Annotated in this window: 51 protein-coding genes, 1 tRNA gene and 1 riboswitch (2 of these 53 cut by a window edge); of the genes, 14 read left to right on the top strand and 38 right to left on the bottom strand. The window is 71.6% G+C overall.

Annotation, left to right across the window (positions count from 1 at the left end; genetic code table 11):
* From atpA to prmC, 9 genes are all read right to left on the bottom strand, one after another.
* Nucleotides 1-701 carry the 5' portion of a F0F1 ATP synthase subunit alpha gene (atpA, locus tag D1J51_RS07660; protein WP_119074592.1) on the bottom strand. 925 nt of this gene lie to the left of the window's left edge, so 701 of the gene's 1626 nt are visible here — the first part of the coding sequence; the start codon lies at nt 699-701; its stop codon lies beyond the left edge, outside the window.
* A 55-nt stretch (nt 702-756) separates the two neighbouring features.
* Nucleotides 757-1533 carry a F0F1 ATP synthase subunit delta gene (locus D1J51_RS07655; protein ID WP_119074591.1) on the bottom strand — a complete coding sequence of 259 codons (777 nt, stop codon included), beginning with the start codon at nt 1531-1533 and terminating at the stop codon, nt 757-759.
* Nucleotides 1533-2081 (bottom strand): F0F1 ATP synthase subunit B, encoded by a 549-nt coding sequence (locus D1J51_RS07650; RefSeq protein WP_119074590.1) that lies wholly within the window; start codon nt 2079-2081, stop codon nt 1533-1535. Before D1J51_RS07650 ends, D1J51_RS07655 begins: the two co-directional genes overlap by 1 nt.
* Before the next feature lie 35 nt (nt 2082-2116).
* Nucleotides 2117-2344: an ATP synthase F0 subunit C gene (atpE, locus tag D1J51_RS07645; RefSeq protein WP_119074589.1), complete on the bottom strand. Its 228-nt coding sequence runs from the start codon at nt 2342-2344 to the stop codon at nt 2117-2119.
* 54 nt (nt 2345-2398) lie between these two features.
* Nucleotides 2399-3226 (bottom strand): F0F1 ATP synthase subunit A, encoded by an 828-nt coding sequence (atpB, locus tag D1J51_RS07640; protein ID WP_119074588.1) that lies wholly within the window; start codon nt 3224-3226, stop codon nt 2399-2401.
* A 183-nt stretch (nt 3227-3409) separates the two neighbouring features.
* Nucleotides 3410-3883, bottom strand: coding sequence for a 3-oxoacyl-ACP reductase (locus D1J51_RS07635; protein ID WP_240423036.1), 474 nt, complete (start codon nt 3881-3883; stop codon nt 3410-3412).
* Nucleotides 3880-5085 (bottom strand): MraY family glycosyltransferase, encoded by a 1206-nt coding sequence (locus D1J51_RS07630; RefSeq protein WP_119074587.1) that lies wholly within the window; start codon nt 5083-5085, stop codon nt 3880-3882. The genes D1J51_RS07635 and D1J51_RS07630 overlap by 4 nt, the downstream gene beginning before the upstream one ends.
* A 1-nt stretch (nt 5086) precedes the next feature.
* On the bottom strand, nt 5087-5752 hold the full coding sequence (locus D1J51_RS07625) for an L-threonylcarbamoyladenylate synthase (RefSeq protein WP_119074586.1): 666 nt from the start codon (nt 5750-5752) through the stop codon (nt 5087-5089).
* A gap of 240 nt (nt 5753-5992) precedes the next feature.
* On the bottom strand, nt 5993-6862 hold the full coding sequence (prmC, locus tag D1J51_RS07620) for a peptide chain release factor N(5)-glutamine methyltransferase (protein WP_240423034.1): 870 nt from the start codon (nt 6860-6862) through the stop codon (nt 5993-5995).
* Nucleotides 6863-7043: 181 nt separating this feature from the next.
* Here prmC and cysK point away from each other — a divergent pair, with 181 nt between their 5' ends.
* On the top strand, nt 7044-7979 hold the full coding sequence (gene cysK / locus D1J51_RS07615) for a cysteine synthase A (RefSeq protein WP_119074584.1): 936 nt from the start codon (nt 7044-7046) through the stop codon (nt 7977-7979).
* Between the two features lie 20 nt (nt 7980-7999).
* Nucleotides 8000-8569, top strand: a complete 570-nt coding sequence (gene epsC / locus D1J51_RS07610) for a serine O-acetyltransferase EpsC (protein ID WP_119074583.1) — start codon at nt 8000-8002, stop codon at nt 8567-8569.
* A gap of 8 nt (nt 8570-8577) precedes the next feature.
* Here the strand turns inward: epsC and D1J51_RS07605 are convergent, their stop codons facing one another.
* The 9 genes from D1J51_RS07605 to D1J51_RS07565 form a co-directional block, all read right to left on the bottom strand.
* Nucleotides 8578-9969, bottom strand: a complete 1392-nt coding sequence (locus D1J51_RS07605; protein WP_119074582.1) for an MFS transporter — start codon at nt 9967-9969, stop codon at nt 8578-8580.
* A 63-nt stretch (nt 9970-10032) separates the two neighbouring features.
* Nucleotides 10033-10581, bottom strand: coding sequence for a GNAT family N-acetyltransferase (locus tag D1J51_RS07600; protein WP_119074581.1), 549 nt, complete (start codon nt 10579-10581; stop codon nt 10033-10035).
* A gap of 78 nt (nt 10582-10659) precedes the next feature.
* Entirely contained in the window at nt 10660-11733 is a 1074-nt protein-coding gene (gene prfA, locus D1J51_RS07595) for a peptide chain release factor 1 (RefSeq protein ID WP_119074580.1), read from the bottom strand.
* Nucleotides 11733-13988: a transcription termination factor Rho gene (gene rho, locus D1J51_RS07590; protein WP_240423032.1), complete on the bottom strand. Its 2256-nt coding sequence runs from the start codon at nt 13986-13988 to the stop codon at nt 11733-11735. The genes prfA and rho overlap by 1 nt, the downstream gene beginning before the upstream one ends.
* A 259-nt stretch (nt 13989-14247) precedes the next feature.
* Nucleotides 14248-15195, bottom strand: a complete 948-nt coding sequence (gene thrB, locus D1J51_RS07585) for a homoserine kinase (protein WP_119074578.1) — start codon at nt 15193-15195, stop codon at nt 14248-14250.
* A complete protein-coding gene (locus D1J51_RS07580) occupies nt 15192-16502 on the bottom strand; it encodes a homoserine dehydrogenase (protein ID WP_119074577.1) in 1311 nt (436 codons plus the stop codon). The genes thrB and D1J51_RS07580 overlap by 4 nt, the downstream gene beginning before the upstream one ends.
* A gap of 91 nt (nt 16503-16593) precedes the next feature.
* On the bottom strand, nt 16594-18015 hold the full coding sequence (gene lysA / locus D1J51_RS07575; RefSeq protein ID WP_119074576.1) for a diaminopimelate decarboxylase: 1422 nt from the start codon (nt 18013-18015) through the stop codon (nt 16594-16596).
* Nucleotides 18016-18268: 253 nt separating this feature from the next.
* Nucleotides 18269-19693 (bottom strand): APC family permease, encoded by a 1425-nt coding sequence (locus D1J51_RS07570; RefSeq protein WP_119074575.1) that lies wholly within the window; start codon nt 19691-19693, stop codon nt 18269-18271.
* Nucleotides 19694-19734: 41 nt separating this feature from the next.
* Nucleotides 19735-20847 carry an alcohol dehydrogenase catalytic domain-containing protein gene (locus D1J51_RS07565; protein WP_119074574.1) on the bottom strand — a complete coding sequence of 371 codons (1113 nt, stop codon included), beginning with the start codon at nt 20845-20847 and terminating at the stop codon, nt 19735-19737.
* A gap of 160 nt (nt 20848-21007) precedes the next feature.
* Here D1J51_RS07565 and D1J51_RS07560 point away from each other — a divergent pair, with 160 nt between their 5' ends.
* Nucleotides 21008-22444 carry a helix-turn-helix domain-containing protein gene (locus tag D1J51_RS07560; protein WP_119074658.1) on the top strand — a complete coding sequence of 479 codons (1437 nt, stop codon included), beginning with the start codon at nt 21008-21010 and terminating at the stop codon, nt 22442-22444.
* Between the two features lie 10 nt (nt 22445-22454).
* Here the strand turns inward: D1J51_RS07560 and D1J51_RS07555 are convergent, their stop codons facing one another.
* Complete coding sequence (locus tag D1J51_RS07555; protein WP_119074573.1) at nt 22455-23216, bottom strand: LmeA family phospholipid-binding protein; 762 nt, start codon at nt 23214-23216, stop codon at nt 22455-22457.
* Between the two features lie 7 nt (nt 23217-23223).
* The gene (gene argS / locus D1J51_RS07550; RefSeq protein ID WP_119074572.1) at nt 23224-24897 is read right to left on the bottom strand and encodes an arginine--tRNA ligase; all 1674 of its coding nucleotides are present in this window, start codon (nt 24895-24897) and stop codon (nt 23224-23226) included.
* A gap of 133 nt (nt 24898-25030) precedes the next feature.
* On the opposite strand from argS, the gene D1J51_RS07545 reads away from it, so the two are divergent.
* Nucleotides 25031-25543, top strand: coding sequence for a DUF3817 domain-containing protein (locus D1J51_RS07545; protein WP_119074571.1), 513 nt, complete (start codon nt 25031-25033; stop codon nt 25541-25543).
* Nucleotides 25544-25662: 119 nt separating this feature from the next.
* Here the strand turns inward: D1J51_RS07545 and D1J51_RS07540 are convergent.
* Nucleotides 25663-25735, bottom strand: a tRNA-Arg gene (locus D1J51_RS07540).
* A gap of 114 nt (nt 25736-25849) precedes the next feature.
* Here D1J51_RS07540 and D1J51_RS07535 point away from each other — a divergent pair.
* Nucleotides 25850-26386, top strand: a complete 537-nt coding sequence (locus D1J51_RS07535; RefSeq protein ID WP_119074657.1) for a YbaK/EbsC family protein — start codon at nt 25850-25852, stop codon at nt 26384-26386.
* A 32-nt stretch (nt 26387-26418) separates the two neighbouring features.
* Here D1J51_RS07535 and D1J51_RS07530 read toward each other — a convergent pair whose 3' ends face one another.
* The 7 genes from D1J51_RS07530 to D1J51_RS07500 all read right to left on the bottom strand — a co-directional run bounded on the left by D1J51_RS07530 (nt 26419) and on the right by D1J51_RS07500 (nt 36344).
* Complete coding sequence (locus tag D1J51_RS07530) at nt 26419-26850, bottom strand: OsmC family peroxiredoxin (protein WP_119074570.1); 432 nt, start codon at nt 26848-26850, stop codon at nt 26419-26421.
* A gap of 198 nt (nt 26851-27048) precedes the next feature.
* Nucleotides 27049-28467 carry an MFS transporter gene (locus tag D1J51_RS07525; protein WP_119074569.1) on the bottom strand — a complete coding sequence of 473 codons (1419 nt, stop codon included), beginning with the start codon at nt 28465-28467 and terminating at the stop codon, nt 27049-27051.
* Between the two features lie 131 nt (nt 28468-28598).
* A complete protein-coding gene (locus D1J51_RS07520; protein WP_119074568.1) occupies nt 28599-30011 on the bottom strand; it encodes an L-serine ammonia-lyase in 1413 nt (470 codons plus the stop codon).
* 27 nt (nt 30012-30038) lie between these two features.
* Entirely contained in the window at nt 30039-30416 is a 378-nt protein-coding gene (gene gcvH / locus D1J51_RS07515) for a glycine cleavage system protein GcvH (RefSeq protein ID WP_119074567.1), read from the bottom strand.
* A gap of 61 nt (nt 30417-30477) precedes the next feature.
* Nucleotides 30478-31590 carry a glycine cleavage system aminomethyltransferase GcvT gene (gene gcvT / locus D1J51_RS07510; RefSeq protein ID WP_119074566.1) on the bottom strand — a complete coding sequence of 371 codons (1113 nt, stop codon included), beginning with the start codon at nt 31588-31590 and terminating at the stop codon, nt 30478-30480.
* 8 nt (nt 31591-31598) lie between these two features.
* Nucleotides 31599-34448, bottom strand: a complete 2850-nt coding sequence (gcvP, locus tag D1J51_RS07505) for an aminomethyl-transferring glycine dehydrogenase (RefSeq protein ID WP_119074565.1) — start codon at nt 34446-34448, stop codon at nt 31599-31601.
* Nucleotides 34449-34614: 166 nt separating this feature from the next.
* Nucleotides 34615-34717, bottom strand: a riboswitch (glycine riboswitch).
* An 82-nt stretch (nt 34718-34799) separates the two neighbouring features.
* On the bottom strand, nt 34800-36344 hold the full coding sequence (locus tag D1J51_RS07500; protein ID WP_119074656.1) for an amino acid permease: 1545 nt from the start codon (nt 36342-36344) through the stop codon (nt 34800-34802).
* A gap of 260 nt (nt 36345-36604) precedes the next feature.
* Here D1J51_RS07500 and D1J51_RS07495 point away from each other — a divergent pair, with 260 nt between their 5' ends.
* The 5 genes from D1J51_RS07495 to D1J51_RS07475 are packed head-to-tail and all read left to right on the top strand — an operon-like array spanning nt 36605 to nt 41727.
* Nucleotides 36605-37975 carry a glutamine synthetase family protein gene (locus tag D1J51_RS07495; protein WP_119074564.1) on the top strand — a complete coding sequence of 457 codons (1371 nt, stop codon included), beginning with the start codon at nt 36605-36607 and terminating at the stop codon, nt 37973-37975.
* The gene (locus D1J51_RS07490) at nt 37962-38765 is read left to right on the top strand and encodes a gamma-glutamyl-gamma-aminobutyrate hydrolase family protein (RefSeq protein ID WP_119074563.1); all 804 of its coding nucleotides are present in this window, start codon (nt 37962-37964) and stop codon (nt 38763-38765) included. The genes D1J51_RS07495 and D1J51_RS07490 overlap by 14 nt, the downstream gene beginning before the upstream one ends.
* Complete coding sequence (locus D1J51_RS07485; protein ID WP_119074562.1) at nt 38762-40117, top strand: aldehyde dehydrogenase family protein; 1356 nt, start codon at nt 38762-38764, stop codon at nt 40115-40117. The genes D1J51_RS07490 and D1J51_RS07485 overlap by 4 nt, the downstream gene beginning before the upstream one ends.
* A 33-nt stretch (nt 40118-40150) precedes the next feature.
* On the top strand, nt 40151-40942 hold the full coding sequence (locus tag D1J51_RS07480) for a 3-oxoacyl-ACP reductase (RefSeq protein ID WP_162903711.1): 792 nt from the start codon (nt 40151-40153) through the stop codon (nt 40940-40942).
* 47 nt (nt 40943-40989) lie between these two features.
* Nucleotides 40990-41727, top strand: coding sequence for a FadR/GntR family transcriptional regulator (locus D1J51_RS07475; RefSeq protein WP_119074561.1), 738 nt, complete (start codon nt 40990-40992; stop codon nt 41725-41727).
* A gap of 17 nt (nt 41728-41744) precedes the next feature.
* Here D1J51_RS07475 and D1J51_RS07470 read toward each other — a convergent pair whose 3' ends face one another.
* Complete coding sequence (locus D1J51_RS07470) at nt 41745-42749, bottom strand: NAD(P)H-dependent flavin oxidoreductase (protein WP_240423030.1); 1005 nt, start codon at nt 42747-42749, stop codon at nt 41745-41747.
* Nucleotides 42746-43534 carry a tRNA (guanosine(46)-N7)-methyltransferase TrmB gene (trmB, locus tag D1J51_RS07465; protein ID WP_119074560.1) on the bottom strand — a complete coding sequence of 263 codons (789 nt, stop codon included), beginning with the start codon at nt 43532-43534 and terminating at the stop codon, nt 42746-42748. Before trmB ends, D1J51_RS07470 begins: the two co-directional genes overlap by 4 nt.
* 143 nt (nt 43535-43677) lie before the next feature.
* On the opposite strand from trmB, the gene aroQ reads away from it, so the two are divergent.
* Complete coding sequence (gene aroQ / locus D1J51_RS07460) at nt 43678-44118, top strand: type II 3-dehydroquinate dehydratase (protein WP_119074559.1); 441 nt, start codon at nt 43678-43680, stop codon at nt 44116-44118.
* A 38-nt stretch (nt 44119-44156) separates the two neighbouring features.
* Here the strand turns inward: aroQ and D1J51_RS07455 are convergent, their stop codons facing one another.
* The 4 genes from D1J51_RS07455 to D1J51_RS07440 form a co-directional block, all read right to left on the bottom strand.
* On the bottom strand, nt 44157-45002 hold the full coding sequence (locus D1J51_RS07455; protein ID WP_119074558.1) for a CPBP family intramembrane glutamic endopeptidase: 846 nt from the start codon (nt 45000-45002) through the stop codon (nt 44157-44159).
* Nucleotides 45003-45113: 111 nt separating this feature from the next.
* Nucleotides 45114-46637 carry a tripartite tricarboxylate transporter permease gene (locus D1J51_RS07450; protein ID WP_119074557.1) on the bottom strand — a complete coding sequence of 508 codons (1524 nt, stop codon included), beginning with the start codon at nt 46635-46637 and terminating at the stop codon, nt 45114-45116.
* A 1-nt stretch (nt 46638) separates the two neighbouring features.
* Nucleotides 46639-47244 (bottom strand): tripartite tricarboxylate transporter TctB family protein, encoded by a 606-nt coding sequence (locus D1J51_RS07445; protein WP_119074556.1) that lies wholly within the window; start codon nt 47242-47244, stop codon nt 46639-46641.
* Nucleotides 47241-48269, bottom strand: a complete 1029-nt coding sequence (locus D1J51_RS07440) for a tripartite tricarboxylate transporter substrate binding protein (protein ID WP_119074555.1) — start codon at nt 48267-48269, stop codon at nt 47241-47243. The genes D1J51_RS07445 and D1J51_RS07440 overlap by 4 nt, the downstream gene beginning before the upstream one ends.
* A gap of 143 nt (nt 48270-48412) precedes the next feature.
* Here D1J51_RS07440 and D1J51_RS07435 point away from each other — a divergent pair, with 143 nt between their 5' ends.
* Genes D1J51_RS07435 through D1J51_RS07425 form a run of 3 tightly spaced genes read left to right on the top strand, consistent with a single transcriptional unit; the run spans nt 48413 to nt 52883 of the window.
* Nucleotides 48413-49666 (top strand): ATP-binding protein, encoded by a 1254-nt coding sequence (locus D1J51_RS07435; protein WP_240423028.1) that lies wholly within the window; start codon nt 48413-48415, stop codon nt 49664-49666.
* Nucleotides 49663-50460: a response regulator transcription factor gene (locus tag D1J51_RS07430; RefSeq protein ID WP_119074554.1), complete on the top strand. Its 798-nt coding sequence runs from the start codon at nt 49663-49665 to the stop codon at nt 50458-50460. The genes D1J51_RS07435 and D1J51_RS07430 overlap by 4 nt, the downstream gene beginning before the upstream one ends.
* Before the next feature lie 38 nt (nt 50461-50498).
* Entirely contained in the window at nt 50499-52883 is a 2385-nt protein-coding gene (locus tag D1J51_RS07425) for an ATP-binding cassette domain-containing protein (protein WP_119074652.1), read from the top strand.
* An 11-nt stretch (nt 52884-52894) separates the two neighbouring features.
* Here the strand turns inward: D1J51_RS07425 and D1J51_RS07420 are convergent, their stop codons facing one another.
* From D1J51_RS07420 to D1J51_RS18360, 4 genes are all read right to left on the bottom strand, one after another.
* Complete coding sequence (locus tag D1J51_RS07420; protein ID WP_119074553.1) at nt 52895-53611, bottom strand: AAA family ATPase; 717 nt, start codon at nt 53609-53611, stop codon at nt 52895-52897.
* A gap of 159 nt (nt 53612-53770) precedes the next feature.
* On the bottom strand, nt 53771-54757 hold the full coding sequence (locus tag D1J51_RS07415) for an LOG family protein (protein ID WP_119074552.1): 987 nt from the start codon (nt 54755-54757) through the stop codon (nt 53771-53773).
* Nucleotides 54758-54855: 98 nt separating this feature from the next.
* Nucleotides 54856-55986: a flavodoxin-dependent (E)-4-hydroxy-3-methylbut-2-enyl-diphosphate synthase gene (gene ispG, locus D1J51_RS07410; RefSeq protein WP_119074551.1), complete on the bottom strand. Its 1131-nt coding sequence runs from the start codon at nt 55984-55986 to the stop codon at nt 54856-54858.
* 95 nt (nt 55987-56081) lie between these two features.
* A protein-coding gene (locus D1J51_RS18360) for a M15 family metallopeptidase (protein WP_240423026.1) crosses the window boundary here: on the bottom strand, nt 56082-56472 show its 3' portion. 1019 nt of this gene lie beyond the right edge of the window; only the last 391 of its 1410 coding nucleotides appear in the window; its start codon lies off the right edge, out of view; it ends in the stop codon at nt 56082-56084.

Genomic DNA, 56472 nt, shown 5'->3' with positions numbered 1-56472 from the left:
GTGTACTCCATCGCGCCCGCGTCCTCGAGCGCGCCCTTCACGGAGGCGATGGTCGAGCCCTTCTGCCCGATCGCCACGTAGATGCAGCGCACCTGCTTGGTGACGTCGCCCGACTCCCAGTTGGCCCTCTGGTTGATGATCGTGTCGATCGCGATGGCGGTCTTGCCGGTCTGGCGGTCACCGATGATGAGCTGACGCTGGCCGCGGCCGACCGGGATCATCGCGTCGATCGCCTTGATGCCGGTCTGGAGCGGCTCGTGCACCGACTTGCGCTGCATCACGCCGGGGGCCTGCAGCTCGAGGGCGCGACGGCCCTCGACGCCGGCGATCTCGCCGAGGCCGTCGATCGGGTTGCCGAGCGGATCGACCACGCGGCCGAGGTAGCCCTCGCCCACGGGAACCGAGAGCACCTCGCCGGTGCGGGTGACCGGCTGGCCCTCCTCGATGCCGGTGAACTCGCCGAGCACGACGACGCCGATCTCGTTCTCCTCGAGGTTCTGCGCCAGGCCGAGCGTGCCGTCCTCGAAGCGCACCAGCTCGTTCGCCATCACGCCGGGGAGTCCCTCGACGTGGGCGATGCCGTCAGCGGCGTCGACCACGGAGCCGACCTCGGTCTTCTCCGCCTGGGTCGGCTCGTACGACGCTGCGAAGTCCTTCAGCGCGTCGCGGATCTCGTCCGGGCTGATTGAGAGTTCTGCCATTTCGTTTCCTCTGTCTGGTCCGGAAGCGCCGCCCCCGGGGGTGAAAAGTTGTGCCTTAAGCTGCGAGCCGCTGCCGGAGATCGTCCAGGCGGGCGCGGACGCTGCCGTCGATCACGTCGTCGGCGAGTTGGATGCGCACCCCGCCGACCAGCCCGGGATCGACGACGGTCGTGATCTTGACCGGTCGGCCGGCCGACTGCTCGAGCGCGCGGGCCAGACGATCCTGCTGCTCCGCGGAGAGCGGCGCCGCGACGGTGACGGTCGCGAGCTCGCTGCCGACCTGGTCCGCGGCGGTGCGGGCCGCCTGGCGCAGCGTGGCGTCGAGGCGCCGACCGCGCGGATTGGCCACGAAGTGGCTGACGACCGCCACGGCCGATGCGGAGGTCTTGCCCGAGAGCAGCCGCTGCACGAGGGCGACCTTGCCTGCGGGTTCCGCGAGCTTGCTGCCCAGGCTGAGCTGCAGCTCGTGGTTGCGATCCACCAGGTCGGCGACCGCGAGCAGCTCGTCGAAGAGCGCGGGATTGGCGACGCCCTCGGCGCGCAGGCCGAGCTCCTCGACCCCCGCGACGAACTCGTCGACGTTCGACCACCGGGCCTGCACCGCGGCGGCGAGCACGGAGCGCGCGTCAGCGGAGAGCCCGCCGAACAGCCGCTCGACCAGCCGGGCCTTCGCCTCGACGGGGGCCGAGGCGTCGCCGAGGGAGGCGGCGAGCGCCGGGCTCTCGGCGATGCGGCCCGCCGCCTGCAGCAGTTCGCCGCCGGCGGCCTGATCGAGCCCCGCACGCAGCGCGGTGCGGGCCTGGGTCAGTGCTTCGCGTGACGCGCTTCCCATTACTTCGCCGCCTTCTCGGATGCCTCGAGATCGGCGAGGAAGCGATCGACGAGCGCCGAGGCCTTCTGGTCGTCGGTCAGGCTCTCGCCGACCACGCTCGAGGCGAGGTCGATGGCGAGCGACCCGACGTCCTTGCGCAGGGAGACCACCGCGGTCTGGCGCTCCGCCTCGATCTGCGCCTGCGCGGCCTGGGCGATGCGGGCCTGCTCGGTGGTGGCGTCCTCCTTGGCCTTCGACACGATCTTCGCAGCATCGGCACGAGCCGCCTCGCGGATCTCGCCGGCCTCCTGGCGGGCGCTGGCGAGCTGCGCGGTGTACTCCTGCAGCGCGGCCTCGGCCTTCGCCTGGGCCTCGTCGGCCTTGGCGATGTTGCCCTCGATGGCCTCGGCGCGCTCATCGAGCATCGTCCGCATCTTGGGGAGGAAGACCTTCCAGAACGCGACGAGGATGATGGCGAAGACGACCGCAGACCAGACGATGTCGTAGGTCGCCGGGACGAGCGGATTCTGATTCGCTCCCTCTGCAGCGACGTAGACTGCGTTAATCATCGAGCCTCCCTTTCGAGACTAGGGAAGTGGATCGATCAGTTGGTGAAGATGAACGGCGTCGCGATCGCGATGAACGCGAGTGCCTCGGTGAACGCGATGCCGATCCACATCAGCACCTGGAGGCGGCCGGCGAGCTCGGGCTGACGGGCGACGCCCTCGATGGTCTTGCCGACGACGATGCCCACGCCGATGGCGGGGCCGATGGCGGCGAGGCCGTAGCCGACGGTTGCGATGTTGCCCGAGATAGCAGCGAGAACAGACACGTTGTGTGTTTCCTTCCGTATGGTGAGCGCGGCGGACGCCGAGCCCCGTGTGGTTTAGTGCTCTTCAGCCAGCGCGAGCTGGATGTAGACAGCCGTGAGAAGCGTGAAGACGTAGGCCTGCAGGACCGAGACGAGAATCTCGAAGAGGGTGAAGGCGAAGCCGAAGGCCAGGGTGCCGACGCCGAACAGTTTGAAGAAGCCCTCGCCCGAGAAGAGGAAGAACTGGGTCGCGGCGAACAGCAGCACGAGCAGCAGGTGGCCGACCATCATGTTCATGAGGAGTCGCAGCGTGAGGGTGACGGGCCGGATGACGAAGGTCGAGATGAACTCGATCGGGGTCACGATGATGTAGATCGGCTTCGGAACCCCGGAGGGGAACAGCGAGTTCTTGAAGAAGTTGCCCGGGCTCTTCTTGATACCCGCGTAGATGAAGGTGACGTACGACACGACGGCGAGCACGAGCGGGAAGCCGATCACCGATGTTGCGGCGATGTTCAGGGCGGGCACGACGCCCGTGACGTTGAACGCGAGGACCGAGAAGAAGATCGCGGTGAGAATCGGCAGGAAACGACGGCCGTCGACCTTGCCGAGCAGGTCCTCGGCGATGTTGACGCGCACGAAGTCGAGCGCCATCTCGGTGAGCGACTGCCCACGGGTGGGGATCACGCGCATTCTGCGCGTGCCGAGCCAGAAGAGCAGCAGCAGCAGGGCGGTCATGAGGATCCGGATCAGCATGATCCGGTTCATCGCGAATGGCGTCCCCTCGAACAGCACGATCTCGGGGAAGAATTCGGCCATCGTCGGCGGCTTGAACCCGCCACCGCTCTCTTGCGCGGTGAATACGGGGGCCACGAGTTGCATAGCGTTAGCGAACAGCGCCATTCTCCTGACTTAGGTGCAGACACGCTGCACGATGTCGAACGGTGGTCGTGCCCCGGCAGAATATAGGCATAGATCAAGCCCGCACAGCAGGGAACACGTCAATCCTAACAACAATTTCGCCGGAGGAGAAACCGGAACCGACCGACCGGCCCCACGGCGTCACGCCGCCTCGCGGGGCCGGCGCTACGGGCTCTGCACAACCGGAATACGCGACCTGACGATGATGATCACGTCGAGCGCGAGCGACGCGAAGACGCTGGCGATCACGCCGAAGAACATGACCCGCGTATCGAGCCACTCCCGGTCCCTCAACAGGACGACCGCGAGGATGAACAGGATGAATTTGAACACCCAGCTGCCGAGCACGATCCCGAAGAACGCGGTGATGTAGAAATCGCGCTCGACGAAGCGGTTGGCGAAGGCGATGCTGCCCACCGTCATCAGCAGGAACAGGCCTCCGAGACCCGCTCCGATGATCCCGCCCCACAGGCCGGGAGACTCCGACACCAGCCATCCGATGACGGCGAAGGCCGCGACGAGCACGCCGGTGACCGCGAACCCCCACCGCAGCGCCCTCAGCAGCACGGGCTGAGACGTCGGCATGGAACGGGTCGTGTCGGGCGCGGAACTCTCCGGCTGCACTGCGGGGCTGCTCACTCCTGGGTCCTCTCCTTCGGCTCGCCCGCGGCTGCGAGCGCGTCGGGGCCGGCATCCTCGTTCCCGGTCGGCCGCTTCAACCGTACCAAGCGTCGCTGCGCGCGTGCTGCGCGCAGCCGCGAGGCGGGCAGGAGCAGCAGCGCCGCGCACGCCACGCCCCCGAGCACCAGCACGGCGATCGGCAGCACCAGGCTCTGCAGGATGAAGACGAGCAGCAGCGCGACCGAGAGCACCGCCGTGCCCAGGTAGAAGATGAGCACGGCCTGCAGGGGCGAGTGCCCCATGTCGAGGAGGCGATGGTGCAGGTGCAGGCGGTCGGCGGAGAACGGGCTCTTGCCGGCTCGCAGGCGACGGATCACCGCCAGCGAGAAGTCGGCGAGCGGCAGCGCGAGCACCGCGACGGGCAGGATGATGGGAATGTACGCGGCCAGCACGAGCTTCTGGTCGAGCGCAGCCGGGTTGAGCTCGCCCGTCACCGAGACCGTCGAGGTGGCCATGAGCAGGCCGACGAGCAGGGCGCCGGCGTCCCCCATGAACATGCGCGCGCGATGCCAGTTGAACGGCAGGAACCCGACGCAGATGCCCACCACCACCACCGCGATGAGGCCGGCGAACGCCACCGAGTCGAACTGACCCATCTGCGCGTGCAGCAGGAGCGTGTAGATGAAGAAGAGCGAGTTCGCGATGATCGCGACGCCCGCCACGAGCCCGTCGAGACCGTCCACGAAGTTGACTGCGTTCATCACGAGCGTCATGAGGAACACGGTGAGCACGAAGTTCACGGCCGGCGAGCCCACGATGAGGGTGTCGCCGAAGGGCAGCGACACGATCTGCACGCCGTTCCACGCGAGCAGCCCGGCCGCCGCGAGCTGGGCGGCGAGCTTGATCATCCAGTCGAGATCGAGCAGGTCGTCGAGGATCCCCACGACCGCGATGACCGCGCACGCCCCGAGCAGCGCCCACATCCTCGACCCCTGGGCGTAGAGCGGCGCGAACTCCTCCTGCGTGCCCGCGATCCCGAACGCCGCGAGGATGCCGAGGAACATGGCGACGCCGCCGAGCCGGGGCGTCGGGGTGCGGTGCACGTCGCGCGCGCGCACCTCGGGTGCGAGGCGGTACCTGCGGCTCAGCCGCAGCACGGCGTACGACGCCGCGGCGGTGACGATGGCCGCCACCGCGATGACCACCAGGTAGGGCAGCACGTCAGTCCCCGAAGGACACCCCGGGCAGCAGCTCGGCGATCGCCTCGCGGCTCACCCCGCCCTCGCGCAGCACGCGCAGCTCGCCGCCCTCCTCGGCGAGTCCCGTCGCATCGACGATCGTGGAGGCGAGCCCGTCGCCCTCGGCCTCCCCCGCCTCGAGGTAGACGGCGACCGCGTCGCCGAGCATCTCCCGCGCCGCCTCCGCCGTCCGCCCGGCGGGCTCCCCGGTCCGGTTCGCCGACGAGACGGCGAGCGGCCCGGTCTCCTCGAGCAGTTCGAGCGCCAGCGGATGGTTCGGGATGCGCAGGGCCACCGTGCCGCCCGTCTCGCCGAGGTCCCAGCTGAGGGAGGGGTTGGCCCGGACGATGATGGTGAGGGCACCGGGCCAGAAGGTTTCGGCGAGCAGCGTCAGCGGAGCGGGGACCTCGGCGGCCAGGGCGGCGAGCGTGCCGGTGTTCGGGATCAGCACCGGCGGCGGCGACTGACGGCCGCGGCCCTTGGCGTCGAGCAGGCGCTGAACGGCCTCGGGCGCGAAGGCGTCGGCAGCGACCCCGTAGACCGTGTCCGTCGGAATCACCGCGAGTTCCCCCCGGCCGATCGCCCGGCGCGCCGTGCGCACCCCGGAGAGCAGCTGGAAACCATCGGAGCAATCGAAGACCTCGGCCATAAGTTCCAAGCCTACTCCTGCTCCGCCCCGGCATTCCCGTGAACCGGGGCCTCTCCGCCCCGCCGGCCCGCCGCCCGCCGGACCCCGCATCGCACGAACCCGAATCGGTGTGCGCCTTTTCGCCGCTCGAGAGCGGATGAAGCGTCCACAAGGCGCACACGGATCGCGGGAACGGGGCGCGGATCGCGGGAACGGGGCGCGGATCGCGGAGCGGGGCGCGGATCGCGGAGCGGGGCGCGGCTAGCGGACCGCCGTGGTGGCGCGATCCCGGCCCGTCAGGTCGGGGTGCGTCGCCGCGGCGCGCCAGCCGTCGGCCTCGAGCAGTCCGCGGATCGCGGCGCCCTGGGTCTCGGCGTGCTCGAGCACGAGGCTGCCGCCGGGGCGCACGAGGCCGAGTCCGATCCGGCTGATGCTCCGGATCAGCTCGAGCCCGTCGGGCCCGCCGTAGAGCGCGAGCTCGGGATCGTGCTCCCGCACCTCCGGATGGCGGGGCACCATGCCCTCCGGAACGTACGGCGGGTTGGACACGAGCACGTCCACGCGGCCCGCGAGCCGCGCGAGCGGCTCGGGATCCCGAACGTCGCCCAGCAGCAGCGTCACGCGGCCCGAGCCCCACTCCCGCACGTTGCGCTCGGCCCACGCGTGCGCCTCGGGGCTCTTCTCCACGGCCCAGACCTGCGCCGCGGGCACCTCGTTCGCGACGGCGAGGGCGATGGCGCCGCTGCCCGTGCAGAGATCGACCGCGATCGGCTCGGGATCCGGAACCGCCTGGAGGGCGTCGATGGCGAACTGCGCCACGGTCTCGGTCTCGGGACGCGGCACGAAGACGCCGGGACCGACCGACAGCTCGATCGAGCGGAACGGCGCGCGGCCCGTGAGGTGCTGCAGCGGCACCCGGCGTGCGCGCTCGCCCGCGAGCTCGCTGGCCCGCTCGAACTGCGCGCGCGGGATCGGCGAGCCGAGCACCGCGAGCGCCTGCGCCCTGCCGCGCGAGACGCCGAGCACGTGGCCGAGGATCAGCTGCGCATCGGTCGCGGGATCCTCGACGCCGCCCGCCGCGAGCACCGCCCGCAACTCGTCCAGCACCGCCGTCGCGCTCCGCTCTTCCACCCTGCAACTCTCCCACAGGTCGCGACGCGCTCCCGCCGCGCTCCGAGTCGGGTACCCGGCGGAGCGGCGTAACACCGCGTCGCATCGCATAACGGTCCGATACCCCTCGAATAACTTCACGCTATAGTTCATGGTGGCTCCAGACCGACTCCCATCATGCCCAGAACGGAGATCGAAGCGCATGTCACGCACCTACGACAACATCACCCAGGCCTTCGGCAACACGCCCCTCGTGCGCCTCAACCGCGTCACCGACGGCGCCGGAGCGGAGGTGCTCGCCAAGCTCGAGTTCTACAACCCCGCGGGCTCGGTGAAGGATCGCATCGGCATCGCGATCATCGACGCCGCCGAGCAGTCGGGCGCGCTGCAGCCCGGCGGCACGATCGTCGAGGGCACGAGCGGCAACACGGGCATCGCCCTCGCCTTCGTGGGCGCGGCGCGCGGCTACCGCGTGATCCTCACCATGCCCGAGACCATGAGCATCGAGCGCCGCAAGCTGCTCGTCGCCTACGGCGCCGAGATCGTGCTCACCGAGGGCCCCCTCGGCATGAGGGGCGCCGTCGCGAGGGCCGAGGAGATCGCCGAGAGCACTCCCGGCGCGGTGCTCGCCCGGCAGTTCGCCAACCCCGCCAACCCGGCCATCCACCGCACCACCACCGGCCCCGAGATCTGGAACGACACCGACGGCCAGGTCGACATCCTCGTCTCGGGCATCGGCACCGGGGGCACCATCACCGGCGCCGGCGGCTACCTCAAGGAGCAGAATCCGCAGATCGAGATCGTCGCCGTCGAGCCCGCCGACTCGCCCATCCTCACCGGCGGACAGCCCGGCCCCCACAAGATCCAGGGCCTCGGGGCCAACTTCGTGCCCGAGATCCTCGACCGCAGCATCTACGACGAGGTCATCGACGTCGCCCTCCCCGACGCGATCGCCGAGGCGCGCGCGCTCGGCACCGACGAGGGCATCCTCGCGGGCATCTCGGGCGGCGCGGCCGTGTGGGCCGCGGTCCAGGTCGCGAAGCGCCCCGAGAACGCCGGTAAGAAGATCGTGGTCGTGGTGCCCGACTTCGGCGAGCGCTACTTCTCGACCGTGCTGTTCGAGGACCTCGAGGTCTAGGCGCCGCGAATCGAGCCGATGTGAGCGTTCTCTCCCGCATCCGCGAAGACGTCGCGGCGGCCCGCGCGCACGATCCGGCGGCGCGCGGCGCCGTCGAGGTGTTCTTCGTGTATTCGGGCCTGCACGCCGTCTGGTGGCATCGCGTCTCCCACACCCTGTGGAGGCGCGGCCTGCGCTTCCTGCCCCGGGCCCTCTCCCAGCTCGCGCGGTTCTTCACGGGCATCGAGATCCACCCCGGCGCCACCATCGGGCGCCGCCTCTTCATCGACCACGGCATGGGCGTGGTGATCGGCGAGACCGCCGTCGTCGGCGACGACGTGCTCATCTACCACGGGGTCACCCTCGGGGGCACGGGCCACAGCAGGGGCAAGCGCCACCCCACGATCGGGGACCGCGTGATCATCGGCGCGGGGGCGCAGCTGCTCGGCGACATCGAGCTGGGCCACGACAGCGCCGTCGGCTCCAACGCCGTCGTCGTGCACTCCGCCGAGCCGTGGACGACGCTCACCGGCATTCCCGCCCGGGGACGCCCGCGACGCGGCGCCCCCCGCGCGGAGCAGCCCGACATGGCCGACTTCTACGTCATCTGAGGGCCGCCTCAGCGCAGCCGTCGGCCGTGCTCCTCCATCCACCGCTTCGTGCGCACGTACTCGACGGCGATCATCGTGATCCCGAGCAGCCAGAACGGGATCTGCACCGCGAACGCCACCCGGAACGCCCCGAGCGAGTACTGCTCGGGCGAACCCGCGCCCTGCAGGTCGAGCAGCAGGCCGACGAGCAGGATCACGAGCAGCGCCGCCGTGAAGCCGCCCGTGTTCACGAGGCCCGTGCCGAACCCCGCGAAGCTGCGCGGGGTGTGCGAGCGCGCGACCTCGAACGAGATCATCGAGGCCGGGCCGCCGAGCGGCATCACCACGAGCAGCACGACGAGCAGCCACGTCGGCGGGGTACCCGGCCACACCAGCACCGCGATCCAGACCGTCGCGATCGCCGCCGTGATGGACACGTTGATCCACACCCGGCGCTCGGCGTAGCGCGAGCTGATGGGCCCCAGCACGAGGCCCGCCACCATCGACGACACCACCGTCAGGCTCAGCAGCGCGCCCGCCGCCGACTGCGGCAGACCCGCCCCGCCCACCAGGAACGGCGTGCCCCACAGCAGGATGAACGCGGTGCCGGCGAAGGGCGAGGTGAAGTGCACCCAGTACGCGAGGCGCACCCCCGGCAGGCGCAGCAGGCGCCGTGCGCGAAACCAGAACCCCAGCCCCCGCGCACGGGGCTCCTTCACCACCGGGATCATCGCGGTGGCCGGAGGGGCCATCTCGACGACGCCCGTCGGCGGCGGCGTGGCGAGTGAGCGCGCGTTCCTGCTGAGACGACCCGGCCTGCCCGTGATCCGCTCGAACAGCGTGCCGTCGCCCGGGCGGTCCCGCAGCACGACCGAGCCGAGCAGCACCACGAGCAGCCCGACCGCCGCCACGCCCAGGAAGCCGTTCGTCCATCCGGCGACGCCCACCAGCAGCGCGAGCGGCGTCACCGAGACCAGCTGGCCGGCCTGACCGATGAGGCCGGTGAGCTGGCTCACGGTCGGCAGCTGCCGCAACGCGAACCACTCCGGGAGCATGCGCATCACGCTGATGAACGTGCACGCGTCGCCGGCCCCCACCAGCACTCGGGCGAGGATCGCGAGCGTCACGTCGGAGACGGTCGCCATGCCCACCTGCCCGACCACCATGAGCAGGCCGCCGCCGACGAGCATGTTCGTCGGCCCGAAACGATCGAGCAGCACCCCCACCGGGATCTGCAGGCCCGCGTACACGGCGAGCTGGATCATCGCGAACATCGACAGCGCGGTCGCGTCGATGCCGAAGTGGTCCTGTGCGGCGGGGCCCAGTGCCGCGAGCGAGGAGCGGTTGATGATCGCGATGGCGTAGGCGAACGCCGCGACCCCCCAGACGACCCAGGGCAGCAGGGGTCGACCGGTTCGCATGTGCTCCATGCTATCGCCCGGGTGATGCCGCGACGGCCGCTCAGGCGCGCGGCGGCTCGACGCTCAGGCGCGCGGCGGCAACGGCGGGCCGTCGGGGAAGTCGCGGCGCGTGAGGTCCAGGAACAGCGCGTCCTCGAGCCGCCCGCCCGGGCGCACCTGGTAGTCGCGCAGCACGCCGATGCGGCGGAAGCCGAGGCGCTCGTAACTGCGGATGGCGCCCTCGTTGCCGACATTGGGGTCGAGCGTGACGCGCGAGATGCCCTCGGCGAACTCCTCGCGGATCGCGAGCGCGAGCGCCTCCTCGCCGATGCGGCGTCCGCGGAACCCCGTGCCGATGAAGATGTGCATGACGGTCGTGGGGTATTCCGGATCGTCGCCGCGCAGCACGTACATGGCGCCGGCGCACTCTCCGCCGACCTCGATGATGCGCGTCGTCTCCGGCGCCTCGATGAACTCCTGCTGCACGCGCTCCGGCGTGTAGCCGACCCACCACTGCGCGACCTCGGGCTCGGCGAGAATCGCGAGGAGCGGGTCGCGATCGGCTTCCGCGGGCGCGCGGAGCGTCACGCACGGACCGACGATGGGCGCTGCGACTCTGCTGGGGGCGTTCACACCCTCAGCGTAGCGCCCATGAGCCCTCTCGCGGGATCGACCGCCCGCGCGCGGAGCCGCCCCCGCACGAATGCGGAACTACTGCCCCAGCGCCTTAAGCCGATCCGTCTCGTCCATGCGGATGCAGGACTCGATGACGGGGTCCAGCGCGCCGTTCATCACGGCGTCGAGGTTGTACGCCTTGTACCCGGTGCGGTGGTCGGCGACGCGGTTCTCGGGGAAGTTGTAGGTGCGGATGCGCTCGGATCGATCCATGGTGCGGATCTGGCTCGAGCGGTGCGCCGAGGCCTCGGCCGCGGCCTCCTCCTGCTGCTTCGCGAGCAGCCGGGCGCGGAGCACGCGCATGGCGGCCTCGCGGTTCTGCAGCTGCGACTTCTCGTTCTGCATCGCTACCACGATGCCCGTGGGCAGGTGCGTGATGCGCACCGCCGAGTCGGTCGTGTTGACCGACTGGCCGCCGGGCCCCGACGAGCGGTACACGTCGATCTTGAGGTCGTTCTGGTTGACCTCGACCTCCTCCGGCTCGTCGACCTCCGGATAGACGAGCACGCCCGTGGTCGAGGTGTGGATGCGCCCCTGCGACTCGGTGACGGGTACCCGCTGCACGCGGTGCACGCCCCCCTCGTACTTGAGGTGCGCCCACACGCCCTGCGACGGGTCGCCCGCGTTCGACTTGATGGCGACCTGCACGTTCTTGTAGCCGCCGAGGTCGCTCTCGTCGGCCTCGAGCATCTCGGTCTTCCAGCCCTTGGACTCCGCGTAGTGCAGGTACATGCGCAGCAGGTCGGCGCCGAAGAGCGCCGACTCCGCGCCGCCCTCGCCGCCCTTGATCTCGAGGATCACGTCACGGGCGTCGTCCGGGTCGCGCGGGATCAGGAGCCGGCGCACCTTCTCCTGAGCCTCGGCGAGGGACTCCTCGAGCGCCGGGATCTCCTCGGCGAACGCCTCATCCTCCCTCGCCAGCTCGCGCGCGGCCTCGAGATCGTCGCCGAGCTGCTGCCACTGCTCGTACGCGGCCTTGATCCTGCTGAGCTCGGCGTAGCGCCGGTTCACCTTCTTGGCCCGGCCGGCATCGGCGTGCAGGGAGGGATCTGCGAGCTCGTCCTGCAGCCGCGCGTGCTCGACGAGCAGCGCCTCGACCTGCTCGAACATCAGAACTTGCCGGAGCGCTGGATCTCGGCGAGCAGAGCGGAGTTCGACCCGGTGGCGCGCAGCCGCTCGAGCGCCTTCTCGGAGGCGTCGTCGTGGTCCAGCGCGGCGCGGAGCCGCGCGAGCACGACCGCTTCGTCGGCGCCGAGCAGCGCGTCGACGTTGCGGGTGAGCGAGTCCGAGAGATCGACGACGGGCGCGAGGCCCGGCTGCGCCTTCTTGAACCGGATCTCGCTGTTGACGACGGCGCGGACCTCGCGCAGCAGCATCTTGTCGGCGTCGATACCGGTCTTGGCGTGCACGGTGGCGAGCACGGTGAGCGATCCGCCGTTCTCCACGTTGCGCGCCGCCGCGAGCAGGCGCTTGATCTGCCCCAGCGCGAACTCGTCTATCTCGTCGAGACCGGGCCGCGCGGCGGTGTGCTGCGCCTGCGCGTAGGCCCTGGCCAGGCGGTTCAGCGAGTCGATCAGCACGACCACGTCGTGACCGAGCTCGACGAGGCGCTTGGCTCGGTCGACGGCCAGCTCGGCGATGGTCGCCTGGTCCTCGGCCGGGCGGTCGAAGCTCGCGGCGACGACCTCGCCGGCGACGGTGCGCTGCAGCTGGGTGATCTCCTCGGGCTGCGCGTCGGCGAGCACGAGCATCAGGTGCGCGTCGGGCTTGTTCGCGCTGACGGCATGCGCGATCTCGCCGAGCACCGCGACGCCGGACCGCTGCTCGGGGATCACCAGGAGGCCGCGCTGGCCGAGGCCGATGGGCGCGGCGATGTCGATCGCGCGGCCCACCAGCCGATCCTGCGAGGTCTCCAGGCGCAGGCGCTCCTGCGGGAAGACCGGGATCAGCTCCGCGAGATCGGCGCGCTTCTCGTTCTCGTCGGCCGGTCGGCCGTTGACGCTGTCGACCTTGACGATCGCGTTGTACTTCTGGCGGCCGCCGCCGTCACCCTCGCGGGGCTGGCGGATGGCGCCGGCCACGGCGTCTCCGCGGCGCAGACCGTACTTCTTGACCTGGCCGAGCGAGACGTACACGTCGCTCGTGCCGGGGAGGTAGCCGCTCGTGCGCACGAAGGCGTAGTTGTCGAGCACGTCGAGGATGCCCGCGATGGGCAGCAGCACGTCGTCCTCCGTGATCTCGGGCTCGAGATCGTCGTTCTGACCGCGGCGCTTGCGGTCGCGCTGGCGAGTGCGGCTGGAGCGCGCCGAGTTGTCGCCGTTCTTGTCGCCGTTCTGGGAGTGTCCGCGGCCCTTGCCGCCCTCGTCGTTCGCGGAGCTCTGCTCGGCGGCCTCGCCCGAGTCGGCGTTGTCGACCTTCTGCGAGCGGCCCCGGCCCCGGCGGCTGCGGCCCTGCCTCTCGCTCTCGGCGGCGCCCGCCTCGCCCTTCTCCCCCTCGGGCTTCTCGGCCTCGGGCTTGGCGGCGGCGTCCTGCTCGCTCTTCTCGCCCCCGGCATCGGGCGCGGCCTCCGCTGCCTGCGCGCGGCGACTGCGTCCGCGCTTGGCGGGGGCGGTGTCGGGGGCCGTCTCAGCCTCGGCGCTGCGGTCGCCCTCGGCGGCGGGACCCGCTTCCTCCGCACCGGCCCGGTCGGCCGCCGGGGCCTCGGCCTCGACGGGCTTCTTGCGGCTGCGCGTCGCGCGCTTCTTCGGAGCCTCCGCGGGCGCCTCCTCGGCGGCGGCGGCCTGCACTGGGGCGTTCCGCTCGCCCGCTCCATCGGCGGACGTCTCGGCCGCCGGGGCCTCGGCCTCGACGGGCTTCTTGCGGCTGCGCGTCGCGCGCTTCTTCGGAGCCTCCGCGGGCGCCTCCTCGGCGGCGGCGGCCTGCACTGGGGCGTTCCGCTCGCCCGCTCCATCGGCGGACGTCTCGGCCGCCGGGGCCTCGGCCTCGACGGGCTTCTTGCGGCTGCGCGTCGCGCGCTTCTTCGGAGCCTCCGCGGGCGCCTCCTCGGCGGCGGCGGCCTGCACTGGGGCGTTCCGCTCGCCCGCTCCATCGGCGGACGTCTCGGCCGCCGGGGCCTCGGCCTCGACGGGCTTCTTGCGGCTGCGCGTCGCGCGCTTCTTCGGAGCCTCCGCGAGCGCCTCCTCGGCGGCGGGGGCCGCGGCGGCCGCGGGAGCCGAGACTGGGGCGCCGGCTACGGCGCCGGCCTCGGCGGCAACGGCCTCGCTCGTGGCGCCGGCGGCCGCGGTCGCGCGGCGGGAGGCGCGGCGGCGAACCGGCGCGGCCTCCTCGACAGGCGTGTTATTGGTGTCTTCTACGTTCGTTTCCACGTTCTTCCTCTCGGAACGCCGCCGGAACAGCGCGCGCATTCGGCCTCGCCTTCCCGCGGTAGTGCACAGACGTGCGTCGGGATCACCGGACAAGTGGTCGCGGTGAGGAAATCGATCCGAACTCCGCGAGTCTGAAGCGAGCGGCGATCGCTCGCCGCTCATGGCTCGCACTGCACGCGCCCGGAGAGGAGACCGATCGCTCGCCCTCCCGGACCCGCTCCCGGACCGTCTGGGTCTCGGCTGCGTGAAGCCCGGGCGACTACGCGGGGATCGACTCCACTGTAGCACCCTTCGTGTCGACGGCCAGGGTCAGCGACTGCCATTCCGCGTGCCGCTCGGCCACGAGGTCGGCGGCGCGCAGGCGCTCCCCCGGTCCGTTCGAGAGCACGAGGATCGACGGGCCGGCTCCGGAGACCACCGCCGGGTGGCCGTCCGCGCGCAGCTCTCCGATCAGGTCGCGGGTGGCCGGCATGGCGTCTCCGCGGTAGTGCTGGTGCAGGCGGTCCTCCGTCGCCTCGAGCAGCAGCTCCGGGCTCTGCGTGAGCGCGGCGATGAGCAGCGCGGATCGCGAGACGTTGAACACCGCGTCCTCGTGCGGCACCTGCTTCGGCTGCAGGCTGCGAGCCAGCTCGGTCGACATGGTGAAGCTCGGAACGAGCACGAGCGGCGCCACGCCGCGATGCACCATCAGCCTCTTGAAGCGAGGGCCCCGCTCGGTCGTCCACGCGATCGTGAGCCCGCCGAAGAGCGCCGGTGCGACGTTGTCGGGGTGCCCCTCGAGCTCGGTCGCGAACGCGAGGAGCTCGTCCTCGCTCAGCTCCAGGGGCGAATCCGGGTCGCTCTGCAGCATCCCCGCCGCGATCATGATGCCCGCCACGATCGCCGCTCCGGACGAACCCATGCCCCGCCCGTGGGGGATGCGGTTGCGCGCGGCGATCTCGAGCCCCGGAACGGGGCGCCCGAGACGCTCGAAGACGTGCGCGGCCGAACGCACCACGAGGTTCGACGCGTCGGTGGGCACCTCCCCCTCGCCGACCCCTGTCACGCGCACCGTCGCGCCCGGCTCGTCCCGGGTCTCGGCGACGAGCTCGTCGCCGTAAGCGAGCGCGATGCCCAGCGTGTCGAAGCCCGGCCCGAGGTTGGCGCTCGTCGCCGGAACCTTCACGCGCACGGCGCGGTGCGCGGACGGCGCGGATCCCCCGCTCACTCGCCCCCCTCCAGACGCAGCACGCTGATGACGTCGAGCACCACGTCGGCGGCGCGCAGCGCGTCCACGGTCGCGGCGAGATCGGCCTCGCGCGCGACGTGCGTGCCGATGACCAGCGAGGCCCTGCCCTCGGCATCCTGGGCCACCGACTGCTCCACGCTGGCCGCCGAGACGCCGTGCTCGGCGAGGATGCCGGCGATGCCCGCCAGCACCCCGGGCTGATCCCGCACCTCGAGCATGATCTGATAGGCGGTGTTGACCTCCCCCACCGGCAGGATGGGAAGGTCGGCGTGCAGCGATCCGGCGATGCCCGGCCCGCCCGCGACGTGGCGCCTGGCCGCCGAGACGAGATCCCCCAGCACCGCCGAAGCGGTCTCGGCGCCGCCGGCGCCGGCGCCGTAGAACATCAGCTCCCCGGCCGACTCGGCCTCGACGAACACCGCGTTCTTGCCCTCGTGCACCGCGGCGAGCGGGTGGTCGCGGCTGATCAGCGCGGGGTACACGCGCGCCGAGATGCCCTCGACGCCGTCGGAGGAGGTGATGCGCTCGGCGATCGCGAGCAGCTTGATCACGTATCCCGCGCTCTTCGCGGCCTCGATCTGCTCGGCGGTGATGCCCGTGATGCCCTCGCGGTGCACGGCGTCGACCGGTACTTCGGTGTGGAACGCGATGCTCGCGAGGATGGTCGCCTTCTGCGCGGCGTCGTAGCCCTCGACGTCGAGCGTGGGGTCGGCCTCGAGGAAGCCGAGCTCGCTCGCCACCCGCGCCGCATCCTCGGCGCTGTCGCCGAAGCGATCCATGCGGTCGAGGATGTAGTTGGTGGAGCCGTTGACGATGCCGAGCACCCGGGTGATGTGATCGCCGGCGAGGCTCTCGCGCAGGGGGCGCAGGATCGGGATCGCAGCGGCCACCGCCGCCTCGTAGGAGAGCTGGGCGCCCACCTGCTCGGCCGCCTCGAACAGCTCGGGCCCGTGCTCGGCGAGGAGCGCCTTGTTGGCCGTGACCACGTCGGCGCCGCCCTGCAGCGCCTGCAGGATGAGCGTGCGGGCCGGCTCGATGCCGCCCATGAGCTCGATGACGACGTCGGCGCCCTGCACCAGCCGCTCGGCGTCGGTGGTGAAGAGATCGCGCGGCAGTTCGACGTCGCGCGGGGAGTCGACGTCGCGCACCGCGATGCCGGCGAGCGTGAGGCGCGCGCCGATGCGCGCGGCGAGCTCGTCCCCGTGCTCGAGGATCAGCCTGGCCACCTGTGCGCCGACCGAGCCGCAGCCCAGAAGAGCGACGCGCAGATCACGGTACCCGTTCACTTCGTATCTCCGTTTCGTCAAGAATCCGCCTGTTCAGGTGTCGAGGTGCGGAGGCCGGCTGCAGGATCAGTCTGCGGGCGGCCTCCGACATTCATGGGGATCCGGGGCCGACGACGCTCTTCGCCAGCAGCTCGTGCTCGGTCTCGCCGCGCACGATGAGCCGCGCCGCGCCGTCCCGCACCGCCACGACCGGCGGCCGCGGCACGTAGTTGTAGTTGCTCGCGAGCGACCAGCAGTAGGCGCCGGTCGCCGGGACGGCGAGGGTGTCGCCCGGGCGCACGTCGCCCGGGAGCAGGTCGCGCCGCACCACGATGTCGCCCGACTCGCAGTGCTTGCCCACCACGCGCACGAGCGCGGGCGCGGCGTCGCTCTCGCGGTTCGCGAGGCGCACCTGATAGTCGGCGCCGTAGAGCGCCGGCCGCGCATTGTCGCTCATGCCTCCGTCGACGCTCACGTAGAGCCGCTCGGCATGCCCGAGGTCGGCGGGGTCGGCGTCGACATCCGAGCCGGCCAGACGCACGGCCTTGGTCGTGCCGACCGTGTACAGCGTCACGCCCGCCTGCCCGATGATCGTGCGGCCCGGCTCGAACGCGAGCCGGGGCACCGCGATCCCGAGGTTCTGCGCGCCCTCCGCCACGATGTCGACGAGCTCGCGCGCGACATCGGCGATCGCGGGGGCCTCGTCGGCCTGGGCGCTCGTGTAGGCGATGCCGAAACCGCCGCCGAGGTTGAGCTCGGGGATGGGACGGCCCGCCAGGCGCTCGAGCTCGGGATACGCGCCGAGCAGCCGCCCGGCGGACTCACGGAAGCCGTCCGTCGCGAAGATCTGGGAGCCGATGTGGCAGTGCAGCCCGACGAAGTCGAGGCTGTCGTGGGCGAGGATCGCCGCGACGAGGCGGGGGGCCTCCGTGAGCGGCTGCCCGAACTTCTGGTCCTCGTGCGAGGTGGCGAGGAAGTCGTGAGTGGAGGCGTGCACGCCGCTGTTGACGCGCAGTCGCACCCGCTGCCTGCGCCCCGTCGCGGCGGCGGCCGCGGCGACGCGTTCCGTCTCGATCTCGCTGTCGATGACGATCGTGCCGACGCCCGCCTCGACCGCGCGCGCGATCTCGCGCTCCGACTTGTTGTTGCCGTGGAATCCGATGCGGGCCGGATCGACGCCGGCAGCCAGGGCCACCGCGAGCTCCCCGCCGCTGGCGACGTCGACGGACAGGCCCTCCTCGGCCATCCAGCGCGCCACCTCGACGCACAGGAACGCCTTGCCCGCGTAGTACACCGCGGCGGTCGTGCCGATGCGCTCGGCCTCGCGCTGCAGCGCCTCGCGCGCCTCGCGCGCGCGATCCCGGGCCGCTTGCTCGTCGATCACGTACAGCGGCGACCCGAACTCGGCGATGAGCTCCGTCGCGCGGACGCCGCCGAGCTTCAGCTCGCGGCACTCGCGGCCGCGCCGGGCCGCGGGGGGGAAGACGCGCGGATCGATGGCGTTGGGGTCTGCGGCGGCCTGCGCCTGCGTCATCGTTCGCTCCTGGTGGTCGGCGTTCTGGGCACGACCGGACTGCGCCGGCCGAGGGTCTGAGTGGTGTTCGCGCCCGCTCGCGCAACCGTGGGTCGGCCGATGGCGAGCGGACCCGGTTTGGCCCCTGAAGCCGTGCGAACGGAGGCTCAGCCTCTCAGAACGAACCCGATCAGTGTAGCGCGCCTCTCGCCGCCGCGCCGCCGCGCCGCAGCCCGATGCGCCCCGCGGGCCGCGGGAGCGCGAGGCCGGCGCCCTACCCGACGCCCTCGAGCATCTCGGCGTGGGTGTTTCCGATGTTCCTCAGCACCTCCGGCCGCTTGGCGCTGATCCACCAGAACCTGGCGAAGGCGAGCAGCATCGTGCCGACGAAGATGTACGGGATCGCGTTGAGCGGGAACGCCGGGACGGGCCAGACGTTGGCGAGGAACACATACGCCATCGCCGCCACGGCGACCACGGCGCAGATCCGCACCAGCGTGTTGGGCACGCCGATCCGTCGCGTGTAGATGATGCCCGCGATCGCCACGAGCGCGTAGGCGACCATGTACCCGTAGGTGCCGTAGGTGTCGACCCAGACCACGATCTCCATCGGCTGGGTCCCGGCGAGCAGCAGGACGATGTCGAGCACGATCGCCGCCGGGCCCGCGATGAGCAGTACGCGGTGCGGCGTGAGGTGGGCCTCGTGCGTGCGTCCGAAGCGCTCGGGTACGATGCCCTCCTTGCCCATCACGTAGATGATGCGCCCCACGACGTTGAGCGGAGCGACGACCACCGCGAAGAACGAGGCGGCGACGCCGAAGACGAGGACCGGCGCGAACCAGGCCGGCATGCCGACGCGATCGTTGATGGCCTGCAGCGGGCTCGCGACCTCCCCGAGCTCGTCGCCGAGCACCGCGATCTGAGTGTAGGCGGCGAAGACGTACAGCACCCCGACGGCCACCGCGCTCCACATGATCGCGCGGGGGATCGCCGTGCGCGGGTTGCGGGCCTCGCGGCCGAGCGCGTCGGCGGAGGAGAATCCGACGAAGCCGAGGATCCCCAGCACCATGCCCGCCGCGACTCCCTGGAAGGGCACGCCCTCGAACGAGAACTGCGCCGGATCCCACGCGTCGGGGCCGAGCCAGGCCAACGCGGCCACCAGCAGCACGAGGATGATGCAGACCGATACGAGCTCGAGCACCAGCGAGACCCGAGCGGAGATGCGGATGCCCCGGATCGTGAAGAATGTGGCGAGCGCGCCGATGGCCGCGGTGAGCACGATCAGCCACAGGGTCCCCGTGGCCGGCACGCCGAACAGCTGCAGCAGATCGGCGGCGTACGACACGGCGCCTCCGAGGGATCCGGCGGCGATGCCCCAGGAGCCGATGAGCAGCGCGACGCCCGCCGCGAAGGCGCCGGTCGGCCCCAGTCCCTTCGAGACGTAGGTGTAGAGGGAGCCCGCCGAGGCGTGCCTGCGGGCGAACACCGTGACGATGTAGCCGACGCAGAGGATCACGATGGTGGCGAGCGCGAACGCCAGCATGGTGCCGTTGCCCGCGCCGAGGAAGATGGAGGCAGCGGTGAAGGCGATAACGGCGCTCGGCGCGATGCTCGCGATGGCCTGGGCCGCGAGCTCGGGCCCGGACATCACCCCCTCGCGCAGGCCGGCGTCGGCCTTTCGCCCTGTCGTCTCAGTCATGTTCTCTCCTTTGAGTGTTAGAGGTGCAGCGAGCGCTGCCTTCAGGGGATGAGCAGCGTGCGCAGCACGCCCCCCGCTTCGAGGTCGTCGAACGCCTCGGCAGCCTCGCCGAGCGGCCGGCGGCCCGAGATCAGCGGGTCGAGCTTCAGCTGGCCGTCCATGTAGCGGTCGACGAGCGCCGGGATATCGATCGACGGCCGCACCGAGCCGTAGTTGGATCCGAGGATGCGCTGGTCGGCCTCGGCGAGCACCAGCGGCTCGAACGAGGCCCTGGCGCCGGTGGGCGGCAGCCCGACGATGACGGCGGCGCCGCCGAGACCGAGCATGCGGATCGCCTGCTCGGTGGTGGAGGTGCGGCCGATGGCGTCGAAGGCGTAATCGACCCCGTCTGGGACGAGCTCGAACAGCCGCTCGACCGCGTCTCTCCCGGAGCCGGCGACCTCGGAGGCGTCGATGCGGTCCGTCGCGCCGAACTGGAGGGCCATGCGGGTCTTGTCGGGAACCACGTCGATCGCGATGATGCGCTCGGCACCGGCGAGCTTCGCGCCCTGCACCACGTTCAGGCCGACTCCGCCGCAGCCGATCACGGCGACGGTGGCGCCCGGCTCCACGGCCGCGGTGTTGAGCACGGCGCCGACGCCGGTCGCGACCGCGCATCCGACGACGGCGATCACGTCGAGCGGGGCGTCGTCGCGCACCTTGATCGCACCGGAGGCCGGCACGACGACCTCCTCCGCGAAGGATGACACGGCGAGATAGTGGTGCAGGCTCTCGCCGCCGCTGCTCAGTCGCGAGGTTCCGTCGAAGAGCACGCCTCTCGGTGCGACGACCGTGGCGACCTTCTGGCAGCGCGCCTCGTGCCCCTGCAGGCAGTAGCGGCACTCGCCGCAGGGCGGTACCCAGCTCAGCACCACGTGGTCTCCGACGGCGAGGGAGGTGACCCCCTCGCCGAGCTCGGTCACGACGCCCGAGCCCTCGTGACCCATCACCATGGGCGCGGGCGCATTCCACTCCCCTCGCTTGACGTGCAGGTCCGAGTGGCACACCCCGGCCGCCGCGATCCGCACCCGCACCTCGCCGGCCTTCGGGGCGGCGAGATCGACGTCGACGACCCGGACCCTGGTCTCGGGATCGCGAAACACCACGGCCTTCATGCGTACTCCTTCGTCGCTCGCTCTGCGCGGATCGCGCCGCCCGCCCGCGAGCTCCGAAGCGGAGACGGCTGAGGAGATCGTACGGACCTCGAGCTCCCGTTGTCACTGCGCCAGAAGACGAATAAATCCCGATGACATGGACACTCGGTACACTCGGTACATGTCCCTCGATCTGTCGGCGGTCGCGCGCGCTGTGGGCGGCACGTGCGTCCCCCACAGCCTCCCGGACCGCACGCCGGTCGACGGGGTGTCGGCCCTCGAATCGTTCGTCGTCATCGGCAACCCCGACTACGCCACACTGATCACCGCTGCCCCGGATGGGCTCATCGCGGCGCTCGAAGCCGAGGACGACGGTCGCGAGGATCTGAGCGGAGCCGTGTACGTGAGCCCGGCGGACGATCCCCGTCTGCGCGCGGAGCTCGCGCGGCACGACATGACCGCCATCCTGGGAACCCGCGTCGGGGGCGCGGCGCTCCACGCCACCCTGGCGGCGCTGATCGCGGACGACCGGGCGGCGGCGGACCGGCTCGTCACCGCCGGTATGAACGTGCTGACCCAGGTCGCGCGGCGCGGAGGGGTCACCGCGGTGATCGCTGAGCTCGCCCATCGCATCGACGGCTGGGCCGTGCTGCTCGACGCCCAGGGCCAGCTCGTGGCGAGCGCGGGCGCCGGGCGCCTGCACGTGTCGGATGCCGCGGCGCTGGCCCTCGGCCGTCCGGTCCGCGTGCGCCACGACGGACTGCAGCTGCACCAGGTCGGATCGGACCGCGACCTGGCCGGATACCTCGTCATCGCCACGCGCTCGAGCCGCACGAGCCACTCCCGCGACCTCGCCTCGCTCGCCGCCGCACTGTTCGACCTGCTGCTCCGCACGCACGATCCCTCGCTCACCGAGCACCTCGGTCGGGAGGCGCTGCTCTCCACGCTGCTCGCCGGAGGCGGGAGCGCCCGCGAGCTGCTGCGGCGATGGGGCGTCCACGAACCGAGCCTGACGGCATTCGAACTCGGGGCGAAAACCCGCACGATCGACCTGGAGCGCCTGCTCCGGCGCTGGTTCGACGAGCTCGGCGCCGAGCACGTCTTCGCAGCGGATCACGACCGGATGCGGGGATTCGTGCGCGACGAGCTCGCGAGCGAGCTCGCACTGCGCGTCGAGTCCTTCACGCCGGTGGCGGGGCGCGGCGTGCACCTCGGCGTGGGCGCCTCCGCACCGGCCGAGGCGCTCTCCCGCAGCGCCGTGCAGGCGCGTCAGGCGCTCGACACCGCGCTCGAGGACGGGCGGCGAGTGATCTCCTACGCCGCGCTCGCCACCGTCGACCTCGTGCTCTCGACGCTCGACGAGGCGTCGGGCGAGGCGCTCTCGTCGATACTCGATCCACTGCGGGAGCCGTCGGGGAGGCACGGGGAGCTCGCGCGCACGCTGCACGTCTTCCTCTCGACGCACGGCGGCCATCGCGCGAGCGCCGAGCAACTCGGCATTCATCGCCAGACGCTCGCCTCGCGCATCCGCCGTGTCGAGGGCCTCACCGGGCTCTCGATGGATCGCGCCGACGATCGCGCCGCCGCCTGGCTCGCGCTGCGGGCCGCGGGTATCTGAGCGCCCGCCCTCAGCCGCAGCTCCCGGGTTCCAGCTGCGCCGGGTCGGAGAGGATCTCGGGCGCGAGATCCGCCTCGATCCTCACCGACCCGGTGCTCGAGAGCACGATGCCGGTCAGCGTGATGCCGGCGGGAATTCGGTCGCGCACGCACACGGTCTGCGGTTCGAGGATCGGGTCGAGCAGGGATCCGGTGGCCTGCGAGATCTGCTCGGCGCTGAGGTCGAGGCCCGCGGCGCTCACCCCCCGCGGATCGATCTCCACATCGCCGCCGGTCACCGCGATGCCGATGCGGGCCGTGATCGGCACGCTCTGCCCGAACGCCTCGACCGTGCGGCCGACCGCGAGCTCCCCGCCGCGCACCTCCCCGGTCTGGGCGACGCCCGAGGTGAGCAGCCCGATGACCGCGCCCAGCTGCTCCCTGGGCACCGTGAGCGAGGCCCTGCCGCCGCGGATCTCGCCCGACCCGGGGCTCCAGGGCGAGAAATCGGCGTAGGCCTCCGCGTCGACGGGGATGCCCTCGACCAGCGGAGCGTTCGGAATGTCGATGGTCGCGTCCCCGATGCCGCCCCGCAGCGCGTTCAGCAGCGCGGAACCGCCGAGCGTCACCTCGACCGGGTGGTCGTCGGTCAGCCGCAGCTGCTCGCGCACGATGCCGCCGACCACGCCGGGGATGACGAGGCGCAGCGCGACCTCCGCCGCCCCGGCGAGCAGCACGACGGTGAGCAGGATCGCCAGGATCCTGCGCCCCCAGCGCGACCTCCGCTTCGCCACGCGTCCCCTACAGCCGCTCCGGAGCCGACACGCCCAGCAGGTCGAGGCCGCCCCGCAGCACCTGGCCCGCCGCGTCGTTGAGCCACAGGCGCGTGCGGTGCAGCCCGCCGACCTCCTCGCCCGCGAGCGGCAGCACCCGGCAGTTGTCGTACCAGCGGTGGTAGGCCGCCGCGAGCTCCTCGAGGAAGCGCGCGATGCGGTGCGGCTCGCGCAGCTCGGCGGCTCCGGCCACGATGCCCGGGTACTGCTGCAGCTTGCCCAGCAGCTCGGTCTCGGTCTCGTGCGCGAGCAGTTCGGGCGCGAAGCCGTCCTCCCGGCGCACTCCGGCCTCGGCGGCGTTGCGGTCGACCGCGCAGGTGCGGGCGTGCGCGTACTGCACGTAGAAGACGGGGTTGTCGTTCGTGCGGCTGCGCAGCTTCTCGCCGTCGAGCGCCAGCGGGGAGTCCGCCGGGTAGCGCGCGAGCCAGTAGCGCAGCGCGTCGCTGCCGAGCCACTCGAGCAGGTCGTCGAGCTCGATGATGTTGCCCGCGCGCTTCGAGAGGCGCGCGCCGTTGAGGTTGACGAGCTGGCCGATGAGCACCGTGATGTCGGTCTCGATGTCGTCGCCCGCCGCTCCCGCGATCGCGGTGAGGCGGCCGATGTAGCCGTGGTGGTCGGCTCCCAGCAGATAGATCTTCTCGCCGAAGCCGCGGTCCATCTTCGAGAGGTAGTAGGCCGCGTCGGCGGCGAAGTAGGTGTAGACGCCGTTGCCGCGGGTGAAGACGCGGTCCTTGTCGTCGCCGAAGTCGGTGGTGCGCACCCAGATGGCGCCCTCCTCCTCGAAGACGTGCCCCTGCTCGCGCAGGCGGTCGATCGCCGCTTCGATGGGGCTCTTGCCGCCGCCCTCGCCCCGCTCGTGCAGCGTGCGCTCCGAGAAGAACACGTCGAAGTGCACGTTGAAGCGCTCGAGCGAGTCCTTGATCTCGGCGAGCTGCAGCTGGTAGCCGAGATCCTGCGCCTGCTCCAGCGCGGCGTCGCGGTCGCTCGCGGCGAGTTCCGCGAGACCCGGGATCCGCTCGCGCACCTTGCCGCCGAGCTCCCGGATGTACTCGCCCGGGTACGCGTCCTCGGGCGCCTCCTCGCCGAGCGCAGCCGCGAGCACGGAGCGGCCGAACTTGTTCATCTGCGCACCGGCGTCGTTGATGTAGTACTCGCTCGTCACCTCGGCGCCGGCCGCGCGCAGCACCCGCGCCGTGGAATCGCCGAGCGCCGCCCAGCGGGTGTGCCCCATGTGCAGCGGACCCGTGGGGTTGGCGCTCACGAACTCGAGGTTGATCCTCTGGCCCGCGAGCGCGTCGCCGCGCCCGTACGCCTCTCCCTGCTCGACGACGCGGCGCGCGGTCTCCCCCGCGCTGGCCGCGTCGAGGGTGATGTTGATGAAGCCGGGGCCCGCGACCTCGGCCTTCGCGACCCCCTCGATCGCGGCGGCGCGCTCGGTGATCTCCCGGGCCAGCTCGCGCGGATTCGTGCCGAGGCGCTTCGCGAACTTCATGGCCGCGTTCGAGGCCCAGTCGCCGTGCTCGCGGTTCTTCGGGCGTTCCACCTGCGTGTCCTGGTCGGTGACCTCGATCCCGGCGCCGCGGGAGGCGACGATATCGGTCAGGATGCGTGCGAGGGCGCTGGCGAGTTCTTGAGGCGTCACGGAGGTCCAGTCTACTCGGGATCGGCCGCGCGCCTCGCGCCCCGGGAGACGCGCCGGACGGCGCGAGGCGGGCCTGGCGGGTGGATCCCGAGACGTTGATGAACTCATCATCCGAGGGCGCTAGCCTGAGCGCATGGTCCCCGCCCCCGCCGCATCCGCCCCCAGTGCTCCCCCTGCGACCGGCCTCTCGCCGAAACGGCTCTACGGCATCGCCGCGACCGCGGAGATGATCACCTGGGCGCTGCTGATCGCGGGCATGGTCGCGCGGTACGGCTTCGGGTTCGACGCGCTGATGTTCCCCGTCGGGCTCGCGCACGGCACGGCCTTCGTCTCCTACGCGGTCGTCTCCGCCGTCGTGGGCCTGAACCAGCGGTGGCCCTTCGGGCGCCTGATCGCAGCGGTCGCGCTCGCGGTCGTGCCGTTCGCGACGCTCCCCTTCGACCGGTGGCTCGTGCGCCGCGGACTGCTCGAGGGCCCGTGGCGCACGCAGGCCGGCGACGACCCGCGGGACGCCTCCGCCATCGACCGCGCGCTGCGGTTCTGGCTGCGCCACCCCATCGCGCTCGTCGCGGTGCTCGCGCTCGCCGTCGCGATCGTCGTGGTGGTGCTGCTGCAGCTCGGGCCGCCGACGCAGTGGTTCGCCTGATCGGCAGATAACCCCGGAATCGGGCCGAGGCGGACCGAGCACGGTCGGGACGGGCCGACCGGCGCGAAAAAGCCCGGGTGGAACCGAACATCGGTTCCACCCGGGCTCGCGGCTGCCAGTGCCCCCGGAGGGATTCGAACCCCCGACCTACGGTACCGGAAACCGGCGCTCTATCCCCTGAGCTACGGAGGCGAGCAGCGGCAGCCGCGACTAGCCTAGCGCACATCCGAGCGCTCCCGGTGCACGGGTGCACGCCCTCGACTCCGTTAGGCTCGAATCGATGCCGACCGACCCCGGAGCGTGAAGATGCCCCTCGACCTGCTGCCCGCCGCCGACGCCCCCGACTTGCTCGGTGCTCCCGTGCGAGAGGCGCTGACGCGGCTCGATTCCGCGCTCACCGCGCGGGTCCGCGTCGCGGCGATCGACCCCGGGCTGGCCGACACCGCCGCGTTCTGCGACGCGTACGGCGTGGAGCCCGCCGCCTCCGCCAACTGCATCGTCGTCGCGGGACGCCGTGGCGACGAGGTCGCGTACGCCGCCTGCGTCGTGCTGGCCACGACCCGCGCCGACGTCAACCGGACGGTGCGCAAGCTCCTCGGGGCGCGCAAGGCGAGCTTCGCGCCGATGGACGAGGCGGTGGCGCTCACCGGCATGGAGTACGGCGGCATCACGCCCCTCGGGCTTCCGGAAGGGTGGCGGATCCTCGTCGACTCGCGCGTGCGCGACGTGCCCGAGGCGATCGTCGGCGCCGGAGTCCGGGCGGCCAAGATCGCGCTGCCCGGCGCGACGCTGTGCGCGCTGCCCGGGATCGAAGTGGTCGAGGGACTCGCGGCGGAGACGTGACCCGCCGCGAGCCCCTCGGCTCCGGACCGCGATCAGGCGAGCGACGCGCTCAGCGTGATGTCGACCGCCTTCAGCGCCTGCGAGACCGGGCAGCCCTCCTTCGCCGCCTCCGCGATGCGCAGGAAGTCCTGCTCCGAAATGCCGTCGACCCGGCCGACGACGGTCAGGTGGATGCCGGTGATGCCGGATCCCGCGACGAAGGTGACCTCGGCGCTCGTGTTCAGCTGCGCGGGCGGGGTGCCGTTGCCCGCCAGTTCGTTGGAGAGGGCCATGGCGTAGCAGGTCGCATGGGCCGACGCGATGAGCTCCTCCGGAGTCGTCACCCCGCCCGACTCCTCGCCGCGCGCCTTCCAGTTCACGTCGAACGTGCCGACACCGGAGGTCTCGAGGGTGGTCCTGCCTGAGCCGCTGGCCAGGTCGCCGTTCCAGACGGTGCTGGCCTTGTTCACGATGGGGGTGGGCATGTGTTCCTCCTGGGTGTCGTCGGTGCGGAAGACGCCAGCCGAGCGCCGGGGGATGCGGATCCGTCTACGAGGCCCTGAACGGAAGCGACGAGCCGCCGGTCGGACGACGCCCCCGCCGCAGAGCGCCCGCGGCCCGCGGCCCGCCACTGGTTCGCGTGCGGCCAGCCTACCCGACGGGTTCGGAACAATCGAGGCGGGCTACCGGTCGTCGAGCGGCTTCCCGCCGCGATCCACCAGCCCCCAGGTCGCGGTCGCGGCGACGATGAAGAACACCGCGAAGACGGTGAAGGTCAGCCCCGCTCCCCCCGCCGCGAGCAGCAACGGCACGAGCAGCGGCGCCGCGATCGAGGCGATGCGCCCCACCCCCGCGGCCCAGCCCGCCCCGGTGCCGCGCAGCGACGTCGGGTACAGCTCCGGCGTGACCGCGTAGAGCGCGCCCCACGCACCGAGGTTGAAGAACGAGAGCGCCATGCCCGACGCGATGATGGCCGCCTCCGCGTACACCGTGCCGAACACGATGGCCGACACCGCCGAGCCGATGAGGAACACGGAGAGCGTGAGCCGGCGGCCCCAAACCTCGATCAGCCACGCCGCGACGGCGTAGCCGGGCAGCTGCGCCAGCGTGATGACGAGGGTGAAGCCGAAGGAGCGCACGAGGCTGAACCCCGCGTCCACGAGAATGCTCGGGATCCAGATGAACGCGCCGTAGTAGGCGAAGTTGACGCAGAACCACACGAGCCAGATCGAGACGGTGCGGGCGCGGAACTCCGGCGACCAGAGGACCGCGAGCCGGGCGCCCGTCGAAGCGGCGAAGCGGCTCTGCCGATCCGTCGCGCCGGGCGCTGAGGGGTCGGGTTCGGCGGGCTCGGGCGCTCCCCGCGCAGGCACGGCTTGCGGCGCCGGGCGGGATCCCGCACCCGCCGACCGCTGCGCCGCGGCCTCGAAGTCGGCGACGATGCGCTCGGCCTCCTCTCCGCGCCCCCGGCTGATCAGCCAGCGCGGCGACTCGGGCAGGCCCCAGCGCACCGCGAGCGCGTACACCGCCGGGATCGCTCCGAGCGCGAAGGCCCAGCGCCAGCCGTTCTCGTCGGCGGGCACCACGAAGTAGCCGATCACCGCCGCGGCCGTCCAGCCGACGGCCCAGAAGGCCTCGAGGATCACGATGAGCCGGCCGCGGATGCGGGCGGGCGCGAACTCGCTGACGTAGGTCGAGGCCACGGGCAGCTCGGCGCCGAGGCCGAGGCCGACGAAGAAGCGCAGCACGATGAGCAGCGCCACACCGCCGGCGAGGGCGCTCGCACCGGTCGCGACGCCGTAGACCAGCAGCGTGAGGGCGAAGACCTGGCGGCGTCCGAAGCGGTCGGCCAGCAGTCCGCCCACGCTGGCGCCCACCGCCATGCCCGCGAAGCCGATCGACGCGATGAGCCCGCTCTCCGCCTTGCCGATGCCCCAGTGCTGCGTGAGCGCGGCGATGATGAAGGAGATGAGCCCGACATCCATGGCATCGAGCGCCCAGCCGATGCCCGAGCCTGTGAGCACGCGGCCGTGCCCGCGCGCGAAGGGGAGCGCGTCGAGGCGCTGCGAGAGCGCGCGGGGGCTCGCAGAAGTTTCGCTCATGCCTCAATCGTAGAGCCCTGCGGATCATCCGGGATCTGCCGAAGACATGGCTGGTGCCGCGTCAAATCGCATACGTGCTGCAGATCGCATATCCTCCGCGGGGGCTTCGGGTGCTCGCCGCCCGCGACTCCTCAGCACTCTATGACGTTGACCGCGAGCCCGCCCGTTGCGGTCTCCTTGTACTTGTCGCTCATGTCGCGCCCGGTCTCCCGCATCGTCGCGATGACCTGGTCCAGGCTCACGCGATGGGATCCGTCGCCCATGAGCGCCATCTTGGCGGCGTTGACCGCCTTCGAGGCCGCGATCGCGTTGCGCTCGATGCACGGGATCTGCACGAGCCCGCCGATCGGGTCGCAGGTGAGTCCGAGGTTGTGCTCCATGGCGATCTCGGCCGCGTTCTCGACCTGCTCGGGGGTGCCGCCGAGCACCTGGGCCAGACCGGCCGCCGCCATCGACGACGCCGACCCGACCTCTCCCTGGCAGCCGACCTCGGCGCCCGAGATGGACGCCTGCTCCTTGTAGAGCACGCCGACCGCCGCCGCCGCGAGCAGGAAGTCGGCAATGGCCCGCTGCTTGTCCTCGGCCGTCCAGGTCTCGACGCCCGGCGCGTAGTGCGTCGCGTAGAACAGCACCGCCGGGATGATGCCGGCCGCGCCGTTCGTCGGCGCCGTCACCACCCGCCCGCCCGAGGCGTTCTCCTCGTTGACGGCGAGCGCCACGAGGTTGATCCACTCCTGCCAGTAGCGGGGGTCCCGATCCGGATCCTGCTCGCTCAGCCGCCGATGCCACTCGGGCGCGCGACGCCGCACCTCGAGCCCGCCGGGGAGCACGCCTGTGCGCTCGAGCGCCGAGTCCTTGCAGGCCTCCATCACCTCCCAGGTGCGCGCGAGCCCCGCGCGCACCTCCGCCTCGCTGCGGAGCGTCAGCTCGTTCGCGAGCATCACGTCGGCGATGGACGACTCGCTGCGGCGCGCGTGCGCGAGCAGCTCGGCCGCGGTGGTGAAGGGGTAGGGCTGTTCGGCCGCCGCCGCCGCGAGCCGGCCCCGCACCTCCTGCTCGGCGCCCTCCCGCAGGATGAATCCCCCGCCCAGCGAGAAGTAGGTCTGCTCGTCGAGCGGCTCGCCGTCGGCGGCGAACGCCCCGAAGCGCATGCCGTTCGTGTGCCGCGGCAGCACCGTGAGCGGGTGCAGCACGATGTCGGAGACGCCGAAACGGATCTCGACCGGAGGGACTCCCAGCTGCGCGGCGAGGCGCAGAGCTCCTCCCTGCTCGATCCGGGCGAGCTCCCGGTCCACCTCGTCGGGCAGCACCTGCTCCGGATCGCAGCCCTCGAGCCCCAGCAGCACGGCCGTGAGCGTGCCGTGGCCTCGCCCGGTCGCCGCGAGCGAGCCGTAGAGGTCGACCCGCAGCTCGCGCACGGCGTCGAGCGCGCTCGCGCGGCACAGGCGCTCGACGAATCCGCGCGCCGCGCGCATCGGGCCGACGGTGTGCGAGCTCGACGGCCCGATGCCTACCCTGAAGAGGTCGAAGACGCTGACGGCCACGGTTGGTTCCCGGCTGGACGCCGCCCGCTAGAGCTCGGCCCCGTTGTCGGCGGCGTACTGCTCGGCGCTCAGCAGCGGGCCCTCCTCGGCGACGGCGACGCGGAACAGCCAGCCCTCGCCGTAGGGGTCGGAGTTGATGATCGCCGGGTCGGCGACCGCGGCATCGTTGACCTCCACCACCTCGCCGGCGACGGGCGAGAAGAGCTCCGACACCGACTTCGTCGACTCGACCTCGCCCACCACCTCGCCGACGGCGATGGTCGCGCCCGTCTCGGGCAGGTCGACGTAGACGATCTCGCCGAGGGCGTCGGCCGCCACCTCGCTGATGCCGACCGTGGCGGGGCTGCCGCCGTCGATCCACTCGTGCTCGGCCGAGTAGCGGAGTCCGGTCCGTACCTTGCTCATGTGCTGCTGCTTTCTCTCATCGGGTGTGGGGGCTGGAGTGCGGGATGCGGGAGCCGGGCGGCTACCGGGCCCGGCGATAGAACGGCGGGGAGACGACCTCGAAGGGCTCGGCCTTGCCGCGCAGGTCGACCTCGAGCGGCGTTCCCGCTTCGGCGCAGGCGGGCTCCACGTAGGCGATCGCGATCGGGTAGCCGAGCGTGGGGCTCGGCTGGCCGCTCGTGACCCGGCCGACGACCCGGCCTCCGGCGAGCACGGCGTAGCCCGCGCGGGCTGCGCGGCGTCCCGCTCCCCGAAGCCCGACGAGCACGGTCTCCGGCCCGGCCTCGCGACGCGCCTCGAGCGCCGCGCGGCCGGTGAAGCGCTCCTCCTTCGCGAGGGAGACCACGCCGCCGAGGCCCGCCTCGAAGGGGGTGACGTCGAGGCCGAGCTCGTTGCCGTACAGCGGCATGCCGGCCTCGAGGCGCAGCGAGTCGCGGGAGGCGAGTCCCGCGGGGATCAGGCCGTGCGGCTCTCCGGCCTCGATGAGCGCGCGCCACAGGCCGGGGGCCTCGTCGTTCGGCAGGTAGAGCTCGAAGCCGTCCTCCCCGGTGTAGCCGGTGCGCGCGAGCAGCACCGGGAAGCCGCCGACCGCGGCCTGCGCCGCCGAGTAGTACTTCATGTCGGAGACGAGGGCGCGCTGCTCGTCGGCAACGAGCGCGTGCAGGATCGCCACGGCGTTCGGCCCCTGCACCGCGATGAGGCTCATGTCGGCCGACTGATCGCTGATCTCCACGTCGAAGCCCGCGGCCCGCTCGGCGAACTCTGCGGCGACGGTCTCCGAGTTGCCGGCGTTCGGCACGACGAGGTAGACGTCCTGCGCAAGCCGGTAGCTGATGAGGTCGTCGATGATGCCGCCGTCGGGGGCGCAGATCAGCGAGTACTTCGCACGACCGACCGCGATCGCGCCGAGATCGCCGACGAGCGCCGTGTTGAGGAACGTCGCCGCGTCGGGACCCGCGACCCGGATCTCGCCCATGTGGGAGAGGTCGAAGAGGCCCGCGGCATCGCGGACGGCGCGGTGCTCGGCGAGTTCGGAGCCGTACTTCAGCGGCATGTCCCAGCCGCCGAAGTCGGTGAAGGAGGCGCCGAGCCGCTCGTGCTCGGCGTGCAGCGCCGTCTGCTTCGTTGTGCTCACGGTGTTCCTCAGTTCTCGAAGGCCTCGGGGGCGGGGCAGGAGCAGATCAGGTTGCGGTCGCCGTGCGCGCCGTCGATGCGGCCGACCGGGGGGAAGTACTTGTCGACGCGCAGCGCGGAGACGGGGAACGCGGCCTGCTCCACCGGGTAGGGGCGGTCCCAGCCGCTCGACACGACCGCGTCGGCGGTGTGGGGCGCGCGGCGCAGCGGCGAATCCGCGAGGGAGAAGTCACCGGCGGCGACCTGGTCGATCTCGCCGCGGATCGCGATCATCGCCTCGATGAAGCGCTCGAGCTCGCCCAGATCCTCCGACTCGGTCGGCTCGACCATGAGCGTGCCCGCGACGGGGAACGCGAGGGTCGGCGCGTGGAAGCCGAAGTCGATGAGGCGCTTCGCCACGTCCTCGGCGGTCACCCCCGTGGCGGCCTTGAGCTCGCGCAGGTCGAGGATGCACTCGTGCGCCACGAGTCCGCTCTCCCCCGTGAAGAGCACCGGGAAGTGGTCCCGCAGCCGGGAGGCGATGTAGTTGGCGTTCAGCAGCGCGGTCTTCGTGGCGCGGGTGAGGCCGTCGGCTCCGAGCATCGCGATGTACGCCCACGAGATCGGCAGCACCCCCGCGGAGCCGAACAGCGTCGCGACCACGGGGATCCCGTCGCGCACCGCGTACCCTCCCGTGGGATCGCCCGGCAGGTACGGCAGCAGGTGCTCGGCGACCGCGACCGGGCCGACGCCGGGACCGCCGCCGCCGTGCGGGATCGCGAAGGTCTTGTGCAGGTTGAGGTGCGACACGTCGCCGCCGAACTCGCCCGGCTTCGCGAGCCCCACGAGGGCGTTCATGTTCGCGCCGTCGATGTACACCTGCCCGCCCGCCGCGTGGATCCTGTCGCAGACCTCGCGCACGTCGACGTCGTAGCGGCCGTAGGTCGACGGGTAGGTGATCATGATGGCCGCGAGCGCGTCGCCGTGCTCCGCGATCTTCTCGTCGAGGTCGTCGAGGTCGATCGCGCCGGCGTCGGTGTTCTTCACCACGACGACCCGCATGCCCGCGAGCACCGCCGAGGCGGCGTTCGTGCCGTGCGCCGAGGCGGGGATGAGGCAGACGTCGCGCTGCGCGTCTCCGTTCGCCCGATGGTAGCCCCGGATCGCGAGCAGCCCCGCGTACTCGCCCTGCGAGCCGGCGTTCGGCTGCAGCGACACTCCGGCGTACCCGGTGATCTCGACGAGGCGCCGCTCGAGGTCGGCGATGAGCTCGCGCCACCCGGCGCTCTGGTGGTCGGGCACGTAGGGGTGGATCCCGGCGAACTCGGGCCAGGAGATCGACTCCATCTCGGCCGTCGAGTTGAGCTTCATGGTGCAGGATCCGAGCGGGATCATGGTGCGGTCGAGCGCGAGGTCGCGCCCGGAGAGGCGGCGCAGGTAGCGCAGCATCTGGGTCTCGGAGCGCAGCGAATTGAAGATGGGGTGCGTGAGGTAGTCGCTCTCGCGCACGAGGCGGGGAGCGAAGCCGTAGTCTCCCGCCGGGACGGTCTCGGCCACGGTCGCGCCGAAGACGCCGGCGAGGGTCTCGACGATCTCGTGCGTCGTGGTCTCGTCGGTGGAGATGCCGACGGTGTCGGCGTCGATGCGGCGCAGGTTGATGCCGGCCACCTCCGCGTCGGCGACGACCCGCTCGGCGCGGCCGGGCACCCTCGCCACGATCGTGTCGAAGAACTCGGTGCGGGCGAGCTCGACCCCCGCCTCGGTCAGTGCGGCGGCGAGGGTGCGGGCGTGCGCGTGCGCGCGCTCGGCGATCGCCTTGATCCCCGAGGGGCCGTGGTAGACCGCGAACATCGACGCGGTGATCGCGAGCAGCGCCTGCGCGGTGCAGATGTTGCTCGTGGCCTTCTCGCGGCGGATGTGCTGCTCGCGGGTCTGCAGGGCGAGGCGGTAGGCGGGCCGGCCCGCGTCGTCCCTCGAGACGCCCACCAGGCGTCCCGGCATGGAGCGCTCGAGGCCGGAGCGGATCGCCATGTACGCCGCGTGCGGGCCGCCGAAGAAGAGGGGCACGCCGAAGCGCTGGGTGTTGCCCACCGCGATGTCGGCGCCCTGCTCCCCGGGAGGGGTGATGAGCGCGAGCGCGAGCAGGTCGGCTACGACCGTGACCATCGCCCCGCGTTCCTTCGCCTCGGCGATGATCGCCGAGTGATCGACCACGGCACCGTCGTCGCCCGGCTGCTGCAGCACGATGCCCGAGATGTCGCCCTCGGGCAGCCCCTCGGCGAGGTCGGCGACCTCGACCTCGAAGCCGAGCGCCTCGGCGCGGCCCCGGATCACGGCGATGGTCTGCGGGAACAGGCCCGCGTCGACCACGGTCCTCGCCGATCCCTTCGCCCTGCCTGCGCGGCGCATGAGCAGCACCGCCTCCGCCGCGGCCGACGACTCGTCGAGCAGCGAGGCGTTCGCGACGGGAAGCCCGGTGAGGTCGGAGACCATGGTCTGGAAGTTGAGCAGCGCCTCGAGCCGTCCCTGCGAGATCTCGGGCTGGTAGGGGGTGTAGGCGGTGTACCAGGCCGGGTTCTCGAGCACCTTGCGCAGGATGATGGGCGGCGTGATCGTGCCGTAGAAGCCCTGCCCGATCATCTGGGTCTTCAGCACGTTCCTGCCGGCGATCTCGCGCAGCCGGGCGAGCGCCCCCTCCTCCGAGAGCGGAGCCGGGAGGTCGAGCGGACGGTCGACGCGGATGCCGGCCGGCACCGCGGCGTCGACGAGCGCGTCGAGGTCGGCGCATCCGAGCTGCGCCAGCATCCGTTCGACGTCGGCGCTCGCGGTCACGCCGATGTGCCGGTCGGCGAATACGGCTGCGTTCGGGACAGTGCTCAAGAGGATCTCCGTGGGGTGACCGCGCGGGCGCGCGTATTGACGTGGGATCCTCCCCGATCTGTTACGGAACCTGAGAGATTCGGGATCCCGCCATGCGGGCTCCCTTGCACCGTCGGTGGGCGGTCGCGATCCTGCGGGATCGGCGTCCGCCGCTTTCCAGAGTTGCCTCGCCGCGGCGGTACGGGGGCCTGAGAGATTCCCGGGGAGGGTTTGCTCCTACGGCGCCGGGTCGCGATATCGCGGATCCCGGGCTCTCCCGCCACGGCTTGACGGCCGATATTCAAGAGTGCGCTCAGCCTATCAGGCGACGGGGCGACCGGGGGCGGGATCGCCCGCCCGCGCACGACCCGGCTACTTGCCAGACTCGTCCATGCCGTCCATCGCGAGGAGCTCCTCCTCGACGGCACCGCCGTACCCCTCCCTCTGCGGGTCGCCGTGGAGGCCGCCCGAGACGGCGTACTCCTCCTCGGGCGAGAGTACGAGGTGGTGCCGCCCGTAGAGTCCGAACACGAGCAGTGCGATCACGTAGACGATCACGATCGCGATGATCGCCGGCTGGAAGGTCGCATTCAACAGGAAGCCGACGAAGATGAGCGCCGCGATGACGGCCGCCGCCCAGGCGCCGAACAGCCCCCACGGGCTGCGGTACGGACGGCTCGCGCGGGGATACTTCTTGCGCAGCACCAGGAAGGAGACCATCTGCATGAAGTACGCGAGCACCGCGCCCCACACCGCGATGTTCAGCACGATCGCCCCGGCCACTCCCTCGGCGCCGCCGGCGAGATCGACGATGATGAGAGCGACGAACCCGATGAGCGCCCCCGCGAGCAGAGCCACCCACGGGGTGTGGCGCTTGCCGGTGAGCGAGAGGAACTTCGGGTAGTAGCCGGCGCGGGAGAGCGAATACATGTTGCGGCCGTACGCGAACATGATGCCCTGCAGCGAGGCCAGCAGCCCGATCAGCGCGAAGAGCGCGAGCACGGCGGCCAGCTGGTCGCCGACGATCGCACGGAAGCCGTCGAGCAGCGGCTCGCCCGCCGTGCCCATCGCCTCGGCGCCGATGACGCCCGTGTTGAGGAAGAGCACCAGGAGCCCTGTGATGATGAGGGTGCCGCGCGCCCAGAGGCCCGCACGGGGGATGTCGCGCACCGGATCGTGCGACTCCTCGGCCGCGAGCGGCAGTTCCTCGATGCCGAGGAAGAACCACATGGCGAAGGGCATTGCGAAGAGGATCGGCAGCACGCCGTTGGGCAGGAAGACCGTCTGGCCCGCAGCGGGCTCGATGTCCCAGAGCGCCTCCCAGCTGAAGCTGCCGCTGAAGACCGCCATCGCCGAGAACAGCAGGATGATCCCGATCGAGATGATCGAGACGACGATCGCGAACTTGAAGGAGATGGCCGCGCCGGCCGAGTTGAGGCCGATGAAGACCGCGTAGAGGATGATCCACCACACCCAGGACGGCAGCGACAGCCCGAGCAGCTCGCTCGTGATGCCGTCGGCGTAGGAGGCCGAGAAGAACACGATCACCGCCGTGGTGGCGACGTACTCGACCGTCTCGGCGAGCCCGGTGACGAAGCCGCCCCACGGCCCCATCGCCGCTCGGCCGAAGGAGTAGGCGCCGCCCGTGTGCGGCATGGCCGCGGCCATCTCCCCGATGGAGAAGATGAGGCCGTAGTACATGACGACGAGGATCGCGAAGGCGATGAGCATGCCGCCGAAGCCGGCCGCGTCGATGCCGAAGTTCCAGCCCGAGAAATCGCCCGAGATCACGGCTCCGACGGCGAGGCCCCAGAGGCCCCAGACCCCGGCCGCGCGCTTGAGCCGGCGCTTCTCGAAGTATCCGGACTCGGCCGTCGTGTACGTCACGCCCGAGACCTTGAGGGTGTCCTTGGCCATCATCGGCCTCCTTCACGTCGCTGTGAATCGCAGTGGTCGGCTGCGCCCGCGCCGGCTGACACGGTCGTTGCAACCGACTATAGTGAATTCAATGGTCGAATCAACTACCTTTGGGAGAATCTTTCCGGGCTGATCCCGCACGGACCGATCGATGCGCACGAGCCCTCGCGCGCCGAGCATCCGCCATAAGGTCTTCGAGCAGACCATTCGCACCGCCACATCCACCGAACGCGACGCCCTCAGAGCCGAGGAGGAGCACCATGATCCCAGCCAGCGGGAACCTGAGCCCACAAGAACTGCGCGACGAGGTCGCGTCGGGAGCGATCGACACCGTCATCGTCGCCTTCACCGACATGCAGGGCCGCCTGGTGGGCAAGCGGGTCTCCGCCCGGCTCTTCCTCGAGGAGGTCATGGAGCACGGCGCCGAGTGCTGCAACTACCTGCTCGCGGTCGACGTCGACCTCAACACCGTCGACGGCTACGCGCTCACCAGCTGGGAGAGCGGCTACGGCGACATGGCGATGATCCCGGATCTCTCGACCCTGCGCCGCGCGCCCTGGCTGCCCGGCACCGCGCTCGTCATCGCAGACCTCACCCTCGCGAGCGACCACTCCCCCATCCCGGTCTCGCCGCGGCAGATCCTGCGCCGCCAGATCGACCGACTCGAGGAGCGGGGCCTCGTGCCCTACGTCGGCACCGAGCTCGAGTTCCTCGTCTTCGACGACGACTACCGCACCGCCTGGCGCAAGGGCTACCGCGACCTCGCGACGGCGAGCGACTTCAACACCGACTACGCCCTCCAGGCCTCGACGCGCCTCGAACCGCTGCTGCGCGACATCCGCAACTCCATGGACGGGGCGGGCATGTACTGCGAGGGCGTCAAGGGCGAGTGCAACCTCGGCCAGCAGGAGATCGCGTTCCGCTACGCGCACGCGCTCCCGACCTGCGACAACCACTCCGTCTACAAGAGCGGTTCGAAGGAGATCGCCGAGGCGCACGGCAAGAGCATCACCTTCATGGCGAAGTTCAACGAGCGCGAGGGCAACAGCTGCCACGTGCACGCGAGCCTGCGCAGCACCGCGGGCGACCCGGTGTTCGCCGACTCCGGCTCCCCCGACGGCATGTCGAAGACGTTCCGCCACTTCATCGCGGGCCAGCTCGCCGCCATGCGCGAGTTCACGCTGCTGTACGCCCCCAACATCAACTCCTACAAGCGCTTCGTCGAGGGCAGCTTCGCCCCCACCGCCGTGGCCTGGGGCCACGACAACCGCACCTGCGCGCTGCGCGTCGTCGGGCGGGGCCACGGCATGCGCGTCGAGAACCGGGTGCCGGGCGGCGACGTGAACCAGTACCTCGCCGTCGCGGGCATGCTCGCCTCGGGCCTGCACGGCATCGAGCGGCAGCTCGAGCTCGGCGAGCCGCTGGCGGGCAACGCGTACACGGCGGACATCGCGCGGGTGCCGACCACGCTGCGCGAGGCCGCCGACCTCTTCGAGCGGTCGCGACTCGCCCGCGAGGTCTTCGGCGACGACGTCGTCGAGCACTACACCCACGCGGCGCGCGTCGAGGTCGCGGCCTACGACGCGGCCGTCACCGACTGGGAGAGGGTGCGGGGGTTTGAACGGCTCTGAGACGCGGCGGGACGCGCCCGTCATCGGCATCACCAGCTACCTCGAGCAGGCGCGCACCGGGGTCTGGGACGTGCGGGCGTCGTTCCTGCCCGAGGTCTACCTCGACGGGGTGACCGACGCGGGCGGCATCGCCGTCGTGCTGCCGCCCCAGCCGGTCGATGCGCAGATCGCGCGCCGCATCGTCTCCACCCTCGACGGGCTCATCCTCTCGGGCGGCGCCGACGTCGATCCGGCGCGCTACGGGCAGGATGCGCACGAGCGCACCGGCGCGCCCCGCACCGACCGCGACGCCTTCGAGAGCGCCCTGCTCGACGCCGTCATCGAGACCGGGCTGCCCTTTCTCGGCATCTGCCGCGGCGCGCAGATGCTCAACGTCGAACTCGGCGGCACGCTGATCCAGCACCTCCCCGACGTCGTCGGCGACGAGCGCTACCAGCTCGGCGACGGCGTCTTCAACCCGATCGACGTCGAGGTGGCCGAGGGGACGCGCATCGCCGAGGTGCTCGGCGACCGCGGCGCCCGCGCGCATCTCTACCACCACCAGGCGATCGGCGAGCTGGGCGACGGGCTCGAGGTCACCAGCCGCACATCGGACGGCGTCATCGAGGCGATCGAGCTCCCGTCGGCTCCCTTCTGCATCGCCGTGCAGTGGCACCCCGAGGAGAATCGGGACGACCGCCGACTGTTCGAGGGCCTCGTGCGCGCGGCGCGCGAGCGCCGACGCGCCCGCGCCGCCCCATCGGCATCGGACCACGCCCCCCACAGCGCCCCCGGAGAGGAGCACCCATGAGCTACACCGTCGTCAACCCGGCGAACGAGGCCGTCGTCACCGAGGTCGAGCACCTCGACGCCGCGCAGACCGATCTCGCCATCGCGGACGCCGTGCGGGCGCAGAGGGATTGGGCGCGCGTCGCGCCCGCCGACCGAGCGAGGGCGCTGCGGCGCTTCGCCGACGCGGTCGACGCCGACGTCGAGCGCCTCGCGCAGCTCGAGACCGCGGGCTCCGGCCACCCCATCGCGCAGTCCCGTTGGGAGGCCGGGCACGTGCGCGACGTGCTCGAGTACTACTCGGCCGCGCCCGAGCGCCTCATCGGCCGGCAGATCCCCGTCGCCGGCGGACTCGACGTCACCTTCCACGAGCCGCTCGGCGTCGTCGGCGTCATCACGCCCTGGAACTTCCCCATGACCATCGCGGCCTGGGGCTTCGCGCCCGCGCTGGCCGCGGGCAACGCGGTCGTGCTCAAGCCCGCCGAGTGGACGCCCCTCACGAGCCTGCGCCTCGGCGAGCTGGCCCTCGAGGCCGACCTGCCCGAGGGGCTCTTCCAGGTGCTCGCGGGCCGCGGATCCGTCGTCGGCGAGCGCTTCGTGACGAACCGGCACGTGCGCAAGGTCGTCTTCACCGGTTCCACCGAGGTCGGCAAGCGCATCATGGCCGGCTGCGCCGAGCAGGTGAAGCGCGTCACCCTCGAGCTCGGCGGCAAGAGCGCCAATATCGTGTTCGAGGACGCCGATATCGAGCAGGCGGCGGCCACCGCCCCCTCCTCGGTCTTCGACAACGCCGGGCAGGACTGCTGCGCGCGCAGCCGCCTGCTCGTGCAGCGCAGCGTGTACGACCGCTTCATGGAGCGCTTCGAGCAGGCCGTGAAGGCGGTCGAGGTCGGCGATCCCGCCCTCGAATCGACCGAGGTGGGCCCGCTCGTCACGCTCGCGCACCGAGACCGCGTCGCGTCGTTCCTCACCGACGACGTGCCGGTCGCGTTCCGCGGATCCTGCCCGGACGGCCCGGGCGCCTGGTTCGCCCCCACCGTGGTCACCCCGCAGCGCGGCGACCGGGTGGCGACGGAGGAGATCTTCGGCCCCGTGGTCGCCGTGCTCCCCTTCGACGACGAGGCCGACGCGCTGCAGCTGGCCAACGACACCGTCTACGGTCTGAGCGGCTCGATCTGGACTCGGGATCTGGCCCGCGGCATCCGCGTGGCGCGCGGCGTCGAGGGCGGCAACCTCTCCGTCAACTCCCACTCCTCGGTGCGCTACTCGACGCCCTTCGGCGGCTTCAAGCAGTCGGGCCTCGGCCGCGAGCTCGGGCCCGACGCCGCCGAGCACTTCACCGAGACGAAGAACGTGTTCTTCGCGACCGAATAGCCCCCTCCCACCACCCACCTCGAGGAACAGCCCATGAACGACATCACCCCCATCGACCTCACCCAGCGGCTCGCCGGCAAGGTCGCCGTCATCACCGGAGGCGGCAGCGGCATCGGCCTCGCCACCGCCAGGCGCATGCGCGCCGAGGGCGCCAGGATCGTCATCGGCGACATGGAGCCCATCGGCGGCGAGGCCGCGGCCCAGGAGGTCGAGGGCCTCTTCGTGCGGGCCGACGTGACCGACGAGGAGCAGGTGGACAACCTGTTCGACACCGCCGCACGCGAGTACGGCTCGGTCGACATCGCCTTCAACAACGCCGGCATCTCGCCCGACGACGACGACTCGATCGAGACCACCGAGCTGCCAGCCTGGCAGAAGGTGCAGGACGTCAACCTGAAGAGCGTCTACCTCTGCTCGCGCGCCGCGCTGCGCCACATGACGAAGCAGGGTTCGGGATCCATCATCAACACGGCCTCCTTCGTCGCGGTGATGGGATCGGCCACCTCCCAGATCTCCTACACGGCGTCGAAGGGCGGCGTGCTCGCCATGACCCGGGAGCTCGGCGTGCAGTTCGCCCGCCAGGGCATCCGCGTCAACGCCCTCTGCCCCGGACCGGTGGACACGCCGCTGCTGCGGGAGCTGTTCGCGAAGGATCCCGAGCGCGCCGCGCGCCGCCTCGTGCACATCCCCGTCGGCCGCTTCGCCCGCCCCGAGGAGCTCGCCGCCTCGGTCGCCTTCCTCGCGAGCGACGACGCCTCCTTCATCACCGCCTCGACGTTCCTCGTCGACGGCGGCCTCACGAGCGCGTACACCACGCCGCTCTGAGCGCGGACGCTCGCCAGGGCCTCGGGCCTTGGCACGAAGGGAGAGCGATGCACGTACCGTCAGAGGGCGCCGAACTACTCATCGGAGCCGTCCGCCCGGCCAACGCCTACGAGGAGACCATTCGCCGCCTGCTCCAGTCGATCCGCCTCGGGCTGATCCCGCCCGGCGACCGGCTGCCGGCCGAGCGAGACCTCGCGGCCATGCTGAAGGTGAGCCGCGACACCGTGCGCGAGGCGCTCGCGACGCTCGCCGAAGCGGGGTACGTGGTCTCCCGTCGCGGCCGCTACGGCGGCACGTTCGTCGTCGACGGGCTGCCCAGCGATTCGGTGCTGCGCGCCGAGCTCGGCAGCCGCACCGGCTTCGACGAGGACGAGATCGAGGACACCGCCGTGCTGCGCCGCGTGCTCGAGGTGGGCGCCGCCCGCGAGGCGGCATCCAGAGTGCTGAGCGCCGAGGACCGCGCCGCCCTGACGCGGACCCTCGAGGAGTGCACGGCGGCCGACATCGCCGACCACCGGCGACTCGACTCCCGGCTGCATCTGCTGATCGCGGAGCTGTCGGGATCCCCGAGCCTCGTGCCGCTCGTCGCCAACCTGCGCTCGCGCGTCAACGCGCTGCTCGACGAGATCCCGGTGCTGCCCCCCAACCTCTCCCACTCGCACGCGCAGCACGCGGCGATCGTGTCGGCGATCCTGGCCGGCCGGCCGGAGTCGGCGGCCGAGGCGATGCTCGAGCACATCGAGGGGTCGACGGCGCTGCTGCGCGGCTTCCTGTCCTCGCGGTAGCTGGCGGGGCCGCGCGGCTACCGCAGCCGCAGCGCCGCCACAACCTCGCTCGCCGGGCGCACGGCGGCGAGCGATCCGACGCCCTCCCCGGCGTCGAGCGGCACGACCGAGTAGTCCCCGGCCGCCACCGCCGCGCGGAACTCGGCGCGGGCCTCGGCGTCGGCCGCGAGCTCGTCCTCGCGCCCCTGCCAGCGGTCGACGAACGGCGTGCGCAGCAGCCGCTCCGGGAACCGCGGGGGCCACGGTCGCTCGAGCGCCACGTCGAGCACCCGCGAGACCACGGTGTCGGCGCCGTCCGCGTCGATGAGCACGGCGCGGGCGGCGTCGCCGGTCAGCGCCTCCTCGCAGGCCGCGAACGCGGTGCCCGCCCAGGCCGCCGCGGCTCCCGCGCCGAGCACGCGCGCGACGTCCTCGGCCGTGCTCACCGCACCCGCGGCCAGCACCGGCACCTCGACCGCCTCCACGACGGCCGCCAGCAGCGCATCCCGCGGCTCGCGATGGTCGCCGTGACCGCCTCCCTCCAGCCCGCGGGCCACGACGGCGTCGACGCCCGCGTCGACCGCGCGGCGCGCCTCCGCGACCGTGGCCACCTGCGTCACGGCGAGCGCGCCGGCGGCGCGCACGGTCTCGACCCACGACGGGTGCGGATCCGCTCCCTCCCAGTCCCCGAAACTCACCGAGACGAGCGCCGGGGCCGCGGCGAGCGCCCGCTCGAGCATGGCGGGGTCGCGAGCGATCCCCCAGGCGACGAGGCCGATCCCGAACGGCCTGCCGCCGGTGTCGAGACGCGCGAGCTCGCGCTCGAGCGCGGCGACCGATCCCGCACTCCCCATGCCGATCATGCCGAGCGCCCCGGCGCGCGACACCGCGCCGGCGAGCCGCCCGCCCGCCACGCCGCCCATCGGCGCGCACACCACGGGCGCCGTCAGTCCCAGCCGACGCGCCCACCCCGTCTGCAGCCGGTCCGCCATGCTCGTTTCCTCCACTCCCGCGCCGCGGGCGGCGGCCGGATCCTCGCTCATGCCTCCACGGTACTCTCCGGCGGACGGATCGGCGGTCGCTGCGCGCGACGGTACACGAGGTCCCGGATCGCGCGCCCCCTCTCGGCGCCCTTCCGCTCGAAGGCGGTGAGCACGCGCCCCTCGAATCGCTCGGCCCACTCCCCCTCGAAGTCGCGCTCGAACTCCGGGGCGGCGTCGAGCACCTCGCGCATCCGCTCGGCGTAATCCTCCCAGTCGGTGGCGAGCCGCAGCACGCCGCCGGGGCGCAGCGCGAGCGCGGCGATGCGCGCGAAGTCGGCGCTGACGAGGCGCCGCTTGTGATGGCGCGCCTTCGCCCAGGGGTCGGGGAAGAACACCCAGATCTCGTCGACCGACCCGGCCGGCAGGTACTTCTCGAGCAGCTCGGGGGCGTTCACCTCGGCCAGGCGCAGGTTCTTCACCCCCGCGAGCTCGGCCCGGATGATGGTGCGGGCGAGCCCCGCGCGGAACACCTCGACGCCCAGGAAGTTCTTGTCGGGGCGCGACTCCGCCGCGTGCAGGATCGCGTGCCCCTGCCCCGTGCCCACCTCGACCACCAGCGGGGCGCTGCGCCCGAAGATGCGCTCCGGATCGCCGGCGACGCCGTCGGCGACGCTCGTGGCCGCCCGTCCGCGCGGAATGTCGAGCACGTAGTCGGCGCGATGCTGCTCCCAGGCGCGCGCCTGCGAGGGCGTCATGCGGCCGCTGCGCCGCACGAACGACACCGGCCGGTCACGGAAAGTGCCGGGGTCGAAGCTCTTCGGCGGCAGTGGCTGCTGGTCGGTCACCCGTCTACGGTAGCCGATCCCGCGATCCCGCGATCCCGGACGGCTGCCGGGGCGCGCCAGGCTCCCCTCCGCGGATTGCCGGTCCGCCTCGGGATCCGCCCGGGTACGATGGGGGTACGGCTTCGACGCGGAGGGAGCGCATCATGTCCAGACGGATCCTGCTGGTGAACGGCCCCAACCTCAACCTGCTCGGCACGCGCGAGCCGGAGATCTACGGCGAGGAGACCCTCGCCGACGTGGAGGTGCTCGTCTCGCGCGTCGCCGGCGATTTCGGCCTCGATGTGCGGGCCGTGCAGAGCAATCACGAGGGCGCGCTGATCGACGCGATCCACGCCGCGCGCGAGGACTGCTCGGCGATCGTCATCAACCCTGGGGCGTTCACGCACACGTCGATCGCGCTGCGCGACGCGCTCGCCGGCGTGGCCCTGCCCGTCGCCGAGGTGCACATCTCCAACGTGCACGCCCGAGAGTCCTTCCGCCACCGCTCGTACGTCTCGGGCATAGCCGCCTGCGTGGTCGTGGGCTGCGGGGTGCAGGGCTACGAGTTCGCGGTGCGCCGCCTCGCCGCGCTCATCGCGGGGTAGGGCGTCCGGATCCGGCGCGGAGCCCACGGCCCGCCGCCCTACGGCGCCGTGGGGAACACGTCGAACAGCTGCGGATTGTACGCGTGCACCAGCACGGCGAACACCACCGCGTCGAAGAGCAGGTGCACCGTCACGACGTAGGCCAGCGAGTGGCGCGTGCGCAGGTAGACGTGGCCCTGCATGAGGGCGAACGGGATCGTGAGGAGCGGCCCCCAGGCCCGGTACCCCAGCTCCCACAGGAACGACGCGAACACGATCGCCTGCAGCAGGTTGGCGGCCCACGGCGGGAAATGCCGCAGCAGCGCGGTGAAAACCGTGCCGATGAAGAAGAGCTCGTCCCAGATGCCGACGGCGCCGACGCCGATGAAGAGCCGGGCCATCAGCTCGGGCGTGTCGACCACGGGCCAGTTGAGGTACACGCCGGAGGAGATGAAGTACCAGGGCAGGATCAGCCACGCGAGCACCAGCGCGGCGGCCAGCCATCCCCAGTGCAGCCGACCCCAGCGGCCGGAGCCGAACCAGGGGAAGGCTGTGGCGCGATCCCGGTACAGGTAGCGCGATACCGCGTAGGGCACCGCGACCGCTCCGCCCAGCGCGAGCGTGAACTTGATCATCGACCAGTCGTCGAGCCCGGCGGCGAGCGGGATGGTGCGCACGATCGCGAGCCCGATCGCGATGAGGGAGAGGTCGCGCAGCAGGGACGGCGTCCGGCGGGCCATGCGGCCGGAGCTCTGCTCGGCGCCCCAGGCGAGTATGAGCCCCGCCACCAGCAGCGCGAAGCCGAGCACCGGCTGCTCGAGCACGAAGAACGCCGGGGCCGCGAGGCAGACGAGCAGCGCGGCCGACAGGTGCATCGCTCGGAGCCGCCCCGGTTCCTCCCTCATACCCCTAGCGTATCGGCCTCGGGCACCGGGGGCCGGGCGGCACCGGCGCCCGAGGCCGGGGCGCGTCTCGGGGGCCGATCGCGACCTCGGAAGACCGCGAACCGCGCGGGATCAGACGCGCTCGGTCGCGCGCGCCCTCGCCTGGCGGCGCTCGACGACCTTGCCGCGCACCGCGAACGCGATGACGAGCAGCAGGAGCCCGTAGAGGGCGATCGGGATCGGCCCCTGCACGAGCACCGCGAAGTCCCCGTTCGCGCTCATCGCGGCGTCGCGCAGGCTCGTCTCGGCGAGCGGGCCGAGCACCATGCCGATGATGAGCGGCGCCAGCGGGTAGTCGACCGCGCGCATCACGAAGCCGACGAGCCCGATCGCGAGCAGCATCAGGAGGTCGAAGGTCTTGCCCGACGTCGCGTAGATGCCGAGCGCGCAGACCATCGTGATGCCGGCGTAGAGATAGGGGCGCGGGATCAGCAGCAGCTTCGCCCACACCATCGCGAAGGGCAGGTTGAGGATGAGCAGCACGACCATCGCGATGAAGAAGCTCGCGAGCAGCGCCCAGACGAGATCGGCGGAGCGCTCGAAGAGCAGCGGCCCGGGCTGCAGGCCGTACTGCCGGAAGGCGGCGAGCATGATCGCGGCGGTCGCCGAGATCGGCAGGCCGAGCGCCAGCAGGGCGCCCATCGCCATGCCGGTGGTCGAGTTGCCCGCGGCCTCCGGAGCGGCGAGGCCGCGGATCGCCCCCCGGCCGAACTGCGGATGCCTGCGGCGCTTGTCGAGCCGCTTCTCGAGCCCGAAGGCGAGGAACGTCGGGATCTCGGAACCGCCCGCCGGCACGACGCCGAACGGCAGGCCGATCGCGGTGCCCCGCAGCCAGGCGGGCATCGCTTCCCGGAACTCGCGGCCGGAGAGCCACGGGCGGCCCTTCGGGCGGATGAGCTTGCCCCCGCCCACGTGGCGCTCGACGCACGCGACGTAGATGACCTCGCCGAGCGCGAGGATGGCGACCGTCACCGTGACGAGGGAGACCCCGTCGAAGAGGTTCGGCGAATCCAGTGTGAAGCGCGGAGCCCCCGAGATACCGTCGACGCCGATGACCGCGAGGCCGAGCCCGATGAACAGCGACGCGAGCCCCTTCACCGGGTTGTCCGTGACGACCGACGACGTGGCGACGAAGGCGAAGAGCGCCAGAGCGAAGAACTCGGCGGGCCCGAACTGGGTCGAGAAGTCGGCGAGGGCCGGAGCCATGAAGACCACGACGATCGAGGCGATGAAGCCTCCGATGAAGGCTCCGATGGCCGCGGTCGCGAGCGCCTGGGCGGCGCGCCCGTCGAGCGCCATCTTGTGCCCCTCGAAGGTGGAGGCGATGGCCGAGGCCTGCCCGGGCATGTTCATGAGAATGCTCATGGTGGAGTCGCCGAAGAGTCCGCCGAAGTAGACGCCGGAGAACATGATGAAGGCGGCGGTGGGCTCGAGCGCGAAGGTCACGGGCAGCAGCAGCGCCACCGCCATCGAGGATCCGAGCCCGGGCATGACCCCCACGGCGGTGCCCAGCAGGCAGCCGATCACCACCCACAGCAGGTTCTGCCAGGTGAGGGCGCCGACGAAGCCGTCGGCGAGCAGTTGCAGCGTATCCATGTCAGAACCCCCAACCCAGGATGCCGGAGGGCAGCGAGAGCCCGAGCAGCATGTCGAACGCGATGTAGGCGAGCGAGCTGGCGGTGAGCCCCACCAGCATGTTGAAGACCGGGCGCTTCTTCGCCCCGAACGCCCGCGCCACGCACCAGAAGAGCAGCGCCGCGGCGATGATCCAGCCCAGCAGCGGGAGCAGCAGCGTGAAGCCGACGAAGGAGCCGACGATCCAGATCATCGACCCCCAGTCGATGCCGACCCCCGTTCCCCGCTCCTGCTCCTCCTCGTCGGTGAGCAGCGAGAGCTCGGCCTCCTCGGCGCGCCGAGCCGCGGCCTCGGCGCGCTCTCGCAGCGCTCTCACGATCAGCAGCGCGGCGAAGAGGTACAGCCCCGCGGCGATGATCGAGGGGAGGAACTGAGGACCGGGGAACACCACGCCCTCCGGCACCCGCATGGTGAGGATGCCGACGAGCAGGTAGCTGGCGAACGCGACGAGCACCGCGGGCATCACGAGATGCTTCACCAGCACGGCGTTCGGGCTCGATCCTCGGCCCAGCTCGAGCTCCTCGCCGACGACGGCCGAGAGCGATGTGGGGTTGTTCGACGGCGTCATTGTCCCATCTCCTCGTACAGCTGTTCGATGCGCGTGCGCTCCTCCGCGAGGAAGCGGTCGAGCTCATCGCCCGTGATGACCTTCTCGGTCCAGTAGTAGCGATCGATCGCGTCGCGCCACTCGGGCGTCTCCAGGGTCTTGAGCACGAGGTCGACGAGCGACCCGGTCTGCTCGTCGGTCAGCCCCGACGGGGCCGACAGCGAGCGCCAGTTCGTGAGCGTGATGTCGTAGCCCTGCTCGCGTGCGGTGGGGATGTCGATGCCCTCGACGGGCTCGGGGGCGACGAGGGCCAGCGCGCGCAGGCGGCCCGACTCGATCTGGTCGATGTTGTCGGGGTATCCGCCGGCCGCGGCCGCGACGGTGCCGTTGAGCATCGCCTGGATCGCCTCGCCGCCTCCGTCGGAGGGGATGTAGGTCGTGTCGACGGGATCGATGCCGGCGGCGAGCGCGAGGTCGGTGACGACGAGCTGGTCGAACGAGCCCCCGCCCGACCAGGGCAGCGCCTTCGGGTCCTCCCGCCACGCCGCGACGAGGTCGTCGAGGGTCTTGTAGGGCGAGTCGGCCGGCACCACGATCACGTCGTACTCCTCGACCACCACCGCGAGCGGGGTCACGTCGTCGAGGGTGGCCGCGGAGTCGAACTGGATGGTCGCGGCCAGCAGGCCGGTCCCGCCGACGAGGATGTTGCCCGGCTGGCCGGAGAGCACCGACACGTTGCCGAGCGCGATGGTTCCGCCCGCGCCCGGCATGTTGACGACCTGCACGTTGTTGACGAGGCCGTTGGCCTTCTGCGCCTGCTGCAGCTCGCGGGCGAGCCCGTCCCAGCCGCCGCCCGCGGCGGCGGGAGCGATGACGGTCATGGAGGAGGAGATGTCGTCGCCCTGCGCCGCCGAGCTGACCGACCCGTAGGAGGCGATCCCGATGGCGCCCACCGCGATGAGCCCGCCGATGGCGCGCGCCACGAGTCTCCCCGTTCGTCTCCGGGCGGGCGGTTCCTGCCCGCGCTCCGCCGATGCTGCCGTCATGTTCCACTCCTTCGTGCAGACTCCATCGTCATCCGACTGCGGTAACTAGAATGACAGACGGGTAAGCGGTCTCGACCACGTGATGCGCTTTTTTGCTCTTTGATGCTCACGGCCCGACGGAGAGTCCGCGAGGAGGTGCGACGGTGGCGATTCGGATCCGTCCGCTCGCGATGCGCCTGGCGGTCCTGCTGCTGCCGAGCCTCATCGTGCTCGTCTCGGTGGGCCTCACGGCGAGCATCGCGGCGGCGGTGCAGGAGCGCAGCGTTCGCACCGCGACCGGGGAGCGCGTGCAGGACGTCGCGAGGACGCTCGCGGGGCTCAGCCAGGTCAGAGGCGCGCTGCAGCGCGCCGAGGCCGAGGGGTCGAGCGCGGGTCGCGAGCGGGCCACGTCCGAGCTGCAGCCGCTCGCCGACGTGATCGAGCGCGCCTCGGGCGTCGAGTTCGTGGTGATCACGGACGCGGCGGGGATCCGCATCACCCATCCGACTGCGGCGGAGCGCGGAGAGCCGGTGTCGACCGACAACTCGGCCGTGCTCGCGGGCGAGGAGTTCCTCGGCACCGAGACCGGAACGCTCGGTTCGACGCTGCGCGCGAAGGTGCCGGTGCGCGACGGGGCCGACCGGGTGATCGGCACGCTCTCGGTCGGCATACTGGAGGCGCGCATCGCTGCCGATCGGGACGAGGCCCTGCGGCAGCTCCTCCCCTGGGCGCTCGGCGCGCTCGTGCTCGGCACGCTCGCGAGCTCCCTGCTGGCGGCGGCGCTGGAGCGGCGGTTCCGGCGCCTCGACGGAGCCGCGCGCGAGCACGAGCGGCTGCGGCGCACGGCGACGGCCCTCCGCGAGCAGTCGCACGAGTTCAGCACCCGTCTGCACGTCATCCACGGCCTCGTCTCGCACGGCGACACCCGGGAGGCGCTCGCCTACATCGACGGGGTGACGCCGGTGCTCACCGGGTCGCACGACGAGTCGCTCTCGGGACAGCCGCTGCTCCGGGCGACGATCGAGGCGCTGCGGGCGGAGCTCGGGGCTCTCGGGGCGCGGCTCGAGACCGAGATCGACGTGGTCGACGAGGTCGACGAGGAGGTGCTGCTCGTCGCGGCCAACCTCTGCCGCAACGGCGGCGAGGCGGGCGCGACGCTGGTGCGGTTCGCGCTCGCGCAGAGCGGCGACCGGCTGCGGGGATCGGTGGACGACGACGGGCCGGGGATCGATCCGCGGGAGGCGGAGAGGATCTTCGCGGTCGGCTACACTTCGAAGCCGGATCCGACGGGGACGGGACGGGGGCTCGGCCTCGACCTCGTGCGGCGGGCCGTCGCGGCCCGGCACGGCACGATCGAGCTCGGCGGATCCGAGAGGGGCGGAGCGCGCTTCGCGTTCGAGATGGCGGTGAGGCGATGAGCGACGAGACGATCCGCGTGCTCGTGGTCGACGACGACCCCGGTGCGCGCTCCCTGCACAGCCGGTTCGTCTCGGGGGCTCCCGGCTTCTCGCTGGTCGGTGCGGCGGGCAGCGGCGAGGCAGCGGTGGAGCGCGGCCGCCGGGGCGGGGTCGACCTGATCCTGCTCGACATGCGGCTGCCCGACATCAGCGGCGTCGAGGTGCTCCATCGGCTGCGCACGCTCGGCGCGCGCTCCCCCGACGTGCTCGTCATCAGTTCGTCCCGGGACCAGGTGACGGTGCGGCAAGCCCTCGCAGCTCACATCGTGGGCTATCTCGTCAAGCCGTTCACCCAGGAGATGCTGCGCGATCGCCTTCGCGTGTACCGGGCCGAGCGACGGGCCCGGGAGCGGAACGAGCGCGATCGACCGCTCGGGCAGGGCGAGATCGATCGGCTGCTCTCGACGGGCAGGATCCGCGTCCCCGGTTCGGGGGAGCGGGGAGGGCCGCGCGGCCCGGGCGCGCGCGCCGCGCCGGCCGCCGGGCAGGGGCGAGGAGAGGCCGCCCGCCTCCCGAAGGGCCTCTCCGAGGTGACGCTCGCGCGCGTGCTGAAGGTCATCGACCCGGTCGCGGCCGTCTCGGCCGCGGAGCTCGCCGAGCGCTGCTCGATCTCGCGCGCGACCGCGCGCAGATACCTCGACTACCTCGTGGCCGAGGGCGCCATCGACCTGGCGCACCGGTACGGGAGACGGGGGCGGCCCGAGGTGCTCTACCGCCTGGCCCCGTCGCACCTCGGCCGCGGCGATCAGGAATGAAGAAGCCCGATGTCCGACCCCCGCGCTACGCTGTGCCCATGACCGACGAGCGCGCCATCACGCACCCCGCCGACCGCCACGATCGCATCCGCGTGCAGGGAGCCCGCGAGCACAATCTCAAGGACGTCAGCGTCGAACTGCCCAAGCGGCGGCTCACGGCGTTCACGGGAGTATCGGGTTCGGGCAAGAGCTCGCTCGTGTTCAGCACGATCGCGGCCGAGTCGCAGCGGCTCATCAACGAGACCTACAGCGCGTTCGTGCAGGGCTTCATGCCGTCGCAGTCGCGGCCCGACGTCGACGTGCTCGAGGGGCTGACGACCGCGATCATCGTCGACCAGGAGCGCATGGGGGCGAACCCGCGCTCGACGGTCGGAACCGCGACCGACGTCAACGCGATGCTGCGCATCGTGTTCTCCCGTCTGGGGCGGCCGCGCATCGGCTCGCCCAACGCGTTCTCGTTCAACGTGGCCTCCGTGAGCGGGGCGGGCGCGGTGACGATGGAGCGGGGCGGCAAGCAGGTGAAGGAGCGCCGCAGCTTCGAGGTGCTGGGCGGCATGTGCTCGAACTGCGAGGGCCGCGGCAGCGTGAGCGACTTCGCGCTCGACGAGCTCTACGATGCCGAGAAGTCCCTGAGCGAGGGCGCGCTGAAGGTGCCCGGCTACAGCATGGACGGCTGGTACGGGCGCCTGTTCTCGGCCCTGCTGCCCATGGACGTGCCGATCCGCGAATTCACCGAGCAGCAGCTCGAGGACCTGCTGCGCAGGGAACCGACGAAGGTCAGGGTCGAGGGCGCCAACCTCACCTACGAGGGCCTGATCCCGCGCATCCAGAAGTCGATGCTGTCGAAGGATCGCGAGGCCATGCAGCCCCACATCCGCGCCTTCGTGGACCGCGCGATCGTGTTCCACGAGTGCCCGGCGTGCACCGGCACCCGGCTCAACGAGACGGCGCGCTCCTCGAAGATCGAAGGCCGCTCCATCGCCGACGTCTGCGCCATGCAGATCTCCGACCTCGCCGGGTGGGTGCGCGCCATCGAAGACCCCGGCCTGGCGCCGCTCATCGAGAAGCTCGCCGACACGCTCGACTCGTTCGTGCAGATCGGCCTCGGCTATCTGTCCCTGGAGCGGCCGACGGGCACCCTCTCGGGCGGCGAGTCCCAGCGCACCAAGATGATCCGGCACCTCGGCTCCCCCATCACCGACGCCACCTACGTCTTCGACGAGCCCTCCATCGGACTGCACCCGCACGACATCCAGCGCATGAACCAGCTGCTGCTCAAGCTGCGCGACAAGGGCAACACGGTGCTGGTGGTCGAGCACAAGCCCGAGATGATCGCGATCGCCGACCACGTGGTCGACCTTGGGCCGCACGCCGGCGCGGATGGCGGCGAGATCTGCTTCGAGGGCACCGTGGAGGCCCTGCGCGCCTCGGCGACGCTCACCGGCCGCCACCTCGACGACCGGGCGCGTCTCAAGGACGCCGTGCGCGCCTCGACGGACGCCATCGAGGTGCGCGGGGCCGACCTCCACAACCTGCGCGACGTCGACGTCGACGTGCCGCTCGGCGTGCTGTGCGCGATCACGGGCGTTGCGGGCTCGGGCAAGAGCTCGCTGATCCACGGCTACGTGTCGAACCGCGAAGGGGTCGTGGCGGTCGATCAGGGCGCGATCAAGGGGTCGCGCCGATCCAACCCGGCGACCTACACCGGCCTGCTCGACCCCGTGCGCACGGCCTTCGCGAAGGCCAACGGCGTGAAGCCCGCGCTCTTCAGCGCGAACTCGGAGGGGGCGTGCCCCGAGTGCAAGGGGGCCGGCATCATCTACACCGACCTCGGCATGATGGCCACGATGGAGAGCGTCTGCCGGCTGTGCGAGGGCAAGCGCTTCGACGCGGCCGTACTCGAGTACACCCTCGGGGGCAAGAGCATCGCCGACGTGCTCGACCTGTCGATGACCGAGGCGCTCGAGTTCTTCTCCGGCGGCGCCGAGACCGGCGCGGAGGCGAGGATCCCGAAGGCCGTGAAGATCCTCGAGCGCCTCGTCGACGTCGGCATCGGCTACCTCAAGCTCGGGCAGGCGCTGTCGACGCTCTCGGGCGGGGAGCGGCAGCGGCTCAAGCTCGCGATCCACATGATCGAGGACGCCGAGGTCTACGTGCTCGACGAGCCCACGAGCGGCCTGCACCTCGCCGACGTGGAGCAGCTGCTCGGGGTGCTCGACCGGCTGGTGGACGCGGGCAAGAGCGTCATCGTGATCGAGCACCACCAGGCCGTCATGGCGCACGCCGACTGGATCATCGACATCGGTCCGGGCGCCGGAGCCCAGGGCGGCGCGATCGCCTTCGAGGGCACCCCGCGCGACCTCGTCGCCGACGGATCCACGCTCACCGGCCAGCACCTCGCGGAGTACGTCGCGTTTCCGTGAGAACGCGGATCTCAGCCTGAGAGGTGCCGCAAGAACCGTTCCGGGGCGTCGAGGAAGAGCCGCCAGTTCCGCACCATCTCGAGATCGTCGTACTCTGCGAGGCGCATCCCCCAGTCTCCGAACTCGTAGATGTCCGCGCCGCGCACCGCCGCGAGAATCGGAGAGTGCGTGGAGAGGATCACCTGCGATCCCTCGGACACGAGACTCCGCAGGTGCAGGATCAGCGACAGGCAGCTCGAGAACGACAGCGCCGACTCCGGCTCGTCGAGCAGCCACAGCCCATCGATCGCCGAGCGGTTCGAAAAGTACTCGACGAACGACTCCCCGTGGCTCTGGTGGCCCAGCCGCCCGGGCGACTCGATCGATTCGAGGTAGCCGAGATGGCCGTGCATGGTTTCGGCGCGGAGGAACACCCCCCTGCGTGAAGCACCCGCACCGCGGACGACGCGCAGATACTCGTCGAGCGGCGACTCCGTGATCTGCGTACGGTGCATCGCGCTGCTGGTGCCGCCCTCCGGGTTCAGCCCGAACGCCGACGCGATCGCCTCGACGATGGTCGATTTGCCGGCCCCGTTCTCGCCGACGAACACGGTGAACGAGCCCAGATCCAGCCCGTCCTCGAGCAGCTGCCTCACTGCCGGGATCCGCGCGACCCACTCTCGCGGGTCGATCCGCGAGCTCGGATCCCGCTCGACCCGTCGTATGGGCAGCGCGCTGAACTCGACCATTCCCCCAGCCTGCCACAGCGCCGGGGCCCGGCCAAGGTGGGCGGGGAGCATCGATACCCAGTTGCGGTCTCGACGGATGTCGGATGGTCCCCGCGGAGCACCGGGAGGCGATCCGCCGGAGCCGGGAGACCCCGCGCGGCCCCCGGCACCGGCCGCGAACTACGGCGCGCTCGGCAGCTCGTTGACCGCGCGGATCAGGCGGTACAGGTCCCCCACCCCCCGCTGCCGCGGCGTCAGCGCGATGCGGGGCAGGTCGGGCCGATCCCCCTCGGCGACCTCGGCGGGGCGCGTCTCGGCACGCTCTATGCCACCCCTGAGGCAGAGGCCGGAGAACCGGTCGTTGAGGTCGGCGAGCTCCGCGTCGCTCGGGGCGGCCCGCAGCCGCATCACGAGTTCGTCGTCGAACCACCTGAGCGAGTCGTAGTTGCGCCAGAACCCGGCGATCGCCTCGATCGCGGCGTCGACCGAGTCGGTGACGAGCACCCGGTCGAGGTCGTTGACGGAGATCAGGCCCGAGCCCGCGAGCTCCTCCGTCACGAAGCTCGCGAAGCCGCGCCAGAAGGTGCCTCCGACGCGATCGAGCAGCACGATCGGCATGGGCACCATCTTGCCGGTCTGCTGCAGCGTGAGCAGCTCGAAGGTCTCGTCCATGGTGCCGAACCCTCCCGGCAGGCAGATGAAGCCGCGCGACTCCTTCACCAGCATGAGCTTGCGCGTGAAGAAGTACTTCATGGCCACCCGGCGATCGTCGGTGGCGGTCGCCGCGCTGGGCCGCTCCTCGAACGGCAGGCTGATGGAGACGCCCAGCGACCGATCCGGCCCCGCACCGGTGGCCGCGGCCTCCATGATGCCGGGACCCGCGCCCGTCACGACCATCCACCCCTGCTCGGCGAGCCCTCGCGCGGCGGCCTCGGCCGCGAGCCAGAGCGGATCGCCGACGCGCGTTCGCGCGGAGCCGAAGATCGTGACCTTCGGTGTGTCCACGTACGGCGCGAACAGGCGGAACGCGGTGCGCATCTCCTCGACCGCGGCCGCCGTGATCTTCAGATTGAGGCGGCTCGTGTCATCCTGCCCCAGCCCGATGCCGGCCGTGAGGATACGCCGGATCAGACTGCGCTGCGCGGTGATCCCGGTGTCGGCGATCATGCGGTCCAGGGCTTCCCGCAGTGCGTCGTCGTTCGATGGTGCTTCCACCCTGCCAGCCTATCGGCGCTGCCCGGCCGCGGCACCGGCGGGACGTCCGCTCAGGCGGTGACGACCTCGGGCGCGCCCGTGCCCGCCTGGTGGCCCATATCGTCGGCGATCCGGTTCGCCTCCTCGATGAGCGTCGCGACGATCTCGCTCTCGGGCACGGTCTTGACGACCTCGCCCTTCACGAAGATCTGCCCCTTGCCGTTGCCGGAGGCGACGCCGAGGTCGGCCTCGCGCGCTTCACCGGGGCCGTTCACGACGCAGCCCATCACGGCGACGCGCAGCGGCACGCTCATGCCCTCGAGCCCCGCCGTCACCTGATCTGCGAGCGTGTAGACGTCGACCTGCGCCCGCCCGCACGAGGGGCAGGACACGATCTCCAGCTTGCGCTCGCGCAGGTTCAGCGACTGCAGGATCTGCAGGCCCACCTTGACCTCCTCGACGGGCGGGGCCGAGAGTGAGACCCGGATCGTGTCGCCGATGCCCTCGGAGAGGAGGATGCCGAAGGCAGTCGCGCTCTTGATCGTGCCCTGGAACGCGGGGCCGGCCTCGGTCACGCCGAGGTGCAGGGGCCAATCGCCGCGTTCGGCGAGCATGCGGTACGCCTTGACCATGACGATCGGATCGTTGTGCTTGACCGAGATCTTGAAATCGTGGAAGTCGTGCTCCTCGAACAGCGAGGCCTCCCACACGGCGCTCTCGACGAGCGCCTCCGGGGTCGCCTTGCCGTACTTCTCGAGCAGGCGCCTGTCGAGGGATCCCGCGTTCACGCCGATGCGGAGGGAGACGCCCGCGGCCCCGGCGCGCCGGGCGATCTCCCCCACCTGGTCGTCGAACCTGCGGATGTTGCCGGGGTTGACGCGCACCGCCGCGCAGCCTGCGTCGATCGCCGCGAACACGTAGTTCGGCTGGAAGTGGATGTCGGCGATGACCGGGATCTGCGACTTCTTCGCGATGATGGGCAGCGCCTCGGCGTCGTCGCGGCTCGGGCAGGCGACCCGCACGATGTCGCACCCGGCCGCGGTGAGCTCTGCGATCTGCTGCAGCGTCGCATTGATGTCGGTGGTGGGCGTGGTGGTCATCGACTGCACCGAGATCGGGGCGCTGCCGCCGACGCGCACCGACCCGACCGCGATCTCGCGGGATCTGCGCCTCGGCGCGAGCACCTCGGGAGTCGTCGGCATTCCCAGATTGACTGCTGCCACGGGCTCGAGTCTACCGCCCGCTCTTGCACACGCGCACACAGTGCCGAGATGACGCGTGCGGGACGCGTCGGTGCTCAGTAGGTCGGGGCCGGGGGCAGCCCGAAGTAGTCCTCGAGGTTCACGATGCCGCGCGAGCGCATGTCCTCCGAGACCGCCGCGCCGACGTAGCGGAAGTGCCACGGCTCGTAGATGAAGCCGACGATCGGCTCCTGCCCCGCGTCGTAGCGCAGGATGTACCCGAACCGGGAGGCGTTCGCGCGGAGCCACTGCCCCGTCGCGGTCTCGCCGAAGCAGCTCTCGAGCGTGCAGCCCGAGCCGTCGTCGAGGTCGACGGTGAGCCCGGTCTGGTGCTCGGAGTATCCCGCCCGCGCCGAATAGGTCTCCGCGGCAGCGAGCCCGTCTCGGGCGACGTAGCTGTCGAACAGCGACGTCTGGTACGCGTAGCTGCGGTACGCGCTCGTGATG

The sequence above is a fragment of the Leucobacter sp. wl10 genome (assembly GCF_003569785.1).
Lineage (GTDB): Bacteria > Actinomycetota > Actinomycetes > Actinomycetales > Microbacteriaceae > Leucobacter.
This window is presented reverse-complemented; position numbering and strand designations above follow the sequence as displayed.

What these genes read in the sequence shown, in the direction of transcription:
- D1J51_RS07625 (WP_119074586.1), bottom strand. Translation starts at nt 5,752, where the DNA reads ATGGCCGAGGTCTTCGATTGCTCCGATGGTTTCCAGCTGCTCTCCGGG.
- D1J51_RS07450 (WP_119074557.1), bottom strand. Translation starts at nt 46,637, where the DNA reads ATGGATACGCTGCAACTGCTCGCCGACGGCTTCGTCGGCGCCCTCACC.
- D1J51_RS07570 (WP_119074575.1), bottom strand. Translation starts at nt 19,693, where the DNA reads ATGACTGAGACGACAGGGCGAAAGGCCGACGCCGGCCTGCGCGAGGGG.
- D1J51_RS07605 (WP_119074582.1), bottom strand. Translation starts at nt 9,969, where the DNA reads ATGCGAACCGGTCGACCCCTGCTGCCCTGGGTCGTCTGGGGGGTCGCG.
- D1J51_RS07655 (WP_119074591.1), bottom strand. Translation starts at nt 1,533, where the DNA reads ATGGGAAGCGCGTCACGCGAAGCACTGACCCAGGCCCGCACCGCGCTG.
- D1J51_RS07425 (WP_119074652.1), top strand. Translation starts at nt 50,499, where the DNA reads ATGACCGACGAGCGCGCCATCACGCACCCCGCCGACCGCCACGATCGC.
- aroQ (WP_119074559.1), top strand. Translation starts at nt 43,678, where the DNA reads ATGTCCAGACGGATCCTGCTGGTGAACGGCCCCAACCTCAACCTGCTC.
- D1J51_RS07485 (WP_119074562.1), top strand. Translation starts at nt 38,762, where the DNA reads ATGAGCTACACCGTCGTCAACCCGGCGAACGAGGCCGTCGTCACCGAG.
- atpB (WP_119074588.1), bottom strand. Translation starts at nt 3,226, where the DNA reads ATGGCGCTGTTCGCTAACGCTATGCAACTCGTGGCCCCCGTATTCACC.
- gcvH (WP_119074567.1), bottom strand. Translation starts at nt 30,416, where the DNA reads ATGAGCAAGGTACGGACCGGACTCCGCTACTCGGCCGAGCACGAGTGG.
- lysA (WP_119074576.1), bottom strand. Translation starts at nt 18,015, where the DNA reads ATGACGCAGGCGCAGGCCGCCGCAGACCCCAACGCCATCGATCCGCGC.
- D1J51_RS07525 (WP_119074569.1), bottom strand. Translation starts at nt 28,467, where the DNA reads ATGAGCGAAACTTCTGCGAGCCCCCGCGCGCTCTCGCAGCGCCTCGAC.
- D1J51_RS07415 (WP_119074552.1), bottom strand. Translation starts at nt 54,757, where the DNA reads ATGATCGCCGACACCGGGATCACCGCGCAGCGCAGTCTGATCCGGCGT.
- D1J51_RS07495 (WP_119074564.1), top strand. Translation starts at nt 36,605, where the DNA reads ATGATCCCAGCCAGCGGGAACCTGAGCCCACAAGAACTGCGCGACGAG.
- ispG (WP_119074551.1), bottom strand. Translation starts at nt 55,986, where the DNA reads ATGCCGACGACTCCCGAGGTGCTCGCGCCGAGGCGCAGATCCCGCGAG.
- D1J51_RS07500 (WP_119074656.1), bottom strand. Translation starts at nt 36,344, where the DNA reads ATGGCCAAGGACACCCTCAAGGTCTCGGGCGTGACGTACACGACGGCC.
- D1J51_RS07560 (WP_119074658.1), top strand. Translation starts at nt 21,008, where the DNA reads ATGTCCCTCGATCTGTCGGCGGTCGCGCGCGCTGTGGGCGGCACGTGC.
- prfA (WP_119074580.1), bottom strand. Translation starts at nt 11,733, where the DNA reads ATGTTCGAGCAGGTCGAGGCGCTGCTCGTCGAGCACGCGCGGCTGCAG.
- D1J51_RS07430 (WP_119074554.1), top strand. Translation starts at nt 49,663, where the DNA reads ATGAGCGACGAGACGATCCGCGTGCTCGTGGTCGACGACGACCCCGGT.
- D1J51_RS07530 (WP_119074570.1), bottom strand. Translation starts at nt 26,850, where the DNA reads ATGCCCACCCCCATCGTGAACAAGGCCAGCACCGTCTGGAACGGCGAC.
- cysK (WP_119074584.1), top strand. Translation starts at nt 7,044, where the DNA reads ATGTCACGCACCTACGACAACATCACCCAGGCCTTCGGCAACACGCCC.
- D1J51_RS07455 (WP_119074558.1), bottom strand. Translation starts at nt 45,002, where the DNA reads ATGAGGGAGGAACCGGGGCGGCTCCGAGCGATGCACCTGTCGGCCGCG.
- D1J51_RS07650 (WP_119074590.1), bottom strand. Translation starts at nt 2,081, where the DNA reads ATGATTAACGCAGTCTACGTCGCTGCAGAGGGAGCGAATCAGAATCCG.
- D1J51_RS07420 (WP_119074553.1), bottom strand. Translation starts at nt 53,611, where the DNA reads ATGGTCGAGTTCAGCGCGCTGCCCATACGACGGGTCGAGCGGGATCCG.
- D1J51_RS07445 (WP_119074556.1), bottom strand. Translation starts at nt 47,244, where the DNA reads ATGACGCCGTCGAACAACCCCACATCGCTCTCGGCCGTCGTCGGCGAG.
- D1J51_RS07535 (WP_119074657.1), top strand. Translation starts at nt 25,850, where the DNA reads ATGCCCCTCGACCTGCTGCCCGCCGCCGACGCCCCCGACTTGCTCGGT.
- D1J51_RS07565 (WP_119074574.1), bottom strand. Translation starts at nt 20,847, where the DNA reads ATGAAGGCCGTGGTGTTTCGCGATCCCGAGACCAGGGTCCGGGTCGTC.
- D1J51_RS07480 (WP_162903711.1), top strand. Translation starts at nt 40,151, where the DNA reads ATGAACGACATCACCCCCATCGACCTCACCCAGCGGCTCGCCGGCAAG.
- D1J51_RS07545 (WP_119074571.1), top strand. Translation starts at nt 25,031, where the DNA reads ATGGTCCCCGCCCCCGCCGCATCCGCCCCCAGTGCTCCCCCTGCGACC.
- D1J51_RS07475 (WP_119074561.1), top strand. Translation starts at nt 40,990, where the DNA reads ATGCACGTACCGTCAGAGGGCGCCGAACTACTCATCGGAGCCGTCCGC.
- D1J51_RS07440 (WP_119074555.1), bottom strand. Translation starts at nt 48,269, where the DNA reads ATGACGGCAGCATCGGCGGAGCGCGGGCAGGAACCGCCCGCCCGGAGA.
- D1J51_RS07470 (WP_240423030.1), bottom strand. Translation starts at nt 42,749, where the DNA reads ATGAGCGAGGATCCGGCCGCCGCCCGCGGCGCGGGAGTGGAGGAAACG.